The sequence below is a fragment of the Mycobacterium syngnathidarum genome (assembly GCF_001942625.1).
GTDB lineage: Bacteria > Actinomycetota > Actinomycetes > Mycobacteriales > Mycobacteriaceae > Mycobacterium > Mycobacterium syngnathidarum.
Window position 1 is genome coordinate 1 of the sequence record NZ_MLCL01000076.1, and the last position, 56,166, is coordinate 56,166.

Here is a 56,166-nt window from a genome sequence, read left to right on the forward strand (position 1 = left end):
GCACCGCGGCGGCCTTCTCCTCCGGGCTGTAACGACGCGCCGTGGGCTTCCCGGCACACTGTTCCTTCGGCATACCTGCATCCTCGTTTCCAAGGTCAGGAGCCTCCGGGATTTCCAGGGCGATTCACAGGTCGTAGGTCGTCAGCTTGTCCAGCCATTTGGTCATCAGGTCCCAGCGATTGTTGTCGACGAGCGCCGCGGGATAGGACTTGTAAGCGGTGTGCGAAAACATCAGCGGCACGACATCGTTGAAGCCGTCGATCCGCTCAACGCCGAGGCGGTCGGCCAGCTTGCGGACCATCTCGATGCGATCGCGTTGCTCTCCGAACCGCTCGATCATGGCTTCGCGCTGCATCTCCTCGAGCTGGTCGCGAGGCACGCTGTGCATCTTGGTGACCGACTCCTCGAAGTAGTCCAAGGGTCGGTCCATGAAGGACCGCAATGCCGAATGAACCATGCTTCGTCTCCCTCGCCTGTGACTCACCCGACGATAAAAAATCGACGGTGTTTTAACGCTAGCCCAAACGCGACACCGCGCACAAGGGCCGCATCCTCAGCTAGTCGCGTGCAATGCGCTCACTAGGTCGGCGAGGTCATTGTCGTCGGGTCGGTAGCCAGGGAAATAGCAGCAGACGTCGGAGGCCCAGTCGCCATAGCGCTGGTGAATCTGCTCGGCGCACTCTTCTGGAGTTCCAAGCACGCCGTACGTGCCCACCATGGCGTCGGTGATCAGTGCGCGCATCTCGGCGTACCCACCCCGTTTGGACAGCGCGTTAAGCTCGGGTTGCAGATGGCCCCACCCTTCGACGTCCAGAACCGCGGTGTAGGCCGGAGTTGATCCGTAGAACGCGATCAGCCCGGCAACCCTGTCAACAGCTTTCGCGAGGGCCTCCTCCGTCCGCCCTACGGCCACCATGGCCTGGGCGACAACCTGGAATTGGGCGCGGCTGCGGCCCGACCGGTGCAGGCCGTCCGCCATGGCTGGCACCGTTCGCTCGGCGAAGTGGCGAGTGCTGTTGAACGGCATGACCAGCAGGCCGTCGGCGACCTCGGCCGCCTTGCGGGTCATCACCGGCCCCAGCGCTCCCATCAGGACCGGTGGCGGGCCGTACGTGTTGGGGCCGGGGTTGAAGTTCGGCGGCATCAACGTGTGGGTGAAGAAGTCGCCGCGAAAGTTCAACGGCGCCAGCCCCTCCCATGCCGAGAAGATGGCCTTCACGGCCGCAACCGACTCAGCGGTCCGAGCGGCGGGCCTGCCCCACTGCGAGCCGTAACGCTTCTCGATGTGCGCCTTGATCTGCGAGCCCAGACCGAGGCGGAAGCGGCCGGCGCTCACGGTCTGCAGATCGTAGGACGCGTGCGCGAGGTGCAGGGGGCTGCGCGGACCGGCGATCGCCACATTGGTCATCAGTTCCAGCTCGGTCTCTTCGGCTGCCAACAGCAGCGGAAAGAACACATCGTGCTGTCCTTCGAACGAGAAGATCCCGTCTGCGCCGAGTCCGGCGATGGCCGCGGCACTCGCGCGGGCGCGGGCCGGTGAGCCGTCCACCTGCAGATGCACTTTCACGAAAGCGTGTCCTTTCGTCGCGTCGGCATAGCACACCGACAACCTCGAATCCACTCTTGTGGCCTGAACCTCATCACTGCTAAGAAATCAGTGTGGTTTTATCGCATCGGGCTGCCTGCCGGCAAGGTCTGGACCCATGACTGCCGGGATCTTCGGCAGCACGGCCGCCGACGGCCCGGAGATCCTCGCGGATCCCAACGCCTACACCGACCCCGTGCGGATGCACGCGACCCTGGCCGCGCTGAGGGCGTCGAATCCTGTCGCCTTGGTCGACACCGCGCAGTACCGGCCATTCTGGGCGATCACCAAGCATGCCGACGTGCTCGTGATCGAGCGGGCCAACGATGTCTTCGTCAACGGTCCCCGCCCCGTCCTCATGCGTACCGAGCAGGAGGACATGCAGGCTTCGGCCGGTGTCCGCACCCTGATCCACTTGGACGACCCCCAGCACCGCGATGTTCGCGCAATCGGCGCGAACTGGTTCCGGCCCAAGGCAATGCGCATGCTGGCCGACCGCGCACAGCACCTGGCCAAAAGGTTCGTCGACACCATGGCGGCCGAGGGGCCCGAGTGCGATTTCGTCCAGCAGGTCGCGGTCAACTATCCGCTCTACATGATCATGACGCTGCTGGGCGTCCCCGAGTCCGACTTCGGGTTCATGCTCAGGCTGACGCAGGAACTCGTCGGATCGGAGGACTCCGAGTTCCAACGCAGCGCCACCGACGCCGAGCAGATGACGGCGCTGCTGGAGATGTTCGAGTACTTCACGGCGCTGACCGCCGCCAGGCGGGCGAACCCGACCGAGGACCTGGCCTCGGCCATCGCCAACGCGACGATCAACGGTGAACCGTTGGGTGACATCGACACCGTGTCCTACTACCTGATCATCGCCACGGCGGGGCACGACACCACCAGCGCTGTCATCTCGGGCGGCATGCACGCCCTGGTCGAGCATCCCGAGCAACGCGAGCGGCTGCATGCCGACCCCGGCTTGATGGGGACGGCCACCGAAGAGATGATCCGCTGGGTCAGCCCCGTCACCGGGATGATGCGTACCGCCACCACCGATACGGCGGTGCGCGGTGTGCCGATCTCCGCCGGAGAATCCGTGCTGCTGTCCTACGTTTCAGCGAACCGCGACGAAGACGTGTTCAGCGATTCGGATGTCTTCGATGTTGGGCGTGATCCCAACAGGCACTTGGCCTTCGGACACGGCGTGCACTTCTGCCTGGGCGCCGCGCTGGCGCGGTTGGAGATCAACAGCTTCTTCAGCGAGCTCATCCCGCGGCTGGCCTCGGTCGAACTGGCCGGGACCCCAGAGCTGACCGCCACCACCTTCGTGGGTGGCCTCAAACACCTGCCGATCCGATACCGAGTGAAGTGAGCCGTCGATGACAGCCACGTTGAGGACCGAACAGCACGGCGCCGTGCGCGTGTTGACCATCGATCGGCCCGAGGCCAAGAACGCGATGCACGGCGAGTTGCGTGCGGCCCTTCGTGCGGCGATGACCGAGGCCGACCGCGACGGCGCGGTGCACGCCGTCATCCTGACGGGGGTCGACCCCGTCTTCAGCGCGGGTGTCGATTTCAAGCGGCTCGAGCGGAGTCCCGACGAGACCGGCAGCCCGCTCGATCCCACCCCAGCGGCCGTCGTGCGGGCCATGCGTAAGCCGGTCATCTGCGCCGTCAACGGCGTGTGCGTGTCCGGCGCCCTCGAAGTCGCCTTGAGTTGCTCGTTCATCATCGCCTCCGAACGCGCGCGGTTCGCCGACACCCACGCCCTGCTCGGCGTGGTGCCCACCTGGGGACTGACCGCATTGCTGCCGCGCGCCGTCGGTGTCCGCAAAGCCCGCGAGATGTCGGTGACCGGCGCATTCGTCGATGCCGAGGAGGCGCTGCGCATCGGGTTGGTCAACCATGTGCTCCCCCACGATCAGCTGCTGCCCTACACGCTCGATCTGGCCGCACGGATACCCGGCAGCGCTGCCGTCGCTGACATGCTCAGGCTGTACCGCAGCGGCGAGGATCTGTCCTTGGCCGGGGCGTTGGCTCTGGAGACCACCAGCAGCATCGGCCGCACCTATGACCTGACGGCGTTCACTGCCGCGGGCAGTAAGGCCTCCGCCCGCCAGCGCGACCACCGGCCACCGGCCAGTGATGAAGGGAACTCACTGTGACACAGCGGTTTACCGGCCGACGCGCCATCGTGACCGGAGCCAGCCGGGGCATCGGGGCCGGTATCGCGCAGCGCCTGTGCGCCGAAGGCGCCGATGTCGTCCTGGTGGCGCGCACCCTCGAGACCTCCGACGGGACCGGCGGCAGCCTGCACGAGACCCAGCAGCTCTGCGAGAAATACGGCACCACGGTCGGGATTGTCGTCGCCGACATCACCGATGACGCCGACCGCTCCCGGGTCATCCCCGAGGCGACGGCGATTCTCGGCGGCCCGATCGACATCCTCGTCAACAATGCGGCCGCCGCCACGACCGCCCCGATCACCGAGATCACGCCCACTCAGCAGCGACTCGCCTACGAAGCCAACGTCATTGCTCCCCTGGCGCTCGCCCAAACGGTCATACCGGCGATGCGCGAATCGGGTCAAGGTTGGATCGTCAACCTGACCAGCGTGGGTGCCACCGTCGTCGAGGGACCGCCGTTCTATCTCGGCCCGCAAGGCTCCACGATGGAGATCTACGGTGCCACCAAGGCCGCGCTCAACCGCACGACGGCCGGGCTGGCCGGTGACCTGTACGGTACCGGGATCCGCGTCAACGCGGTCGGCCCGCGCGTGGCGGTCATGAGCGACGGTTTCGCCGAGTTGATGGGGGACGCGCTGCCGGCCGAGTTCTTCGAGTCCATCGAGGAAATCGTCGAAGCCGTTGTTGCACTGTGCGACTGCGACAGTGAAACCACCGGGAAGATCCGGTACAGCTTGGACCTAATCGAGCAGTGGAAGCTCGATGTCCGCGAGCTGGACGGTTCGCCACGAGTCGGGGGCCAGTAGTAGAGATGCCGTTCACCTGGAAGGTCATATCTGGAGTACAAGAAAATACGTCGAGCATCCACCGTTGGCAGAGATCGATGCGAGCCGTACATGGCCATGCGGAAATGGGCCACCCAGTTCTACGAGGTTCCCCTGTGGACACCGCGCGCACCGCGGACGTGTCACATCAAGTCATCGCGATCGGGCCATCCTCACAGTGTCGAGTGGCCTCATGGCCGCAGTCACCCCTCCGTCGCAGATGATGTCGACGCCGGTGAGGTATCCGGGCTTGTCTCCGGCACTGAACGCGAGCAGCTCGGCGATCTCCCCGGGCTGGCCGAACCGTTTGAGGGCACTGCGCTCGGCCAGCGTGCCCGCCCCGGCGCCTTCCTCGAGTTTGCCCATCGCCGTGTCGAACGATCCGGGAGACACCGAGAGGACCCGCGCTCCCTTCTCACCGAATCGTGTGGCCATCGCCGCGCTGTACCAGATGACGAAGTTCTTGCTGAGTACGTAGGCGATCTGTGGCTGCCATGTGCGGGGTATGCGATTGCAGGATGACAGCAGATCCCGATAGAAGCGGTCCCGGTCTTGCAACGCGCGCTTGTAGCGCCGCGTGGGGGCCGCGAGACCCGGCAGCTGGTGTCCGGCAACGGAAGCCACATTGACCACCGCCATACCGGGCTGGGCGATGCCGAGAAATGCCTCGTTGACGAGCACGGTACCGAGCGCGTTGATTCGCAGGATCATCTCGGCGGACCCCATGCTGGGGCTCACCCCCGCAGTGTGGACGACCGACATCACGGTGCCGAGCTGCTGTGCCTGCTCGACCAGCTGACGCACCGATGCTGGATCGGTGATATCACACGTGGCCGTAGCACAGTCGACGCCTGAAGCGTTCAGGTCGCGCTGTGCCGAAGCCAGGCGGGCGGCATCGACGTCACAGATCAGCACGGCGCAGTCCCGTCCGATGACCCGCGCTGCGGCCAGCCCCATTCCCCCTGCCCCGCCGGTGACGACGGCAATCTTCACCATGATCAGGTCCACCCTCCAGCTGCCGGGATTGAGCAGGACGCGGCAAACATGATCTCACCGATGCCAGGACGTCCATTCAGCTTGCACAACAGCGGTTTAGGGCCTCGCGGGCGAGCACAGTATTCGAGCACCGCCGAGTCTAGGTTTGCGGCGCATGGCGGCTTTAACCGCAAAAGTTCCCCGAGTGCCACGATCTGCCCTCTCGATCGTGGGCGAGTGTAACCAGACCTGTCGCCCCATCTTCGGGTGAAACCAAGAATCGGCGGACCACCTTCGTGTGATAGACGACGCGCATGAAGTGTTCAATTCCCGCGATTGCACCTATTAAAACACCATTGCAGTCTTAAAGTTGAGAGCCCGCCGGCGCGGTGCCGTCAGCAGCCGGAGCGGCACCGACCGAGATCAATCGTCCGTCGCCGCGATCTGTACCTTGGCGGTAGCACGTACATCGTCAAAGTAATTCACACAACAAGTCGATGGTGCGGGTCTTGGATGTTGTGCGTTCGGCTTTGTCGCGTCCTACGGCGACGGGTTGGACCCAGATGTCGGTGGCGCCGGCGTCGAGGAGGTGTTGCAGTTGTGTGCGGACCGATGCTTCGTTGCCGACGATGGCGATGTCGGCGGGTGTTGTACCGCCACCAATTTCGATGATGCGCTTGTAGTTTGGCATCGTCGCATAAATTCCGGCCGTGTCGGCGATCGCCGAGCGAGCTTTGGCTTCGTCGTCGTGGACAGCGACTGGAAGCCCAGCAACGATGCGGGGGGCGGGCCGTCCTGCCGCCTGCGCCGCCGCGGTGATCGTCGGTGCGATCTGCGATTCGATGGCTTTCGCCGAGGCCATCCACAGCACGGTGCCGTCGGCGATGGCGCCGGCGATGCGCAACATCCGCGGTGATAGCGCCGACAACAACACCGGCACCGGGTGCTGCGGGGCCGGGCCTCCGACCGCGTGGGCACTCCAGTCGACGCCGGTGACGTTGACCGGCTTCCCATGCAGGACCGCCGTGAGGATGGACAGGTATTCCTCAGTGTTACGGCCGGGGTGAGCGTAGGACAAACCGTACATGCCCTCGACGACCGCGGCGTGCGAAGGCCCGAGCCCGAAGGTGAACCCGGGGCGGCCCATGGCGTTTGCGGCCGCGATCACCCTGTGGGCCTGCATCAGCGGATGACACGGGTAGGTCTGCAGCACGGCAGTGCCCAGCTCGATGCGGCTGGTCTCCCGCCCGGCAATCGCCATGGAGACCAAAGGATCTGCGGTGACATTGCTGGCATACCACAGCGACGTGAACCCCTGTTGCTCGGCGAGCTCGGCCTGGCGTGCCACGCCGTCGGTCGTGGCGGCTCCGCCGGTGAGGCCGATGCGCATCAGTGTTCCGGTCCGAAGAGTTGCTCGTATCGGCTCATCAGCTCGGGGATGTCGTCGTCCATGGCCAACTCGAAGGACTTGAACAGCCGCGCCAGGATGTCATATCCGCCTGCGGTGAAGATCAGGTCGAGCACTTGGCGGACGTCAAACTCGGTGGACAAGATCTGCCAGGTAGGTGTGGTGATCCCACCGTCGATGATCATTTCGTCGACGGCCCGCAGTAACGCCGCCTCGAACTCACTCCACAGCGGTGAGTCTGGGCCGTAGGCGACGCGGCCCACCTCTTCGTCGGTGATGCCCGCGTCGCGGGCGACGAAGAGGTGTTGGTACCACTCGTAACTGGACTGCCGCACCGCGGCGACCCGCATCACCACAAGCTCACGCTGCCGCTCGCTCAGTGTAGTGCCCAGCAGCAGGTGGCCGTTGAACGTGAAATAGGCCCGGGCGAGGTCGGGGTGATGGGCCAGGGTGCCTAGTGTGTTGAGCGCTTTCGGCCGATCTTTTGTCGGCAGCGGTTCATGCCGGGGATTGGCTGGGCGCAGCGCGGCCATCGCCGTGCGGAACTCTTCGGAGAACTCGCGCGGCGGAACCGGATCTATTCGTGCCATGACTTTCTACAGAACCCTTCCTCCGTTGACGCCGAGCACTTGGCCGGTGATGTAGCCGGCGTCCTGCGAGCACAGAAACGCGCACGCCGCGGCGACATCGTCGGGCTGCCCGATACGGCGCACCGGCGTCTTGGCTTCGGCGGCGTCGACGCCGGGGCCCAGGAAACCCCGGTCTTCGCTGCGCCGCAGCATGGGTGTGTCGATGAACCCCGGGGGAATCGTGTTGACGGTGATACCCCGCGGGCCGAGTTCTTGGGCAAGGGCTTTGGTGAATCCGACGACGCCCGCCTTGGCCGCGGAGTAGTGCACCATGAGGGGATTGCCGGTTTGCGCGCTCGAGGACGAGATGTTGACGATGCGGCCCCACCCAGCGTCGAGCATGTGCGGGACGATGGCTTGGCAGCAGTCGAAGACTCCTGTCAGGTTGACCGCGAGAATCTGTTGCCAGCTTTGCGCCGTGATCGCCTGAAACTTTTCAAAGCCGTCGAGACCCGCGCTGTTGACCAGGATCGTCGGCGGGCCGAGCTGACGTGCCGTTTCGTCGATTGCCGCATCGATGCGACTCCGGTCGGTGACGTCGACGTGCGCGGCGATCGCTCGACCGCCCGCAGCCACCAGCTTGTCCGCTGCGGTGGTCGCGCCGGTGTGATCGAGGTCGAAGATGGCCACGGCGGCGCCTTCGATGCTGAGTCGCTGGGCGATCGCCACCCCGATACCCGACGCGCCGCCGGTGACGATGGCTGTGGGCGGCTCGTCCCAGTAGGAAACGGTACTCATGCAATCGCTTCCTCGCCGACGAGTGTGGTGCGATGCATCAGCCGTCGGGAGGTCGGTTCGTAGGGTATGGCGCGGTGCAGCATGCCGGTGTTGTCCCAGACCACCAGATCCCCGACGCTCCAGTGGTGGCGCAGGACGAACTGCGGCTGGGTGGCCCAGTCGAGGACCTCGTCGAGCAGTCCGCGGCTGCGCTCAGGGTCCATCCCCACGATCTGGCCGGCAGTGGCGCCGATGAGCAACGACTTGCGGCCGTCTCGGCGCTGCCACACCAGAGGATGCTCACGCGACGGAGCACGATCCCATTTGGCCGCTTGCTCCGGGGTCGGGTCTGGGGTCAGCAGCAACTGTGACGCCGCGACGCTGTGCACGACCCGGTAGCTCTCGAGTTCGACCCGCCTGTCGGCGGGCAGCGCTTCGAAAGCGGCGTAAGTGTTGGCGAATTCGGTGTCGCCACCCTCGTCGGCGACCTCCCGGGCGGTCAGCAGGGTCGCCTTCTGCGGGACCTGATCGGTCAGGCCGTCGGTGTGCCAGAAGATGGTGCTGCGACGCAGTCCGGCCAGCGCGCTCCTACTCGGATCGAGGGTGACCGGGGAGATTTCAGGATAGTCGGGATGCCCTCCGGCGCCTGCCACGACGACCTCACCGAGTGCGCGGGAGAACGCGACCAGGTCTGGGTCACTGATATGGGCTTCGCGGTAGACGACGACGCCGTGGCGCTCCAGTAGCACGTGGCAGTGCTGTGCTGCACCGGGGTCGAGGAAGTCGGCGGTGGTGTAGCCGGTGACCTCGACGCCGATCGCGTCGGAGATGGGAGTCGTGGCGATGGTCATGGTCACTCCTTGGTGCCAGAGTTGGTGGAGACGGCCTCGTCAAAACGGCGATGGCTTGGCGGGGGCATGCCGCGGCCACAGCCCGAATCCGTGCCCTTCGCAGAGTGGCGATCGATTCGCACTCGCAGTATCGGCGTGCTCATACTGCGGTGAAGCACAGATGCAGATCCGTCAGTCCGCGAATGATGTAGGTCGGATCGTGACGGAACGTCCGGGCGCCCTCGGGGCCGTGATGTTCCTCGGACAGCGTGAGGCTGGTGGTGCGGTCCAGGAAGCGTTCGATGGTCACCCGTCCTTCGGCACGGGCCAGCGGTCCGCCGGGGCAGGAATGGACACCGCGCCCGAAAGCGATGTGTTCGCGCACGTTTTCGCGATCCAACCGAAACTTCTCGGGCTCGGGGAACTTACGAGGATCCCGGTTGGACGCGCCGGGATGCAACATGATCGTGGTGCCCGCCGGAATATCCACGCCACCCACGCAGGTCGTCTTCTGGGTCATCCGGAAATCGCTCATGGTGGGGCTTTCCAACCGCAAAACCTCCTCGACGAACTCGGGGATTCTGCCCCGGTCAGCGCGCAGCGCCGCCTGCAGATCCTGATCCTCGGCCAGGAACCGCAACGACGACGCCATCAGCCGCGCCGAAGTATCTTGCCCGGCACCGAACAGGAAAGTGGCCAGCCGTACGATCGATTCCGTGTCAGGCAGCGTCCCGTCCGGGTACGTCGACGTCGCGAGTGCGGTCAGGACATCCTCGCGCGGCTGCCGGCGCCGTTCCTCGATGTAGCTGCCGAACGTCTCGTACATGTACTCCAACGGGTTCTCCGGCAGCGGCGAATCGCCGCCCAGGGTCGCCACGTGTTGCCCGGTGAAAATTTTGCGGAAGTGGTCGCGATCCTCGGCGGGTACACCGAGCAGATCGGCAATCACCATGGTGGTGAACGGCTTTCCGTAATCCTGGACCACCTCGAACCGGCCGTCGCCGATGAATGCGTCGATGCAGGCATCTGCCATGCCCGCCATCTGGTCCTCGTTCTCTTTCAGCCGTTTCGGAGTCATCAAGCGGCGCAACAGACTCCGCTCGGCATCGTGGTCGGCACCATCCTTGGTGACCATGAACTCGTGAAAGACCCAATGCTCACGGTTGGCCCGCACCGCATCAGTGATGTCGTCGGTGCCCGGCTCCACCGGGAAGGGGGGAAACGGTCCGCCCATCGCATTGCACGAGGAAAACGCCGCATCGTTGCGGTACACCGCGACTGCCTCGTCGTATCCGGTGACCGCCAACACGCCCGGTTGCGCGATCTCGTGGATCGGACAACGGGACCGCAGCTCGTCGAAATAGGAATACGGATCGTTGATGACCTCTTCGCTGGTGAAGATGTCCGCCTTGTCCACGCTGTTCGTCATGACACCTCCACGCCGTGCGACTGTGACAGCCCGCAGCTTTTATTAGGCAATCGCCTAGGAAAATGGACTGGCATATGCTTAGCACCCGTCACGACGACGGTCAAGACCGGCGGATGAACAGCGTGGCGCCACCACCGGCGCCAAGGACGGACGACACAATGGCCACACCGAACCGAGCCGGCAAGCGCGACACCGGCACCCGCGAGAAGCTGCTCGACGCGTGCGCGGAGATCATGCTCGACGAGGGTTACGCCGCCGCCACCTCGCGCCGCGTCGCGGAAAAGGTCGGCGTCCAGCGAGCGGTCGTGTATTACTACTTCCCGACCATGGACGACCTCTACCTGGCGGTCCTCAAACGCGGCACGCAAACCAGCCTCGATGTGCAGCGCCGCGCCCTGACCACCGAAAGGCCACTGCATGCGCTGTGGGATATGACGGTAGACCCGCGTGGCGTGCAACTGATCATGGAGTTCATGGCCCTGGGAAACCACCGCAAGGAGATCCGCGCCGAACTCGCCGCCGGCGCACAAGCCTTCCGCGAGGCCCAGGTCGCCGCGCTGACCTACATCCTGCGCGATCACCAAGCCGACCAACCGTTACCGGCTGAAGTCATCTCCGTGCTCATCGCGGCCATCGGGCGGTTGCTGGTTATCGAAACCGGCCTCGGCATCACTACCGGCCATCAGCAGACCATCGACCTCGTCCACCAATATTTGGGACGGCTCGAGACACCATTGCGTTAGGCGCTCGCCTAACATATCTTTTCGGAACGGCCGAAATGTGCCGACCGTCGCGCGGTCACGCTCGCCGCTCAGAACGCAGCGGACCCCCATCTTCAGGAGCGCATCGATGAGCCAGGAGCTCGACCCCGCCATACGCCGCGTTGCCGTGGTTACCGGCGGCGCCTCAGGCATCGGCCCGGCAGTGGCAGCGCACCTGGCCAAAACTGGACACGCGGTTGCCCTGCTGGACCGCCAAGGCGACCTGGTACGTGGCGTCGCAGCCGACCTTTGCTCCGGCGGGGCTCAGATAATCGGCATCGAAGTCGACGTGACCGACCGGCAATCGGTCCATGAGTCCATCGCCCGCGTTCGCGCCGAGCTCGGCAGCATCACCATCGTGGTCACCAGCGCTGGTATCGACGTGGGCGTTCCTGTGCCTGTCACCGAGATCACCCCCGAGCAATGGGACCGGCTCATCGCGGTCAACCTGACCGGCACCTTCACTTGCATCCAGGCCGCAGTACCGGATATGCAAGCCGCCGGCTGGGGACGCATTGTCACCATCTCATCCTCCAGCGCTCAATCCGGCGCACCGGAACGCGCCCACTACGTCGCATCCAAAGGCGGAGTGATCGCGCTGACCAAAGCCCTGGCGTATGAACTTGCACCCCAAGGCATTACGGTCAACACCATCCCTCCGTCTGTCGTCGACACCCCGATGGCACACGCCGGCGTGAAGGTCGGCACCGTGCCAGATCTCGACATCCTAGCCAGCATGGTCCCGTTGCGACGCAACGGCACTCCCGACGACATCGCCGCTACCGTCGCCTTCCTCTGCTCCGACGGCGGCTCCTACATCACCGGACAGGTGATCGGCGTCAACGGCGGCATGTACATCTAGGAACGTGATCGGCGCAGAAGGTCGCGGCCCGCGATGGGCGGCAATGCCCCACCCGACGCGGCCCGCCCACGCGCGCATCGGACTGCCGCCTCGGGTCCGCTCGTGCAGCGCATGGCCCCGGACTCACAAGCTCCAATCCGTAACCTTTTCGATGTCTCGACGCAATGCAGGCACAACGCGACCGCGAACAACTGCAAAAAGCGGGCCCAGCTCGTTTCACATGATCGACGCACTACAGTTCCCCGATGCGGCGCAGCAGCGTTTGTCTGCAAAGCGACACCTCACCCGGCGGAATCATCCCCGCAAGGATCCTCCCGCGCCCAGCCATGATGCGTCTCGTTCGTGGGCGTGCCGTCATGGATCCCCGTCGCAGCCGTTCGACGTCTCGTGCACGTTGTGCTGCGCTGGTACTCCATGACGCTTGACCGGCAACGGCCGAGCCGTGCCGACCTGAGCCCCGCCTTCAGGGCTCGGCATACCTATTCGTCACAGTGACGGTTTTGGGCGGACGGGCTAGACGTGGAAAGAGCTGTAACCCAATCGATTTCAGCTGCCACATGGCTGTGAGCGACTGACGGGACCTCGCCAGATGTCGCCCGGTGATAACGTCAGAGGCATAGTTCGCGAGGAGCCGGCGGTATGCGCAGACAGGTGAACCGGAGACGACGGCTAGCGCTGGCGTTCGCGATCGCGATCGCGGCGATCCTGTCGACGATCGTCGGCTGTGGCCAGGACCCCGATTGGTCGGTTGCATCTGACGATGCGGTGACGACGCTACCTGTTCCGCCTAACGTTCCACCATTTCCGTTACCGAGCGATATCCCTCCTGTGCCGTTGCCGAGTGCCGTCCCCGATGTGGAGTTGCCTGGCGAGGTGCCCAGAGCCAAACTGCCGGCCGACGTACCGCGGGTTGAAATGCCCGCCGAGATCCCCGAGATCCAATTGCCATCAGCGATCCCCCCGATCCCCTTCCCTTGAGGAAATTTCGGCACCGAGCGCCATTCGTCACTGTGATGAAAGTACTTGGGCGGCAATGGTTCTCGTAAAGATCCCGCCCGGGTCACCCCACGTAGGCATGGCTTCGAATCCAGCCGTCGGCCCGAATCCCGGGCGCAGAATCCTCTAGAACCGGTAGCGCAACACCCATACCCCACGACGCGCCTGTGCCCGCCAGCGGGCGAACCACTTGCCGATCATGCGTGTGGTCCGGGAAATATCGTTGAGCCAGGCGCGTGCCCGGGGATCGTTGAACGATTCCATGGCTTGGGCGCCGAGTTGCTCCTCGACGAACGTGACGCACGGGTTGAGTTGCTCGAGCTCACGTGGGTCGTCAAAGCCGAAACCCTGATATCCCTTGGGTATCCCGACTTCGCGCAGCTCACCGATCTGTACGGGTAGCCCGCCCATCATCTTGGCGGCGATCCGTGAGTAGGCGACGAAGACGAGTTCTCCGCCACCGGTGAAATGATTTGTGAGGGTGGCCAGGATCTGGGTGTTGTCTGCTTTGGTGAGAAAGCCGAGTACGCCGTCGGCCACGGCGATGACGGGACGCTCACGCGGAATGCCTTCTGCCCAGTGCGGTTCGGTCAGCGAGGCCGCGACAAGATGGGCGCGGTCCAATTCAGGAATCAGCCGGCGGCGCAACGCGATAACGTCAGGGAGGTCGACGTCATACCAGTCGACAGTCGGCGGCGGGGCGATGCGGTGCATGCGGGTTTCCAGGCCGCAGCCCAGTTCCACCACCACCGCGTTTGGGTGCGCGGCGATGAACTGGACGACGAGTTGGTCCAGCATCTTGCTGCGAACCGGCGCGGCGATCTGGACGGTGCTCGAGATCTTGATGGCGCCGGCGGGTCCGATCCTGTCGAGCACCTTGGCGGCGAGGTCATCAGCGAGCAATGGATGCGGCGCGCGGGCGTCCAGAGCGCGTGGGGTGAGTGTGATCAGCAGTGTCTTCTCGACCGGCGTGAGGTCGTCGATGGTGACTGTCATTGAGCGCCTTTCTTTTCATCGCGGTAATGGGTGACCGAGTCGGTCATTTGCTTGCCGGTCTCTGAGGTGATGAATTCACCTACGGCCGAGTACACGTCGATCATGGCCAGCCCGATCCGAGTGGCGTCGGCACCGTCGAGGTCGGCGTCCATCTGTCGAGCCAGCTGGTCGTGAAGTACCACCACGCCGAGGTGCATGGCGCACATCACCGCGGCGGCGTCGCGGGCCCGCTCGGATCCGGACCCAAATCGCTCAGGCCATCTGCTGGTTAGGAATTCCTCCGCTCCCCCGGCTAATTCGTCGAGCAGCTCGGCGGCTGTCGGCCCGCCCTCGATCGCCGCCCTGGCGAGATAGCGCAGTAGCGGCGGGCTTGCTTCGTAGAGCTCGGCGATGAAGCCGGGTTTGGCGATATCTCCGTTGGCCGCACCCTGTGTCGTCCGTTGCCGCAACACCTCGATGACGACGTCATTGCACGCCTGCCGCAGATGTTCCTTGGTGCCGAAGTGGTGTTGCACCAGACCAACGGACGCCTGCGCTCGCGCGGCGATTCCTTTGAGGGTCGCCCCCGCGAAACCTCGCGCACCGAACTCAAGCAACGCTGCGTGCCGAATCCGTGCACGTGCGCTCAGGTCTGCCGAGGTGAACCCGCCCGACAATATCTCCATATTGGTGACAATACATGAATATTGTCCTGATGCCTGCGGAACGAACTGCTGACGCGTTCTACGACGACGCCGGCGCGGTGCGGCGGTGCTGTGAATGCCAGTGGCTGCCGGGGACGCCACTGCGGTGCGGCGACACGGTAACTGCCCGTACTCCCAGCGAACGTTGTAACCTCCGTGCCACGGGGCGGTCAGAGTGCATCTGTTTCAGCTAGCGCAAGGGAGGGCGCTATGACGGCTCCGATGTGGATGGCATTGCCACCTGAAGTGCATTCAGCGCTGATATCCAGTGGCCCCGGTCCGGGGTCGATGTTGACCGCTGCGGGCGCGTGGCAATCGCTGAGTACCGAATATTCCTCTGCTGCAGCCGAACTCGCCACAGTGCTGGGTGAGGTACAAGCGGGATCTTGGGAAGGTCCGAGTGCCGAACAGTACGTGGCCGCACACGGACCGTATCTCGCCTGGCTGATCCAGGCCGGTGCCAATAGTGCGGCTGCGGCCGTCGAGCACCAGACTGCGGCGGCAGCGTTTACAGAAGCGTTAGCAATGATGCCGACGTTGCCCGAGTTGGCCCTCAACCACACGCTTCACGGCGTGCTCCTGGCGACGAACTTCTTCGGCGTCAATACCATTCCGATCGCGCTCAACGAAGCAGACTACGTACGGATGTGGATCCAGGCCGCCACCGCCATGAGCACCTATCAGGCAGTGTCCGGTGCGGCCGTGGGAGCGATCCCGACCACCACGCCGGCACCATTGCTGCTCAAACCGGGTGTTGGAGAATCGGGCGAGGCCTCCGCCGCGTCGCAGCAGGTTGCGGCCCAAGCCCGGGCCGCCGATGCCGGATCTGCTCTGGAGAACTCCAACAGCATCACCGATCTCCTCACGTGGTACACCGACGCGGTCAACGAGATCTACGAGCCGATCATCAACTTCCTGACCGACCCCCTGGGCAACGCCGAGCAATTGATCACCGACTTCATGACCGACCCGGCGGCAGCCCTGGTGACGTGGGGCCCGTTCCTGTTTGCCGTTGCCTACCAGGCGTTCTCATGGGCAGGGGCGTTGACGACATATCCTCAGCTACTGATTCAGCCGCTGCTCTGGATCGTGATCGGCAGCGTCTACTACTACGGCGAGTCGCTGGCCGCCCAGGACGCGGTTCCTCCCGGTCAGGACACCGCTGTTGCCTCCCCTGCCCCGCAACAAACCACGAACGTGCGTCCCGAGCAGTCCAACCCGTTCGCGCTGGCGGGGCTACCCGGCGGTGGCGTGAGTGCGGTCGGCGCCGGTGCGGCCCCGGGAGCCGGTGCACCCACCACGGCTCCCAGCCCACCCGCGGCACCAACTGCGTTGTTGGCACCGTATGCGATTGCCGGAGGCCATCCGGGTGAGGGCTTCACGCCGACGGTCCGCGACAAATCGAGCGCCTCGGCGCCGGCCGTGGGGATACCAGCCGCAGCCTCGGGGGTCGCCGCGTCGCTGGCCGATCGGCGCAGACGTCGGCGCAAGCGCGATGCGAAGCTGGAACAACATGCTTATGCCGATGCCTTCATGGACTACGACGATCCAGCTCCGGATCCACGTCCCGGGTCCGAGCCGCGAGTCGTTGCCTCCGAATATGGCGCGGGCATCATGGGATTCACCGGTACCGCCGATGGACCCGACAGAGCGCCCGCGGGACTGACCAGCCTGGCCGACGACTTCGACTCGGGTCCAGCCGAACCGATGCTGCCGGGCACCTGGGAACCGCCCAACGATCGTTAGAGTTGTACATATATCTCGCGGTAGTGAACTGCTAGGTTGGCAGTCGGTGTGCCGGGAAGCCTGGTCGGCAGAGTTGTTGCCCCTGCGACCCCGGAGTACCTAGATGAACCGCGACGCCACCCAGACAGCCATCGGTCCGATGGTCATCGTCGCCGCCGAGCAATACGAACCCGCACCACTGATTCGCGATCCATGGGCACGCTACCTGCTGCCGGCCGGCGCACGGTTGGCAGCAGCCGCGGCGCGATGGTCCGTTGCACGGCACTCGTTGATGGCCGCGACCGATAAGAAATTCCCGGGCGGCTGGGCCAGCTTCCTGTGCCGCAAACGCTATATCGACGACTGCCTCCATGAGGGGCTGCGCAGCGGAATCGAATCCGTGGTCATCCTCGGCGCCGGCTATGACACCCGTGCCTACCGGATCCCCGAGTTGACTGAGATGGCGGTGTGTGAGGTCGATCTGCCGGCCAACATCGCCGCCAAGACCGCGGCGGTGCGCCGCACTTTCGGCGATGTACCGCCGCACGTGACCCTGTTGCCGATGGATTTCGAGGCTGACGAAATGTCGACACGGTTGTCGGACGCGGGTTTTGACCAGTCGCGACCGGTCTTCTACATCTGGGAAGCCGTCACTCAGTATCTGACCGAAGCTGCGGTGCGCACGACGATGGACTATCTGTCGGGAGCCGCCTCCGGCAGTGCTCTGGCGTTCACCTATGTTCGCAAAGACTTCCTCGACGGACGCGAAACCTACGGCGCACCAATCGCATACCGTGAATTCGTGACCAAAGACCTCTGGAAGTTCGGGTGGGCGCCCCAGGAGGTGGCGCCGTTTCTGGCCGAGTACGGCTGGACTGAACGCGACCACGTGGGTGAAGTCGAGTACCGCCAGCGATATCTTGTCCCTGCCGGACGCACCCTGGCCGCCTCCCCTATAGAACGCGCCGTCCACGCGCGTCGTTGATCGCGTCCACATGGATGTGCGGTGGTGATCAGGTCAGGCTCACCAGACGATCGCTGTCGTTGACCCGGCCGGTGACCAAAATGGTGTCGTCGTAGGCCAATTCGGTTCGTCAGAGGCATACGTGACCCACTATCACCGATTTTTCAGCCGCCGCCGCCGGCGTTGTCCGCGGCATCCTCCAATCGTTCGAGAACACCGCGCAGATCCTCGATGATGGCCTCGATGTCGTCTGCGTTCGTCGCCGGCGGCGGGCCGGGCGCCGGTGCCATGTCGGGGGCAGCCTTGGGCGGGCTGGCAGTCGGCGGCGGCGGGGTCGCGGCGTCGCCACCGGGGCTGGTGGCCAACGTCCCGGTGCCAGGTCCGAAGACCTGATCGAGCGCTTCAGCCAGGGTGGGCGCATAGCCCACCCGCACACCGCCATCGATGCGGGGTTCACGCAAGCTGACCAGGACTCGCGACAGCTGCGGGAAGGTCGAACTGTTGGACGTGGTTGGGATACGTTCGGTGTAGAGGGGTTCGACGTAGAGAATGCCGCCATCGGCGATTGGCAACGCCAGCAGGTTGCCGTATTGGATGCGGTTGGATCGCTCGAGCAACGTGCGTTCAGAGGCCACTCGGGTATCGGAGATCATCGAGTTTTGAATCTGTTGGGGCCCTTGGGTCAAGGTGTCGGTCGGCAACTGCAGCACTGTGATCGTGCCGTAGTTGCTCGGGTCGGAGTCCACTGAAATGTGGGCCGCCAGAAATTCGCGGTTGTAGCCCACCATTGCACTGGCCAACCGGAAAGACGGCTGGGAAGTGTTGGGGTCACCCAGGAGGACATAGAACGGTGGCTGGGCCGGGTTGGCGTCGTTGGTCGGATCGGACGGTACCGACCAAAAAGCGTTGGTGGTGAAGAATTCTCGGGGATCATCGACATGGTACTTGGCCAGCATTTCTCGCTGGAGCCCGAACAGGTCCTCGGGGTAGCGGAAGTGGCTGCGCAACTCGTCGGAGACCTGATCTTCGGCGGTGACCACCCCGGGGAACACCCGCATCCACGCCGCCAGAACCGGATCGTCCGCATCGACCTGATACAGCGTCACGGTGCCGTCATAGGCATCGACGGTGGCCTTCACCGAGTTGCGGGCATAGGCCACCGTGTCGGCCCGCCGCGGTCGGCCTAGCTGATCGAGCTCGGGAGCTGACAAGGCTCCCCGCTGGGCGTAGGGATAGCTGTCGAGGGTGGTGTAGGCATCGACGATCCACACGATGCGCCCGGCGACCACTGCCGGATAAGGGTTGGAGTCGACGGTCAGCCAGGGCGCCACTCGCTGCACCCGTACTTTGGGGTCGCGGTGAAAGATGGCTTTGGATTCGGGCCCGATCGCGCGGGAGAACAGGATCCGATGCTGGGCGAAGTGGGCCGCAAAAGCAGCCCGGTGAAACCAGTTCCCGATCGGTACCCCACCGACGCCCGTATAGGTGTAGCGAGAGGCGTCGGTGTCGTACTCGCGCGGCGCATCGTCGGTGTGACCACCCACGATGGCGTAGTCGGGTTCAGCTTGGGCGATGACCTCGCCGAAGTAGACGCGTGGCTGCTCGACGGGGATGAGCTGGCGGCCGGTCGCTTGTGAGGCGATGTCACTGATGGCGTAAAGCGGATAGCCGCTGTTGCTGTCGGTGGTATTGGCGGCTTCCCGCACGGCGGCGTTGACGCGGTTCGCCGGTGCCGCGACGAACCCGTTGCCATGGGTGTAGACGGTGTGGCGGTTGATCCAATCTTGTTGGTTGCCTGTAAGGCTCTGCGGTGACAGCTCCCGCAGGCCGACCACGTAGTCACGTAGTCTCCCGTCGATGCGATAGCGGTCGAGGTCCAGCTGGTCGGGGAAGCTGTAGAAATTTTTGAGTTGTTGCTGCTGGGTGAAGGTGCGCGAAAGCACGCTGGGATCGAGCAGGCGCACGTTGGCGATCGTGGTCGCATCGGCGGCGACCTCACGCGGATGTCTGGTGCCGATGCCCGGATAGTCCTGGTACTGCACCCAATCGCCGTCAAGACGATACGCGTGGCGCGTGGCGCCGATATTGCGTTCGATGTAGGGCGCTTCCACTTCGGCGGCGTTGGGCCGCACCGAGAATTGTTCCATCAACATCGGCCAGGCTCCGCCCACCAATATCGACGACAGCACCAACAAGGCGGCCGCCATCGCCGGGATGCGCCGATCGCGCAGTACTACGACAGCGAAAAATGCTGCTGCACATAGTATTGCGATGGCCATCAAGACGAGTTTGGCCGGCATGGCGGCATGGATATCGGTGTAGCCGGCGCCGGTGAACGTCGGCTCCTTGCGGCTGCCTGAGAGCAGCCAGTACCGATCCAACCAGTACGCGAGGGCCTTGAGCACAATGAACACCCCGACGATCGCGGCGAGCTGAACGGTCGCCGGCCGGGTGATCACGAGCCGGGTGGATCGCACCTGGATTCCGCCGAAGATCGCATGCGTTGCCGCGTTGGCGATCAGCGCGAAGAACGTCACTGTGAACAGCCAGCTCAGCACCCACCGGTAAAACGGGAGGTCGAAAACGAAAAAGCCGATGTCGTGACCGAACTCGGGATCAGTGAGCCCAAAGGTGCCGCCGTGCAGGAACAGCTGCAGGGTTCGCCAGTTCGACTCGGCAACCATCCCGCACAACAGTCCGATCGCAACCGCGATGCCCCAGCCGAACAGACGCGGCCGGCGACCGATCTGGATGCGCACCGGCGTAAGCGGATCGTCAGCAGCAGATCCAGGGATCAATTGCGGTCGTGCCGCAAAGGCCAGCCGTATCGCCGCCCCGATGCCTCCGGCCACCAGTACCGCCACCACCACGAACAGTGCAAGCCGGGTCGCCAACACGGTCACCCATACCCGGCGAAAACCCAACTCGCCGAACCACAGCCATTCGACATAGGCATCGAGCAACGGTCCGGCCACCAACAGCGCCACCACCAGGCCTGATGCGACGATGATCGCAATGCGGGCCCGACGCGAGAAGATGGGCCGGTGGTCCTGAGCGGGTTTGGACATCGTGTGCTCCGACGATCACCGCGGGTGACGGCCAAGCACCGTGAACGATCAGCGGTGGTCCCGCCTCATGATCGATGATTCGAAGCTTAGTGCCTCAGCCGTCACTGTGAGGCCGAATCAACCACCATGAGGCCAGGACCGCAGCACGATCAGGTGGCGTAGTCGGTACTGCGCCCAGCGTATGGAAGTCCCGGTGCTTGAGCATTGTTGCTACACGCTTGTGTAGTATTTGAGACATGTGTGTAGCCGGGAGGACGTCGTGATTATGCGGCCGGATCCAGAGGACCTCACGGCCCGTGCGCGGATACGCGACGCCGCGCTCAGGCTCTTCGGCGAGCAGGGGTTCGACCGGGCGACGATCCGGGGCATCGCCGATGCAGCCGGCGTCTCGTCTGGGCTGGTGCGGCATCACTTCGGGTCCAAGGAGGCGCTTCGCGAAGAGTGCGACGAATACCTGGCCAAGGCGATTGATCGGCTCAACGACGAGGTCCGGGCGGACCGGTCACCCGAGGGGGTGAACTATGTCGGCGTCGCGTGGTCGATGGTGGGCCCGTACCGCAATTACCTCGTGCGTGCACTCACCGAGGGCCGGGCGGCCCCACTGTTCGACATGCTGGTCGACCGCGGTGCCGAGTGGCTCGTCGAGGCCGACGCGAACCGACCCGACCCGCCCGAGGTATCCCGTGAGGCGCGGGCTACGGTCGGCGCCGCGATGTCGCTCGCGGTCTCGTTGTTGTACGACCACATCTCGCGTCGATTCGGCGTCGACGTGGACAGCCTCGAGGGCCAGGACCTGCTCGCCAGGACTTTGCTCGACATCTACTCCCATCCCGTGATCGCTCCCGAGGAAGCTGCCGCGCTGAGCGCTCGGCTCCCCAAATCCGATGGCGCTCAACAGCAAGCGAAAGGCAACTGATGACCGACCCGATCCACGTGCACGGTCTGGTGAAATCGTTCGGCGAAACGCGGGCACTCGACGGGCTGGATCTCACGGTGAAACACGGTGAGGTACACGGCTTCCTCGGACCCAACGGCGCGGGAAAGAGCACGACGCTGCGTATCCTGCTGGGCCTGTTCCGTAAGGACGCGGGCGATGTCCGGCTCCTCGGTGGCGACCCGTGGCGCGACGCCACCGAACTGCACCGACGCATCGCCTACGTGCCCGGCGACGTCACGCTGTGGCCGGGCCTATCGGGTGGGGAGATGATTGACCTGCTCCTGCAGGTGCGCGGCAGCGACGTCGACACAGCGAAACGGGACCAGCTCATCGAGCGTTTCGATCTGAACCCGCGGACCAAAGGCCGGGCGTACTCGAAGGGAAACCGGCAGAAAGTTGCCTTGATCGCCGCGCTCGCCGCCGACGTGGAACTGTTGATCCTCGATGAGCCGACGTCTGGACTCGATCCGCTGATGGAGGCAGTGTTTCGGGAGGTGGTCCGCGAGGAGCAGCAACGCGACGGCAAGACGGTGCTGCTTTCCAGCCATATCCTCGCCGAGGTCGAGGAGCTGTGCCACCGAGTGACGATCATCCGCGACGGTCGTACCGTCGACGCCGGCAGCCTCGCTGACATGCGCCACCTGACCCGGACCTCGATTCGGGCCGAAACAGCCACGCCGGTAGTGGATCTTGGTGACCTGCCGGGTGTACACGACCTGCGGATCGACGACAGCGTCGCACACTTCGACGTCGATCCCGCGGCATTGGGCCCTGTCCTGCGCCACCTCGACTCGTACGGCATCCGCGGCCTCGTCAGCAATCCGCCCACGCTCGAGGAGCTGTTCCTCCGCCACTACGACCGGTCGACGGCAGGTGCGCGGTGAGCACACTGGCGGGCACTGCGCGCCTGGCACGATTGGCGTTTCGCCGCGAGCGCAGCATCGGCCCGTGGTGGATTGTGGCCATCGTCGGCCTCGGGCTGATCATGGTGTCCTACATCGACCGGAACATGCCGACCCCCGAGGTGATGGCGACATACGTCGACACCATCAACACGAACAGGTTCTTCCGGGCGCTCGGCGGCGGCACATCCGTGATCGTCGACCGCGGATTCATGTCCGCCTGGCGCAGCGGCGGATTCCTCTACATTTTCAGTGCTATCGCCGCGGTGCTGGCAGTCATCCGGTACACGCGGGCCGACGAAGACGCAGGCCGGACTGAGCTGCTCCGGTCCGGTGCGGTCAGCCGGCTCTCTGCACTGACCTCCGCCCTGGTGGTGGGCGGTTCGGTTCCGCTCGCTGCCGGTGCGCTGACCGCGTTCGCTTTGATCGGCGTCGGCCTCGATCCCTTCGGGTCCATCACCTACGGCGCCGCCATCACCGCAGCAGGCTGGCTGTTCGGGGCGATCACTGCCGTGGTCGCCCAACTCGCCCAAAATGCCCGTACGGCAAGGGCCATCGCGCTATCGATCCTCGTGATCGCCTACCTCCTGCGGTACGCCGGCGACGCCAGCGGCCAGCTATGGATGACCTACATCTCGCCGATGGGCTGGATTCACGCGGTGCAGCCATACCGATTCGATCGGTGGTGGACGCTCGCGCTCGTCGTCGCGATCATCGCTGTCCTGGTGGCCACAGCAGTTGCCCTCCTCGACCGCCGCGATCTCGGGGAGGGCCTGATCCCCGAACGTCCGGGGCGTGCCACGGCTCCGAGACTGCGCGGCCCGATCGCCCTGTCCTGGCGGCTGCACCGCAGTCTCGTCATCAAGTGGACGGTCGCGATCGGGATTATCGCGCTTGGCGCCGCCGGGATCGGCACGATCGTGCCCGACATCAGCGCTTTGCCGGCCAACAGCTTCGGGCTGCTGCAGCAGGGCTTCGGCGGGCCAGGTGACTCGGGCGACTCAGCCGACTACTTCCTTTGGGCCGGCCTGCTGATCCTCGCACTCGTCCTCATGGTGTATCCGGTCATCATGATCCAGCGACTGCGCGACGACGAGCGTGCCGGCCGGGCCGAATTGGTCCAGGGCACCTCGATGACCCGTACGCGTTGGGCCGGCGGGCATCTGGCCGTGACCGCGCTCGGCCTCGCCGGTTTGCTCACGGTCGCCGGGCTGGTGTTCGGCTTCTTCTACGGCCAGTTCATGGGCGAGTTGCCGGACATCCTCGTCCGCGTCGCCCTCGGTGCACTGAGCTGCATCCCGGCCGCGTGGCTGATCGCCGCCGTCTGCTTCCTCGCCTACGCGCTGGTGCCGCGATACTCAGTGCCGATTTCCTGGGCGGTCTGGGTCTGGACCGCCGTGCTCGGCCAGGTCGCCGGACCGCTGTACGGCGTGTGGGGTGGAACACCGTTCGAACCGTTTCACTACATCCCCAACGTCGTCGCCGGCGCGCCGTCCAGTCCATTACCGGCACTCGTCATGTTGGCGATGACGGCACTGCTCGTGTGGGGTGGGCTCGCAAAGTTGCGCAGCCGCGACTTCGGTTAGACCTAAAGAGACAACCCTCGATCGAACCGCGTTCGGCGAGGGCACCAGGTCACATCGCGCCGCTGTCAGAAGGCGTCGATGTATTGGTGTGTTCGGCGCATACCGCGCGTTCAATCTCCGATACCGGCTGCAACCGGCCCGCCGGGGCCAGATAACGCTCGCGATATTCATCGGGTCCCACGTGTTCTGTCTGCTGCCAGCCGTATTCACCGAGTAGGCCGGCGACATCAGCAGGATCGATGCCGTAGACCCATAACCCCTTCTTGGTGACGAACCGTTGATAGGCGGCCTGCGCGCCATACATGGCCTGCCCGTCGACAAAGTCGCGGAGGAAGTAGGTGAACACCAGTCGACTTTCGGTGGCGCACCGGGCAAGGGATTGCAAGGTTTTGCGCACCGCCGGTTCGGCCAGATACATCGTCACCGACTCCCAGATGAAAAACGTCCGCATGGTCGGATCGAAGCCGCTGTTGACCAATTGCTCCGGCAGATCATCGGCAGCCAGATCCATCGGCACCAACGTGACGTTTGCCGGGATGTGGCCGAAACAGCGGTGCAGTGCCCGAGTTTTGGCTGCGATGTTGGCCGGCAGGTCGATCTCCCACACCGGCACCCCGGCCAGCTCGGCCACTCGGTAGGCGCGGGTATCCAATCCTGCCCCAACGATCACGATGGCGTCCAGACCGTGTTGAGCCGCCCGTCGCAGGGCATCATCGATGTAGCGCTTGCGACACAGCAGACTGATCCACGCGCCGGGGCCAGACCGGTCACTGGCCGCGACCAACGCCCGTCGCACAGCGCTGAACCGGCACAGCCACAACGGAATCCGCCACGCAAGTGGCAGCATCCGGCCGGCGTAAGGATCGTGCACCAACGGCACCGAACTGTACTGATCGATCGCCACGAGCATCGTCGGGCCAAGTGCGGTCGCCTCGACATCCATCCCCACGTGTGCACCTCGCCGTCGCAGAATCATCATCTCTGCCGACCAGGCTTCCCGGCACACCGCCTGTGACGTTAGCAGGGCCCACACCGCCACACCACCCCGCCGCGTACCCGGGCCAGAGTAAACGCCCGAGCTGGTAATACGCGGTGCGCAACTGCCGCCTCTGCTCCTAGTCGAACGGGTCAAGTTGCAGGACAAGGTATGTGACTGCGGTGCCTTTCCTCCATACGAGCGGCGGCTATGAATCTGGCACCGTCGGACAGTCCCGGTTCGTCGGCGGGACGATCAACTGCGCGGCGATCACGTACGCCTGATACACCGCGTGCGCATCGTCCCATTGCACCCCGTCCTCGCCGGACAACAGTGCTCTTATCCGGTACCGCAACGATGCTGCGGGGTCTTTACCGTCGTTGAGGGCGACGGCCAGGGCCACCGCGACCATTCCCGCGTCGGACTGACTCAAGTGACTGAAAGCGCCGTGATTGTCCAGCGCGACAGCGAAATCCCGGACACGCGGTGTGTAGCGCTCGGTACCGGTCACGCGCAGCAGCGACTCGACCGCCGACAGTCGGTACGGACTGCCGCTGCCGTTGGCCGCCTTCACAGCGCCTGTCCCAGATCGACCCGGGCTACCGCGCATAAGCCGGTACGCCCGGGGATCCACCACACCGAACAGCGATTGAATAGTTGCGGCGTCGGCGGCGCTATCGATACGCGTTGAACGGAAAGCCCCGGGCGCCGGGGCGAGGTAGGGGTTGTGGCCGCCCCTCGGTCCTGTTTGCGGTGTCGCACGCTGGGAACGGGCGTGCCGCAATGGCTAGGGGGCTCGGCACACATTCGACAACCACGATGGCCTGGCATGTTCGTAACCTCACCTGCTCGACATAGCACCAAAGCACGTGCAGCCATTCGCTCCTCGTGCTGCCGACCAGACTTCCCGGCACACCGTGACCCGAATGCTAGCGCGACCGCGCGGGCCACGCGCCGTAATCAGCTATCGCACCGCAGTTAGCCGACCCCCGGCTCCGACCGCGGCCGCGGCACCCGAGCCGGGCCCAGCCCCGTCAGCTGGTTCCGAGCGACCTAGTCCAGCCGTTTTCCGTGTCGTTGCGCCCTTCGTTCCAGACGCTCTTGCTCTCGACGCAGAGTCCGGCTGACCTCTCGAAGATCGCGGATATGTTCCTCGATGCGCTGCCGCTTTTCTGCCAGCAACCGGGCACCGTCGAGGCAGTCGATATCGCTCGAGCGGAGTCCGTCGAGCACCTGCCGTATCTCGGTCAAGGAGAATCCCAGCGCCTGCATGCTCCTGAGCAACTTGACCTGTTTGACCAGGGATTCTGGATAATCCCGGTAATTGCCGCTGGTCCGCTGCACCTCACCGAGCAATCCCTGGCGCTCGTAGTAGCGCAGCGCGTGGCGGCCAACTCCGGTACTTGCCTCAAGTTCGCTTATCTTCATGCCAATTTCACTTGACTGTAGACCTAGGTCTACAGCTTAGCCTTCGGTCGTTTCGTTGATCAGGAGGATGCATGTATCTACTGGCCGAAGTGGCTGTCACTGTTGCGTGCTCACGTGCGAAAGCCTTTGACTATGCGGCCGATCTGGAGAACTTTCTCCATTGGTTCCCCGGCGTTTCGACGATCACCGCAAAGGACGAGCTGCCCGTGTCGACCCGTGGCAAGAAGTACACCGAAACAGTCTCGGTGCCACTACGCGGAACGCGGTCGGTGACGATTCAGGTAATAGAAGCGACGGCGCCGAACCGGATCGTCACCCACGGCGACATGCGCCCGATCCTGCCGCGCATGGAGATGGAGTTTGTTCAAACCGGACAGAACGACTGCGAAGTGCACTGGCGCATGATGAGCCGCAATGAGAACCGTCTTGCCGCCTGCACCGTGTTGCCTGTTGCCGCACGGGTGATGCGTCGACGTGCCCAGGCTGGGCTCCGAAATCTGAAGCGACAACTCGAATGCCCCAACCGTGACGTCACGGTGTCCCAACAGCCCGCGCCAGACTGACGAGCACATGTGTACTGACTCTGAGGCCGGCAAGGGCGACAACAGCCGTGGCGGCGCCGCGATGAGTCTCGCTGCGCGGCAGAGTCTTACTAAACATGACGATGACGACGAGAGTTTTGAGTGTGTCGGTTCCGGTGTCAGACCAGGACGCCGCGTTGAAGTTCTACACCGAGGTGCTGGGATGCGAACTCCGCACCGACGTGGAGGTCTGGCCGGGTGCGCGCATGATCGAGGTCGTGCCGCCGGGCTCGGATGTCTCCCTGGTGCTACTGCCGCACGACAGCCAGATCCCGGTCGCGATCCGGTTGGGCACCTCTGATGCGCAACAAGCCCACGACAGGGTCCGTGAGGCCGGGGTGACGCTGCACAACGACGAGCTGGTCCGGATGGAGGGAATACCAGCGATGTTTTCCTTCACCGACCCCGATGGCAACGGCTTGGTCTACCTCGAGGACTGATTCCCAACCGATTCCCGTTAACCGACCCAACGCTCCGCTGAACAGCACGGAGGACCACGATGGCGGACTCTCGATCCTTGGACATCACATTCACCGCTCGCCTGGGAAAGGTGCGCCCCGGAGACACCTGGACCTGCGTTCAGCTTCCTGGCTCAGCACAGATTTTCGGTACGAGGGGGTTGGTGAAGGTCGCCGGCACGGTTGACGGTCACCCGTTCATCGGAACGTTCATGGCCCTGGGCGACGGAACCCACAAACTCCCCGTGGCCGCTGCCATCCGGACGGCCATCGGCAAGACGGACGGTGACGACGTCGAGGTCCACCTCACCGAGCGGCTGAACTGAACCCGATACGCGCAGACGTGCGGCGCTTCCGGACGCGGCAACTCGCCTGGTGCTGCTCAGGGCGTCGCAGTCCTGCCGAACACCTGTTCGCGCTCGAGTTGCCGTGCTTTGTAGGCTTCGAACATGCCGTTCAATGCCGGTGACGTCTTTGCCGGGTACACCATTCAGCGGCTCCTCGGCGCCGGTGGCATGGGTGAGGTCTACCTGGCCCAGCATCCTCGCCTTCCCCGTCTGGATGCGCTCAAGATCCTTTCGGTGAGCACCACGCGCGATGACGAGTTCCGCGCCCGGTTCACCCGAGAGGCAGAGTTGGCCGCATCGCTGTGGCATCCGCACATCGTCGGGGTGCACGACCGTGGCGAGTCCGACGGCCGGCTGTGGATCTCGATGGACTATGTCGACGGCACCGACGCCAAGCACTTGATCGAGCAGCATCCGTCTGGCATGCCCTTGGCGGATGTGGTGGAGATTGTGACGGCAGTCGCCGAGGCCCTCGACGTCGCGCACGAACGGAACCTGCTGCACCGCGACGTCAAGCCGGCGAACATCCTGGTCACCACTCCGTCGGGAAGTGCCCGGCGACGCATACTGCTCACCGATTTCGGGATCGCCCGGCAAGCCGACGACGCGAGTGGCCTCACGGAGACCGACGTGGCCATCGGCACCGTCGCGTATGTAGCGCCCGAGCAGCTCGCCGGGAAGACACTCGATGGCCGGGCCGACCAGTACGCCCTCGCGGCAACAGCCTTCCATCTGTTGACCGGCGCGCCCCTCTTCGACGACGCCAATCGCATCATCGTGGCCGGCAACCACCTCTATGCGTCACCGCCCCGGCTGTCCGAGCGTCGTGGCGACCTCGCCCATCTCGACACCGTGATGGCGAAGGCGCTGGCCAAGAAACCCGGTGAGCGCTATGCGCGGTGCCTGGACTTCGCGCGGGCGCTGGGCGGGAGCACGGATGTGTCCACCGCGCCACAACCGGTGCCGGTGCCGGATTCCGAGCCGACGCCCCCTGATACGGGAGGGCACACCGCCCCACTGGAGATCCCCGACGTCCGCGAGCGGAGCAGCTCACCGGAGACCATGCGGTTGGCCATGCTCACGATCCTGGGCACCGTCCGCAACGTGCAGAAGCGACCGTCCGGACTTGACGGCGAAGAGGAGGTTTGGACCTTCCGCGTGGAGCGATACGAGTCGACCGGTGAAGCACACACCGTCGTGCCGGTCGAGCTACGTGGCAACTCCATCACGGGCGAACTGTCCGACGGGGATGTCGTGGAGGTCAGCGGAGTCTGGGATGACCGAACGCTGTTCGCCGAGTCGGTGGTCAATCATTCGGCCGGGACCCGAGGACGTCGCCGGCGCAACTCGTTCGAAGTGAGGTCAGGTAAACGGCGGCGTGCTCTGACATCCCGCCCGGTGCGTATCGGCTTGCTTCTGGCCGCGATCGCGCTGATCGTTGCGATGTCGGTGATTCTCATCCGCGGTTTGGGCACGCCGGCGCAGCGCACCCCGGGGCCGATCGTGACCCCCGCGAGTGCGACGGTGTTCTCCCCCGGCGGCTCGCCAGACCATCCGGATCAGGCGGGTCTGGCCGTCGACGGCAGCCCGGACACGTCGTGGCCCACCGACATCTACCAGGATGCCGCGCCGTTCCCGGCCTTCAAAGAAGGGGTCGGCCTGATACTTCACCTGTCCTCGCCGACCGCTTTGAGCGAGGTGACGATCGACGTGCCCAGCACCGGAACAGAAGTCCAGGTTCGTGCGGCCGACAGTGCCCACCCGAGCAGCCTGTCAGACACCACCGAGCTGACGCCGAACGTGGCGATACAGCCGGGAGAAAACACCATCACCGTCGACAATCAGACGGAAACATCCAATGTGTTGGTGTGGATTTCGAAGCTGGGCACCCTCGATGGGCAGAGCCGCACGAACATCTCGGAGATCACCCTGCGGGCCGCGGGCGATTGATTCATCGGTTGCACATCAGATCGACGTACGCGGTTGTGTACCGCACGAGGTTGTTCACTCTGCCCGTCGGGCCGCGCTGTACCCAGGAATGTTTGACATCAGTGCCCTGACGCACGGCAGTCACTGTGCATTGATCCATGGGCGCGTTCCCGACTTTGTTGAGGATCACCCGGAAACCCTGGGCCTCGAGGTCGCTGATCGTCGCTTGCGCTGAAGTCTGGCCGGTCGGTGCTGCCGTGGCCGGCGCAGATGAGCACAGTCCCAATACGGTCGCAGCCGCGGCCGCGACGATGCTTCCTACGATCCTGCCGCTCGACAATGTGCGCCCCTTTCCCACTTTCAGTTGATGATCCCCGATTTCTGCGCATGGGATTTGTATCGAGTTTAGTTGTGGTTCAATAAAAGACGAGGAACTCATACGCGACGCATATTTGGTCCCCATAGAGAATGCATAGCCAATTCAGATCGATTTCAGGCGCAATTGCCAAAAGGGTGTTCCCGTGCGGGCGCGGGCATATGCAGACGCTTGGCGCCCGAGGTGTCAGGCGCAGTCCGGCGACCTCGTCCACCCGTCAAGCAGGATAAAAGTAAGGCAAGGCAATTCGTCATGCACAGAATTGCCTTGCGTTACACCGGGATTATGGATCAGTCGCGGGTGTTCACCCCACGCTGAGTGCTTGGCGCGCCGGTTCGCTGCGGTAGCGCGAAGCCCGCCCGTCGATGCGCAGAACCCGCCACAGAATTCTGGCGATCGGGTTCATCAGCCCGGTGTCCGCGGCGAGCATCCGCACGTCGCCGTAGATCTCACTGAGCATCGCTCTGGATGCGGGTGCCCGCCAGTAGATCTCCTTCTTCACCGATCGCGGGATCTCGAATTCGCGCCAGAACGAGCGCGGAGGCTTGGCGATGAGAGATGCTGCCAGCCGGAAACTCAGTGGATAGATGATCGACAGGCCGAATCGATTGAGCCGCTTCATCTCCGGGATCCGCCGACGCAGGAATTCATGCGCGAACGAGATGTGTCGGGCTTCCTCGGCGACGTGGATCGCCATCACGCGTTCCATCACGGGGTGGATCGGTTTGCCCTCGCGCAGAATGGATTTCTGCATATGGTCGATCGGCTCCTCGCCGCACAGCACCATCATGAAGAAGAACACCGGCATCGGGCTGGCGCACAGCGGCGGCAACCAGTGCATCCATCGAAGCCACCGCACGAGACCCGGGACATCCACGCCCGCGTGATTCACCAGCTCCTGGAACATGAGGGTGTGGTTGCACTCCTCCACTGCCTCGTGCATGCAGTATCGGTATTCCGGGCTCCCGTTCGGCACCCAGAATGTGTAGTTCAGGATTCCTCGGATCAGCATGTTCTCGAATTGCAGGCCGGCCTTGGCGACATTCGCCTGACGCCACATGCCGATCGCGATCTGCTTCTCCAGCGGCTGGGCCTGATACCACGGGCTCATCCCGATGGGGTCACTGTCCGCCGCCAGCACCCAGCGCGGGTCGTTCTCGGTCACCTTGAATTCTGCCGAGTCCCACGGGATGTCCAGGTACGGATTGAAGTTGCGGCGCACTGAGCCCTCGGAGAGGGTTTGCAGCCTCGTGCAGTAGTCCGCGTCGCCGCTGACCTGCATTCCATCCCGCCACCGACGGACGGCCCTCGTTGATGCCATGACGTCGCTTCTCCTCGACAGTTGAGCGCCGGCTCCATTTATCGGGACCGAGAGTCCCATTTAATAATGGTATGAGACGCTCTGCCTCATATGCCTGTCAAGGGTTGGGGCCGGACACGCTGTCGACCAGTTCGGCGACCGTGTGGTCGCGATCAATACGTCGTGAAGCACGTCCTCGGCGAGTGGGCTCCGGGCGAGATCAGACCGGCTGCGCACCCGGCTCGAGCAACCTCTTCGGGTGCATGCCGTCGACCTGGCCGATGAACGGCGGGTGAATGCTGTAGCCCAGCATGCGCCGAATGTCCTCCGACACCACCCGGACCGTGTCGCGGGTCATCGACAAGGTGAATGCCTCCTGCGGGCGTAACCACGGTTCGCAGTACTGCGCGGTGAGGGCCAGACGTGAGTTCGCAGATCGGTTGGCGCCGCCGCCATGCCACAGCGTCCCGAGAAAGAAGACGCACGAGCCGGCGCTCATTATCACTGGTTCGCGCTCAGCGGGCTCGGGCTGTCGATCGCCCCACGCGTGACTGCCCGCGACGATGTCGGTGGCACCGTTGTCGGCGGTGAAATCGTCGATCGCCCAGATCGTGGCCGCACCCAGCGCTTTTCGCGGTCTGGGTAGCGGATAGAAGCCGTCGTCGGTGTGCAGCATCTGCGCCTGCTCCCCCGGCAGAATCTTGATCACCTGCAACATCGACAACAGATAATTCGGCATGAACAGCCGATCCAACAGAGCCAGCACGCGAGGATGATCGGCGATGCGATCACAGCTGCGGGTCTTGTTCAGCACGCTGTACACCCGCTGGGTGGCATGGCCCTCGAACCCATTGCGGCCCAGGCGGTCCAACAGCGGCTCGACGGAGTCCCGGATCGCGTCGAGTTCGGCCGCGGTCAGCAGGTCAGGCAGGATCACGTACCCGTCGCGCAGCACCGCTGCCAGGTCCGCCTCGGCCACCGCGGGATCAACCCCTTCCCCGCTGCTGGGGGTCCGCCGATAGGTGCCGGCCAGGTCACCCGTGAGCTCCGTCAACGATGTCACTTCAGTGCTCATGATCGCCTCATCGAAACATAACTGACTTCTGTTATGGTTCGGACTATGGCACGCGCCCCGGTTGGACGTCAACAGCTGATCGATGCCGCGCGCGCCGAGCTCGTCAGCGGAAACGGCGCCTTCGAGCTCAGCGGTCTGACTCGTCGCGCCGGCCTCAGCACCGGGGCCTTGTACCACCACTTCGGATCGAAAAGTGGTCTGCTGGCGGCGATCTACGACGGCTTCTACGACGGCCTGCGCCACGCGATTGCCGATCGTCACCTGCCCCAGGGCGACTGGGCCACTCGCGAACGCGACCGTACCCACCGCTTCGTCGCCTACCACCTCGCTGATCCGCTGGCGCCGATCCTGCTGAACCGCACCGCCAGCGACCCGCAACTCACCGAACTCGAGGCCGCCTACGTCGACAACCTCATCGACAACGCCGCCACCAACATCCGCGATGGGCAGCAGATGGGTGAACTTCCCGCCGATCTGGATCCCGATAGCGCGGGCGCCTACGTCATCGGCGGCTTGCGACACGGTATTGCACAACAGCTCCGGGTCACCCCGACACCGAGTTCCGACCAAGCCACCCAGACACTGTGGCGCTTCACCGCTGCCGCCCTCGGCATCACATAGGCCGCCTGGGCCGGGTGAGGGGCGGTCGCCCGCCGCGTCGGATAGTCGAGTGCGCGTTCAGCAAGGGGACCCTCCTACCAGGCGGGACATTCTCGATGCGGGGGTTGACGCTCATCGTGGGGGTTCTGAGAATCAACGTGAAACTTGAGATGACCACGGGAGAAATGACTTGACTGACGCCGCGCCTCGCCAGAACCGCCAGATCCTCTTGCGCCGTCGGCCCGATGGGCTGCTCTCCCCCGACGACACCGAGATGGTGACCACGCCGGCGCCGCTACCGGCCGAAGGCGAGGCGCTGCTGCGCACCACTTACGTCGGCATCGACGCTGCCGCTCGCACGTGGCTGGACGGCGAGCCAGGCTATCTGCCGGCCCTTGAGCTGGGCGAGGTGGTACGAGTTGCAGGTATCGGCGAGGTCATCGAATCACGTTGTGATGCTTACAACGTCGGCGATCTGGTAACCACCCTGACCGGGCTGCAGGACTACGCGATCATCCGCGACGACCTGTTCAGTACACCGGTGGTCGGATACACAGATCCACTGGCCGTGATGTCGATCTACGGACCGACCGGCGCGACGGCGTACTTCGGAATGAAGGGGGTCGGAAATCCGCAACCCGGCGACACTGTCGTGGTGTCGGCGGCCGCGGGCGCTACCGGGTCCGTGGCCGGCCAGATCGCCAAGATCGCGGGTGCCCGGGTGGTCGGCATTGCAGGCGGCGCCGAAAAATGCCGTGTCGTGGTCGAGGATTTCGGCTTTGATGCCTGCGTCGACTACAAGGCCGGCAATCTGACTGCCGCCCTGAAGCAAGCGTGCCCGAGTGGCATCAACGTCTATTTCGACAACGTCGGCGGGGACATTCTCAATGCCGTGTTGGCCAACTTGGCCCACAAGGCGCGCGTGGTGCTGTGCGGCATCATCTCGAGCTACCTGAACGGCGATCACCCCGGGCCGTCCAATTATGTGAACCTGCTCGCCACTTCCTCGACGATGCAGGGATTCATCGCACTCGAAGAGTGGGCACGGTTCGACGAGGCGTTCGCCGCGCTACAAGGTTGGGAGAAGGAGGGATTGCTGGTGCACCGCGAAACCGTGTACGAGGGGCTGGAATCCAGCATCGACGCCCTCAACGGACTGTTCACCGGAGCCAACATCGGCAAGATGCTGGTGAAGATCAACCAGCCGGGCGGCGCAGCCTGAGGCCCGCTATACGCAAGGAATTGCAGCGGTGAAATCTGCGACTAGTGGGACCCACGTGACTTCTGTGATATAGAGTATGTACGTACGTAGTTAGTACGTAAGACCGTCGGCTACGGTGCCTGGCCGGTGATGACGGGCGTAGGGCGGGAAGGAACATGTGAGATGTCATCCATTCCGCACCGTGTCCAGATCGGCTGCGACCGTCGAAATCTCTTGCGCACAGGCATTTTGGCGGCGGCAGCGCTCGTTGCGCTCGGCGCACCGGTCGCGCACGCCGAGCCCAGCGCCGGCCAGTGGGATCCCACCCTGCCCAATCTGCTCAGCGCAGGTGCACCCGGCGATCCAGTCGCCCTCGCCAACGCATCGTTGCAGGCAAGCGCGTTTGCCGCACAAACCACCTTCGACTTGGGGCGAAAGTTCCTCGGCAGCCTGGGGCTTGCACCAGCTGCCAGTGGTGCGGCAGCGCCCATACTTCGCGGCAACCGCGTTTATGGCAGACAGGCGGTGGAATACGTGATCCGGCGGGCCGGCACCCAGATCGGAGTTCCCTACTCCTGGGGAGGCGGAAGCCTGACCGGGCCCAGCCGCGGCGTGGATTCAGGTGCCGGCACCGTCGGCTTCGATTGTTCCGGCCTGACTCGTTACGCATTCGCCGGCGTAGGCGTGCTGCTCCCCCGCTATTCGGGAGACCAGTACACCGCGGGACGCCGGCTGCCGCCGTCGCGAGCCAAGCGCGGCGACCTCCTGTTCTGGGGACCCGGAGGTGGACAGCACGAGGCGCTCTACCTTGGTAACGGTCAAATGATCGAGGCCCAGCAGACGGGTGTTCCGGTCAAGATTTCGCCGGTCCGCAAATCAGGGATGACGCCCTACGTCACCCGCATCATCGAGTACTGATGCGGTGTGTTCGAGCGGGAGCGTGGCGTCAAGGGCACAGCAGGCCCGATGCCCCTGACGCCAACAGTGCGATCGGGGCGAGGGCGATCGCGGACATGGACCCGAAAAGGCTTGCACGCGCACCGAACCGGGTCCACGGTGCGGCTGGCGCGGCAAGACGTTCAGCACGGTTCAGCAACGCCACGTCGGCGGCGCCGAGTGCCTGCGCAGGCGTGGCGCCGGCGAGAGCCATCAGTCCGGTCAGCAGCGTGTGCTCTCCGAATTGGCGCGCCGCCGTGTCGTCGGCGCACATTTCCAGCAGCCGCGCGACATCTGCGGCCCCGCGGGTCATGAGCTTGACCCGCGGGAACACCATGGCCAAGCCCCGCAAGACCGTAACGATTTTCGGATGATGCCCGTCCAGGTGCGCCCGCTCGTGGGCGAGGACCGCCTGCAGCTCGTCGTTGCCGAGTGCGGCGATGGCGCCGGTGGTCACTACGATCGCAGGCGGCGCTCCGGCCACACAGTATGCGGTGCGCTCATCGGAATCGACGATGAACACATCTTGCCGGTCGCCCGGACGCCCCACGAGCCGGACGGCCTGAGCGTGGCTATGGGCATGGGCGCGCATGCGTCGAACGGCTCGTAACGCCTTCAACCCGAGACCGACAGCCGCCGCGATCAACACGACCGCACCGATCACGACCGAAGCCTGCGCCGCGAAGCCGGCGCGCCCGGCCGCTATGTCGCAGAGCAACTCCACGCACGACGCGAACAGCGACCTGCGCTGACCAGAGTGGAACACCACGTCACCGATCGCCGACACCGGAATCACGATCCAGGTGGCCAAGACACTGATGATCGCGGTCAACCAAGCCGCCACGCCGAACCTCGGGGCCGAGCCCCCGCGGGTGAGCCTGTTGAGGAGCCGCGGCGCCACCACTACCATCACCACGCTGTAGATCAGCAGGCCCGCGGCGAGATTCACCGCTTCTTCGCCCTTGTCGAGCGTCGGGCCAAGGTGCGTAGCGCGGCACGCAACCGATCGGAATCCTCTGGATCGATCTGCTCGATGAAGTAGCTGAGCACCAGATCCGAACGACCGCCGCCGTCGAGTGCCTCGCGCATCAACTGCGCGGTGTGCTGCTCGCGGTTCAGGGTCGGCCAGTACCGATAGGCACGCCCGTCGCGGTCGCGTTGCAGCCAGCCCTTGGTGTGCAAGTTGTCCATCGTCGACATGACTGTGGTGTAGGCGATCCGGCGCTCCTCGGCGAGCTCGTCGAACACGTCGCGCACGGTGACCGCTGCATCGCCACGGTTCCAGATGCGATCCATGATCTCAGCTTCGAGTTCGCCGAATCCTCGTACGCGCACTACACCCCTCCACGATCGGTGAGGCGAGCGTACCTCTCGACCGAGCGCCTGGGGTGCCTCGACGCGGCATCGGTACCTACTACATAGTCCAGTACGTAGTACTCCCCCAATTCGGAAGAATGGTCAGCTGCTGTAGTCGAGTCTCGTCATCATTCCGCCCTCTTGGTGATAAGTGTTGTGGCAGTGCAGCATCCACATCCCCGGGTTGTCGGCGGTGAAGATCACGCGCTGTCGCTGCATCGGCAGCACGACAAGGGTGTCCTTGCGTGCGCCGGGGCGTCCGTGTTCACCGAGCACTTGAAACGTGTGACCGTGCAGATGCATGGGATGCCACATCATCGTCGAGTTCCGGAAAGTCATCGATACCTGTTGGCCTTCGCGCACGGTCAGGGGCCGCAACTTCTCGAATGGCCGGCCGTTGATCGTCCAGTCATACCTGGCCATCGAGCCACCCAGCTCGACCGGCAGTTCGACATCAGCGCGCGCAGCCTCAAAGGTCGCCTCGGGTGTGGCGGTGAAGGAACTCACCGTTCCCAACCGGCCGTGCAGCTGCGGCGGCGCGTAGTCAGGCGGCGGAGTCGAACCGATGGCTGTCACCAACAGCGCCCGCGTCGACGCATTCTTCCCCTCAGCAGCCGCCACCAGCGGGAAGACCCCGTCCCCGGCGGTCACCGTCACGTCATATCGCTCGCCCATCCCGATCAGGAGCGCGTCCACCTCGCTGGGGACCACCGGGAACCCGTCGGTATGGGTGACGGTCAGACGGTGCCCGGCCAACGCGACCCGGAACGCGGTGTCGGAGCCGGCATTGATCAACCGGATCCGGACGCGCTGGCCAGGGCGGGCCCGGAAGCTGCTGGGATTCTCGGCATTACGCCCGTTGGCCACATACATCGGATAGTCGACATCACCGGCGTCACCGCCGAGGGGCGACCCACCTCGGGCACCCATACCCGGCATGTCGTGCCCATCTCCCGACGACATCCGCAGCCGGTCATAGATCTGCGCAGGGCTCGGGCCGACACCATCGGTCCAATCGTCGAGCATCACCACCCATTCGGCGTCGTATCGGCCCGGATCTCGGGGGTCGTCAACGATCAACGGGAAGTACAGACCGGTGTCCGCATCGAGCCCGGTGTGTGGATGAGCCCAATATGTGCCCGGATGGGGCACCGAGAATCGATAGGTGAAGTCCTTGCCGTCGGCGATGTCAGGGGTGGCCGGCGCGGCACCGTCCATGTCGTTGCGTAACGCCAACCCGTGCCAGTGCACCGAGGTCGAATGGCCGAGCCGGTTGCGGACCGTGACCTCGAGTTCATCGCCGACCGATGCCCGCAGCAGTGGTCCGGGCACGATGTCGTTATAGGCGATGGTGTCGGCAATCGTGCCGCCGAGGTCCACCCGCGTGCGCTGGGCGGTCAATGTGGTGGACACCGTGCGCCCGCTGTGCGGCCGACGGGCTTCGGCCATGGAGATCGCGTCTCGGGAATCGACGCGGGTCGATGTGGCGCCGGCGTCGCGCTGACACCCCACAACAGCTGTGGCACCCAGAGCGGCGGTTGCCGCGAGGAACCCCCGACGGCTGAGCTGAGGCAGATCGGCGATGTCTGGCATGTTCTCCACCCTCGTCACCCACATCGGTGGATCGGTATGGATTGTGTGAAGGTTCGTTGAAGTTTTTCGGCCGTCGCCTACATGACGCGAATCGACACTCATATCGAACTCACAACAACCTACGTACTGCCCACGTATTGGAAAACTACGTATTACCAGGTCCAGCAGCCGCCGCGACGACAGTTATGCGCAGACATTTACAGATTCTTCACAAATGCCATGGAAAACAAACGCTTTCACGCTGGCGACGGGGACCTCAGCAACGACCGGACTCACCACCGGTAACTACTATCCACGTACGTAGCTAGTAGAGTGGATCACGTCATTCATCCGCCCGGGCGGGCGTGGTCATCAACGACACCTCATCGATGGAGGCCCAGTGCAACACCGGACCAGACACCTGTGGATCGCCGCGATCGCGGCAACTGCCACGGTCACCGCGTCAGCGGTGACCGGAGCTTCGGCCCTGGCGGAGCCGGCTGGACCGGCGGGGCCGCCCGTCGAACCGGTTCCGCATTTCGGCCCGCCAGAGAACTCCTGGCTCGACCTGTCCGGCCAAGCGGCCAACGTCGGCGTCCCGGCCGGGCAGAATCCGTTGCCGTTCAGTGGTGAGCCGCCATTTCTGCCACCCGCGTTCAACCCCACCAACGGGTCGACGGTTGGCGTCGCGAAGCCGATCTACATCAACTTCCAACGGCCGATCGCCGACCGTCAGCTGGCCGAGGATGCGATTCACATCTCCTCCAACCCGCCGGTGCCCGGAAAGTTCTATTGGATGAGCAACACCCAGGTACGTTGGCGGCCAATCGATTTCTGGCCGTCCGGCACAGTGGTGAACATTGACGCCGCAGGCACGAAGTCCAGTTTTCGGGTTGGCGATGCGCTGGTGGCCACCATCGACGACGACACTCATCAAATGCAGATCCACCGTAATGGCGTGCTGGAAAAGACCTTTCCCGTGTCACTCGGGAAGCCAGGTTACGAAACCCCCAACGGCACCTACTACGTCCTGGAAAAGTTCCCCGACATCGTCATGGACTCGTCAACCTACGGTGTCCCGGTGAACTCGGCCGAAGGCTACAAGCTCAAGGTCAAAAATGCCGTCCGCCTCAGCAATACCGGCATTTTCGCGCACAGCGCCCCATGGTCCGTTTCTGATCAGGGCAAACGCAATGTGAGTCACGGCTGCCCCAACCTCAGCCCGGCGAACGCGCAATGGTTCTTCGACCACTTCGGCAGCGGTGATCCCGTCGTCGTGAAGAACTCCGTCGGCCTCTACAACCAGAACGACGGGGCGAACGACTGGCAGATCTGACCGGGTCGTGTTTTTCGTTGGCGTAATCGGGTTTACGGCTGCTACATGCTGGATAGCCAGAGGGTCCGGCGAAATTCATCGCATACAGATTGGAGGTCTACGACCATGAAGATCGCCAAGATCATTGCCGGCGCAGCGATTGCAGGTGGGATGGCGGCGGGTGCCGCCGGGATGAGCGCGGCCACCGCCGGCGCCGCCCCAGGATACGCACCGGCACCCCATCAGCCCATGATCGCAACGACCCTTCCCGGCGGACCCAATCCCGGCTCGCCACCCGCGTGGGCACCGCCGGCACCGGCCCAGCCGACGTGGGGCGCCGGCAACCCCCAAGTCTGGGATGAGGGCTGGCAGCACTGGGGCATCTGGATGAACGGCGTGTTCGTACCGACGTTCTGACTCGGCCCGGCCCCGCTCCGCGAGCCCTTGCCGCGGGGCGGGACTGTCGACGGGCCGGTGAACGGACGCCCGTAGGTTGGTCGGCATGACCGAACTGGAACTGAGGGAAATAGCGACGTCCGCAGGCGTCCTGCGGTACTACGACACCGGGGACGGGCCGGCGCTGCTGTTCCTGCACGGCTCGGGGCCCGGGGTCACCGGCTGGCGTAATTTCCGTGGGATCCTTCCCACGTTTGCCGCGCAATTCCGTTGCCTGATACTGGAATTCCCGGGATTCGGCGTCACAGACGACCTCGGCGGTCATCCGATGGTCACCGCTCAGGGTGTGGTGGCCCCATTCGTCGAGGCCCTGGGCCTCGACCGCGTGCACATCGTCGGCAACTCGATGGGTGGCGGTGTGGGCGTCAACTTCGCCATCCGGCAACCGGACCGCATCGGCAAACTCGTCACCATCGGTGGCATCGGGACCAACCTGTTCAGCCCGGGCCCCAGCGAGGGCATCCGCCTGCTGCAGGAATTCACCGAAGATCCGACCCGCCAGCGTCTGGTCGACTGGCTGAACTCGATGGTGTTCGACCCGGCACTCGTCACAGACGAACTCATAGAACAACGGTGGGAATTGGCCACCGACCCCACGGCACTGGCGGCCGCCAAGCGGATGTACGGCAAGGCGGCGTTCGCGGCAATGATGGCCGCCATGCGTGCGTCCGACGCCCCGATGCCTTGGGCGCAGATGCACAAGGTCGCCGCCCCCACTCTGCTGACCTGGGGTCGAGATGACCGGGTTAGCCCGCTCGACATGGCGCTGATTCCTATGCGGACGATCCCCAACGCCGAGCTGCACGTGTTCCCCAACTGTGGGCATTGGGCGATGATCGAGGCCAGGGAAGCCTTCGAGCAGACCGTGCTCGGATTCCTCACCCGGACCCGGGCTTGAAATTCATCATTGAATCTGTGATACAGCTCTGTATATTAGTGGTGTGCGCCACACCACACGCGCTGGCCGGCCTCGCGCTACCACTCCTCCAATGAACAAGGACTGCAATGGATCTCGTGGACCGAATCGCCAAACACCGCCGCATGGCGGAGAGCTACCGGGACAAGTATGTGCTGCGGAAAGTCCAGGAAGGCGAGTCGTACGACGAGTGGGAGTTCACTGACGACGCCGTGTACACCTCGCCCTACTTCGTGGCCGGGCAAGAACTCGTGCTCAAGGATGTCGCAACCTCGTTCGATGTGGCCGCCACCGTCGAGGCCAAGGCCTATTCAGTGGTTTTCCCCGATTGGAAACCCGTCGACCACAAGTTCTGGCCCGCCGAGAACGGCCTCGTAATGCGTTACCGCTGGGAGGGCACCACCGCCGAGGGCCAGACCATGGGCTTCTATTCGATCAGCTTCATCGACACCAACGACGACGGGCAGATCACCCACTGGTCGACCTACGTCAACGACGAGGAGTACGGCCCGTTCCTCGAAAAGGCCATCGGCGCCCGTGGGCCCTTCCATGGCGACGAATACATGGAGGCCCTGGCCCGCCACTTCGAAAAACACAACCTGACCTGGTGAGCGCAGACCGGTTGTCGATCCGTTGTCGATCGCACAGCCCATCCCCACAGCAGGCACAGGGCAAACCCATCCGGCCTAAATAGCTTTGCTTCCCGTGCGGCGCCGATCGCCGCACCTTTCAGAAACGGAGCAAAGCAATGGGTTTCAAGAAATCCGTGGGCGTATCCGCGTTGACGGCAGGAATCGGCACCGCCGGGTTGTTGGGTCTCGGCATCGGTACCGCCGGCGCCGATCCCGGCCCGGGCTGCGGCCGGCCGGGTGCGCCGTGTGAGCACCGCGACGACCGCGGGCCTCAGCGCAATGACTGGCACGGCCGGGGTGTCGATCAGGGCCGGCGCGACCATCAGCCATTCGAATGGAACGGGCAGCGGGTGACCCCGATGCCTGCCGGAGATGGCCGCGGTTGGGGTTTCTGGTTCCTCGGCACCTGGATTCCGTTGTAACCGAACCGATTTCTGGTGGGGCACCATCCCCAAGTGCCCCACCAGATACCGGGATCCGATGCTCAACGGGAAGTCGGGCACACCGCTTTCACCGCGCCGTGCCCCGAACATCTTCTGGCCCAATCCCGGTCATCAAATGTTCGTTCCCGCACACACCTGATGATTGGTACCGCACCCTGCTCGTGCGCTGCAACCGTGCAGGCGTCGATCGGCGCCACGTTGCCGTCACAAGTTGGGCACCGGAAGGTCACGGCCGCCGACACCACTCGCCTCGCGGGATCGCCTGGCAAACAACCGCTCTCGCCAAGGAGGGTGTTCCCGGACCGGAAGCACTCCACCTACCGCCGGCCCCGCCCGGCTTGGCATGATGCACGGTATGGATCAATACCGGCGCGGGGAGTTCGTTTTCGACGTCATCGATCGCGGGCCGGCCGACGGACCGGTGGTCGTGCTGCTTCATGGCTTTCCGCAACAGAACACCAGTTGGGAGCCGATCATCCCGCTGCTCACCGCGCAGGGCTTCCGCTGTCTGGCGCCCAATCAGCGCGGATATTCGCCCGGCGCCCGGCCGCGTCGTCGTCGCGACTATCGCGGGACCGAGCTGGTGGAGGACGTCCTCGCGCTGATCGACGCCAGCGGCGCCGATCGGGTCCATCTGATGGGACACGACTGGGGTGCCGCCGTGGCGTGGAGCGTGGCCGGTGCGGCGCCCGAGAAGCTGGCTTCGTTGTCGGCGTTGTCGGTGCCCCACCCGATCGCGTTTCTGCGGTCGCTGCTCACCAGTCGGCAGGGCCTGGCGTCGTGGTACATGTACGTCAATCAATTGCCGTGGGTGTCCGAACGGCTCATGCTCGGGCGCGACGGCAAAGGCAAAGCAATCGCCAGATCCTTGATCTCCAGCGGGCTGCCATCCGAGGCAGCCGAACGTGACGCCCGGGCCATGGCCGAACCCGGGGCCCTGACCGCGGCGCTGAACTGGTATCGCGCCATGCCGTTGAGCCGGTCGGGCCTGGGCGAAGCGCAGAGCATCACGGTGCCGACCCTCTACGTCTGGAGTGACCGCGATATCGCGATCAAGGCCAAGCCCGCGCGCGACACCGCCAAGTACGTGAGCGGACCCTACCGATTCGAAACCCTCGCCGGCGTCTCACACTGGCTGCCGGAAGAAAAACCCGCGGAGATTGCCGAAATGTTCCTGCAGTGGTCCACAGCGCATCCGGTTTGAGCGGAGGATGACGGTGTGCTGGCTCTAGGTGTGCTCCTCGGTGACGGCATCGGTCCCGAGATCGTGGATGCGTCGACCCGCGTCGCTGAAAAAGCCCTGGCCGGGGTGGCGGTCGAGGTGCGCTGGCGTGAGCTGCCCTTCGGCCTCGAGGCGATCGGCGACTTCGGATCCCCGCTGCCAGAACCGACGCTGTCCGAACTCGACGAGCTGCCCGGATGGATCCTGGGACCGCACGACAACGCCGGGTACCCCGAGCAGTTCCGCGGCACGCTGTCACCCGGTGGTGCAATCCGCAAGCGCTACAACTTGTTCGCCAACATCCGGCCCGCACGGACCTTGAGCGCATCGGTCCGGGCGCTGTGCCCGGACCTGGACGTGGTCATCGTCAGGGAGAACACCGAGGGGTTCTACGCTGACCGGAATATGTACGACGGCGCAGGCGAATTCATGCCCACGCCCGACATCGCGCTGGCCGTCGCGGTATTCACCCGCACGGCCAGCGAGCGGATCGCCCACCAGGCATTCCAGCTGGCGGCCGCGCGGCGCAAGTCCGTCACCATCGCACACAAGACGAATGTCCTGACCAAGACCACCGGCCTGTTCCTGGACGTATGTCTGACGGTCTCCGAGAGCTACCCCGATGTCGAAGTCCGTGGTGAGCACATCGACGCACTGGCGGCGCGGTTGGTGAGCCACCCGCGAGACTTCGATGTGATCGTGGCCGAGAACATGTTCGGCGACATCCTGTCCGATCTCGCCGGCCAGTTGAGCGGATCCCTCGGGATGGCACCGTCGATCAATGCCTCCCATACCCACGCCATGGCGCAGGCAGCCCACGGCTCCGCACCCGACATCGCCGGACGCGACATCGCCAACCCCGTCGCGATGATCCTGTCGGCCGCGATGCTGCTGCGCTGGCTCGCGGGTCAAGAGGACGGCACACCGGCGCTCGGCGTCGCCGCGGACAACATCGAGGACGCTGTCCGGCGGGTCCTCGACGCCGGCGTTGGCACGGCCGACATCGGTGGTAGCGCGTCGACGTCAGCTTTCACCGAGCACGTGCTGGCGGCGCTGGACTGACCCGACGAGCGCGGCTGTTCGACCGCGCACCCGGTGTGGGGGCGCATCCCGCAACAAGGCCATAATCGAGAAACACAAAGATTGGCTATGGATCGGAGCGGGTAGTGACCAGGACCGATTCTGAGCGGTCCGCCTCCCCTGCGGCTCCCGGAATGCCACGTCGCCCTGGCGTCTTGATCGCCGGGCTGAGCCTGGTGGCCCTGACCGTCGCCATCCTGCAGACCGCGGTGGTGCCGATCCTGGGCATCATCGCCCACCAGCTGAACACCTCGTCGGTGGCCGTCAGTTGGGCCGTCACCGCCAACCTGCTTGCCGCAGCCGCGTCAACGCCACTGATCGGCCGGCTGGCCGATCTCCATAGCAAAAAGCGTGTCCTGCTGGGGGTACTGCTGGTCGTGCTGGCCGGCTCGGTGCTGGCCGCGGTCACCGCGTCGGTACCGCTGTTGGTGGCAGCCCGCGTCCTGCAGGGCGCCTCTTACGCGCTCTATCCGATCAGCATCGCGATCCTGCGCGAGGAGCTCGCCGAAGAGCGCCTGGTGCGAGCGATGTCGGTGTTGTCCGGAACGCTGGGTTTCGGCGGTGGTGTCGGTCTCGTGGTCACCGGCCTGCTGATGTCCCGCGATGCGGGCTATCACCGCGTGTTCTGGCTGACCACCGCTTTCACCGCCGTCGTCATCGTGGTGGCGTTGGTCGTCGTACCCAACCGCCGGCCGGACGCCGGCGGCCCGATTGACTGGCTGGGCGCAGCCGGTCTGGCGGTCGGTCTGTCGTCGGTCCTGCTGGCGATCACCCAAGGCAACGCCTGGGGCTGGCGCCATCCGGGCACGATCGGCTTTCTGGTGAGTGGTGTCGCGGCGCTGATCGGCTGGTGGTGGTGGGAGCGACGTGCCGCCGATCCCCTGGTCTCGACCGCGATGCTGGCCAGGCGGCCCATCCTGCTGACCAATCTGGCCACGATCCTCGTCGGGATGGGCCTGTACTTCGCCTTTCTCGGCCTCACTCAGTTCGTTCAGATGTCCCGTCAGGCCGCCGGCTATGGATTCGGCGCGAGCGTCTTGCAGGCCAGTGTCTACTTCCTGCTCCCCGGTGCGATCACCGGTTTTCTGGTGGCGCTCGTCAGTGGCCGCTACATCGACCGGTACGGCGCCCGCAGGGTGCTGGTCGTAGCCGCCGTCGCCGGAATCGCCGGATTCGTCATGCTTGCCGTCGCGCACGACCGTCCCTGGCAGGTGGTCCTGGCCGGTGTCCTGGCCAACGCCTATATCAGCCTGGGCTACGGCGCCTTGCCCGCGCTGGTCGTCAGTGAGGTGGGCACCAACGAGACGGGCATCGCCACGAGCATGAACGCGATCGCGCGAACGATCGGCAGCTCGCTGGCCGCGGCCGTCGTCGCCGTGCTGCTCGGCCATCAAGTGGTGCCGTCGGAAGGCAGCTTCGTGACGATCTTCGTCGCCGGCGCGGTAACCGCCGGCTTGGCGATGGCCCTCATCGCGGTCTCGCGCGCACCCGACCGCCACGGCGAGTCCGTGCACACCATGTCGGAGTCGCGCGCGATGAACCACGAGTGGGGCTGAACCCCAGATTCGCCTTCCTGCCGTCGTCGGTTTCCCGCCGAGACAGCGCGCTGAACTGCGAAACTTGAGCCGAGCCACTGACGCCCCGCAGGACGTCGGCCTGCCCACGCGCGGCGTGGCCGAATGCCCGCCATGCTATGGAATCGCGCTACCAAGCCACTTCAAACGAAGGATTCCATTGAAAAATTGTTAATTCATTGCGGAAACGGTTGCGAAGGTCGGCACAATCCGCGATGGTTTACCGACAGCTTCCAGGCTGCACCGGAGGAGGAGACCGCTGACCGGCCCAGATATCACCGCCGTCGACAAATCGACGGGACAGGACACACCCCGTAGCGGCTCGCCCGTCATCGAGATCGACCACGTCACCAAACGGTTCGGCGATTATCTCGCCGTGGCCGATGCGGACTTCTCGATCGCGCCGGGCGAGTTCTTTTCGATGCTCGGCCCCTCGGGATGCGGGAAAACCACCACGCTGCGCATGATCGCCGGGTTCGAAAATCCCACCGAAGGCGCCATCCGCCTCGAGGGGGTCGACGTCTCACGGGTGCCACCGCACAAGCGCAACGTCAACACCGTCTTCCAGCACTATGCGCTGTTTCCGCACATGACGGTGTGGGACAACGTCGCCTACGGACCGCGCAGTCAGAAGAAGGAGAAAGCCGAGATCAAACGCAGCGTCGACGAGCTGCTGGAAATCGTGCGGCTGACCGACTTCGCCAAGCGCAAACCCGGCCAGCTCTCCGGTGGGCAGCAACAGCGGGTGGCGCTGGCCCGGGCATTGGTCAACTACCCCAGCGCGCTCCTGCTCGATGAGCCGCTCGGCGCCCTCGACCTCAAACTGCGCCACGCGATGCAGTTCGAACTCAAACGCATCCAGCGCGAGGTCGGCATCACCTTCATCTACGTCACCCACGATCAGGAAGAGGCGCTCACCATGAGCGACCGGATCGCAGTGATGAACAACGGCAACGTCGAACAGATCGGCAGCCCCACCGAGATCTACGATCGCCCGGCAACGGTGTTCGTCGCGAGCTTCATCGGTCAGGCCAACCTGTGGCCAGGCCGGCAGACCGGCCGGACCAACCGCGACTTCGTCGAGGTCGAGGTGCTCGGTACCACGCTCAAGGCCAAGCCCGGCGATACCACGATCGAACCCGGCGGGCAGGCCACCCTGATGGTCCGGCCCGAGCGGGTCCGCGTCACGATCGACCCGCCAGAAGGCGACGTCGCAACCGTGTCCGCCACGGTCAAAGATCTCACCTTCCAGGGTCCGGTGCTACGGCTTTCCGTTGCCGCACCGGATGATTCGACGATCATCGCCCACGTCGGGCCCGAGCAGGACCTGCCGCTGCTGCGTCCCGGTGACGCGGTGCACGTCAGTTGGTCACCAGAAGCGTCGCGGGTACTGCCCGCCGCCGACATACCCACCGCCGAAGACCTCGAAGAGATGCTCGACGACACCTAGATGTCTGCGCCCCGCCACCCTCATTTGCGTCAAGCGCCCGAATACCCCGAAAGGCCGCCCATGCCCGACAATCTCGATCCCCGACTGCTCGCCCGGCTCACCGCGAACCGGACCTCACGCCGCCGATTCCTCGGTGGCGGCGCCGCTGCGGCCGCCGCACTGGCGTTGGGGCCATCGGTCCTGGCCGCGTGCAGTTCAGGTGAGGAGTCCGGTGCGCCGAGCACCTCGGCTGCACCCGACGACGGGTCCCCGGCCACCGGCACCGTCCGCATATCGAACTGGCCGCTTTACATGGCTGACGGATTCGTCGCAGGATTCCAGACTGCCACCGGCCTGACGGTGGATTACAAGGAAGACTTCAACGACAACGAACAGTGGTTCGCCAAGGCGAAAGAACCGCTGTCGCGCATGCAGGACATCGGCGCCGACCTCGTCGTGCCCACCGAGTTCATGGCAGTGCGGCTTGCCGGACTCAAGTGGCTCAACGAAATCCGCGATTCGCGCGTGCCCAACATGAAGAACCTGCGCCAGGACCTGCTCAACTCCAAGGCCGATCCCGGACGCAAGTACACGGCTCCGTACATGACCGGCATGGTCGGTCTGGCATACAACAGCGCCGCCACCGGACGTGACATCACCAAGATCGACGATCTGTGGGATCCTGCGTTCAAGGGCCGGGTCAGCCTGTTGTCCGACGTCCAGGACGGGCTCGGGATGATCATGCAGTGGCAGGGTAATTCCGTGGAGGACCCGACCACCGAATCCATCACCAAGGCCGTCGATTTCATCCGCGACCAAAAGGACAAGGGCCAGATCCGCCGGTTCACGGGCAACGACTATGCTGACGACCTCGCAGCCGGCAATATCGCGGTGGCCCAGGCATATTCGGGTGACGTGGTACAACTGCAGGCCGACAATCCGGATCTGAAGTTCATCGTTCCCGAGTCCGGTGGCGATTGGTTCATCGACACCATGGTGATCCCCTACACCACACAGAACCAGAAGGCCGCCGAGGACTGGATCGACTACGTCTACGACCGGGCCAACTACGCCAAACTCATCGCGTTTACCCAGTTCGTGCCCGTGTTGTCCGACATGACCGACGAACTCGCCAAGATCGATCCCAAGATCGCGAGCAACCCCTTGATCAACCCGCCCGCCGACATGCAGGCGAAGCTGAAGTCGTGGCCGGCGCTGTCGGATGAGAAGACCCAGGAGTTCAACACTCTCTACGCCGCAGTGACCGGAGGCTGAGGCCGATGGCGGGTGTGGCCACCAGCAGCCGGCAGCGGAGCAGGATCGCGCCGTACCTGATGATCCTGCCGGCGCTGGTGTACCTCGGAATCTTCTTCGTGGTGCCGTTCTTCTCGCTGGCACGCACGTCGTTGTCCACATCAGGTGGCTCGGTGTATCTGCCCACGCTGCAGTTCGATTGGAACTTCGGCAATTACGCCCACGCCTTCACCGTGTACCAGGACCAGATCCTTCGGTCTTTCGGCTACGCACTGGTGGCCACCGTGGTGTGTGCGATGCTGGCATTTCCGTTGGCCTACGTCATCGCGTTCAAAGCGGGCCGGTACAAGAACCTCATCCTCGGACTGGTCATCCTGCCGTTCTTCGTGACCTTCCTGATCCGCACCATCGCCTGGAAGACGATCCTGGCCGATGACGGCTTGGTGGTCAGCGCACTCGGCTCGATCGGCCTGCTGCCCAGCGAGGGACGGCTGCTGTCGACGAGTTGGGCGGTGATCGGTGGCCTGGTCTACAACTGGATCATCTTCATGATCCTGCCGCTCTATGTGAGCCTGGAGAAGATCGATCCGCGCCTGATCGAGGCCTCCAAGGACCTGTACTCGTCCAACCGGCGTAGTTTCACCAAAGTGATTCTGCCGCTGTCGATGCCGGGGGTGCTCGCCGGCAGCATGCTGGTGTTCATCCCGGCGGTCGGCGACTTCATCAACGCCGACTACCTCGGCAGCACCCAGACCAGCATGATCGGCAATGTGATCCAGAAACAGTTCCTGGTGGTCAAAGACTATCCGGCCGCCGCCGCGCTGAGCATGGTGCTGATGGCCATCATCCTGGCCGGCGTGCTGCTCTATACCCGGGCATTGGGGACGGAGGATCTGGTGTGACCACTCAGGCCATGACCGAGCCGCTCGAGCAGCCCGTATCCAGGACCGTCAAGGGCTCCCGCAGGTGGGGTGACCTGGTGCTGCGGCTCGTCGCGGGCTTGGTGTTGCTGTACCTGTTTCTGCCGATTTTCGTGATCGTGCTGTTCTCGTTCAACGATCCGGCAGGCAAGTTCAACTACACCTGGCAGGGATTCACCCTCGACAACTGGGCGCACCCGTTCAAATACCCGGCACTCACCGACGCACTGAAGCTCAGCCTCAACGTCGCCGCGGTATCGACCGCTGTGGCGCTGGTGCTGGGCACGTTGGTGGCAATCGCACTGGTGCGTCAGCGATTCCGTGGCCAGAAAACGGTCGACACGTTTCTCGTGCTGCCGCTGACCGCCCCCGAGGTGGTGATGGGTGCCTCGCTCCTGACACTGTTCCTCGACCTGGGCTGGGCCACCGGCTACATGACGATCGTGCTGGCACATATCGCATTCCAGGTCAGCTTTGTCGCGATGACGGTCCGCGCCCGGGTGCGTGGTTTCGACTGGACGCTCGAGGATGCCTCGATGGATCTGGGCGCCAGCCCTACCCGGACGTTCTTCAAAGTGACCCTGCCCCTGATCGTCCCTGGAATCGTCGCCGCCGCGATGCTGTCGTTCGCGTTGTCCCTCGACGACTTCATCATCACCTACTTCGTCAGCGGCTCCACGGTGACCTATCCCCTGTATGTCAACGCTGCTGTCAAAGCCGCTGTGCCACCGCAGATCAACGTGCTCGCCACCGCGATCTTGGTGGTCAGCCTGTTGTTGCTCGTGGCCGGGACGCTGTACCGGCGCAAGCGGATCGACGTCTGAACCTGCGGTTCCTCGTCAACCGATTTCGGCCGGGACCGGTGTGGCGCGCGCTCCGGTGCGCGCCGCACCGATCCCCGCTGCCACCACGAGACAGATTCCGATCACCGCGGCCGGGGCCGGGATCTGGTGCAGCAGCACGAACCCGACCAGCATCGCGAAGGCCGGCTCCAGGGCCATCAGCGTTCCGAACGCCGCCGTGCTCAGATACCGCAACGCAGACATCTCCAGCGCGAACGGCACCACCGGTAGCAGGACAGCCAGGCCCACACCGATCAGCAGCAACTGCGGGGTCAATTGGGGAAATATCGACGGCCCGACGACGGCAGTGCTGACCAACCCGGCGACCGGCATCGACACCCCGAGTCCTTTGATGCCGGCTACCTCGTCACCGACCCGTTGGGTCAGCAGGATGTAACACGCCCAGCACAGCGCGGCACTCAGCGCGAAGAGCACACCGACGAGATCGACGTCGCCGGTCCAGGGCTCGGTGAGCAGCACGACACCGGCCGCCGCCAGCCCGGGCCACAGGATGCGATTGCGACCCTGTCCGTGCGCGACAGCCACTCCCAGCGGGCCGAGAAACTCCAGCGCACTGGCCGTACCGAGCGGGATGCGGGACAGCGCGGCCATGAAGAGCATCGTCACCCCGGCAGTGACGACGCCGAGGGCGACGCAGGTCCAGAATGCGGACTTGGTGAAGGCCGAGGGGCGAGGCCGCACGATCACGAGCATGAGGACACCGGCCCATGCCAGCCGCAGCCACGCGGCACCCTCGGCACCGATCTGGTCGATCAAACCGACAGCCACCGCCAGGCCGATCTGCACGCAGAGCATGGAAGCCATCGCCATCAGCGCGCCGGTACGCGCCGGATGGTGGGTCTTGCTCACGAGTTGTTGCTTTTGGGGACAACGATATTGGCCAGCACCATGCGAAGGAAGGGCCGATAGACCGCCTGGTCGTCCAACAGGCTGTTGAGGGTGACGCCGTCGTTGGCGGCCAGAATGACACGAGCCAGGTCCAAGGCCGGGATACCCACGTGGCCTCCCAGTCGGGCAGCGCCTTTGGCGATGTAGTCAGCCAGCGCTCTGACCGTTTCCTCTCGTTGCGCGGCCACCCGCTCCCGCGCCTCGGGGTTACGAAGCAGGAACAGGGTGTACTCGGATCCGAGGACGGCGCGGTCGGGCCCCTCGACGGCGACCAGATCCCGCCAGCGATCACCGAGTTCGTCGGCGTCGAGATCCTCGAGTCGGTGAAACGTGGCGATCACGTCGGCGAAGCCGTCGAAGAATTGTTGACGCTGTCGTTCGATGACCGCCAGGAACAACTCGGCCTTGCTGCCGAAGTGCGAGTAGATGGCGCCGCGGGTGTATCCCCCGACCTCGGCGATGTCTTCGAGCGCGGCCCCGTCAAACCCCTTGCGTGCGAACACCTCCTCGGCGGCATCCAGCAAGACATTGCGGGTGTGCTCCAAGCGGCGTTGCTTGGTCCAGCGTTCGGCCATGGGCCCATCCTGTCAAAGGTCGGCGCAGTTGTGTTCACACGCTTCACAGCCCAGATATTCATCCTTGTATTGCATATACGTCTATGTATAGTAGTGACTGCAGTCACAAATGACACCTCACCGCCCACATATCGATCGAGGAGGTCCGTCCGTGCAGACAGCACGTCCCGGAGATTGGGTCGAGAACGCCACCGGCCTCGGCGACATCGCCCCCGATGCGTATCGGATGGAAATTCCGACCAGTCGCTACATTGCTCCGGAATTCGTCGCCCAGGAGCGTGATTCGATATGGAACAAAGTCTGGCAGGTAGTCGGCCGGGTCGACGAGTTGACCAAGGCGGGCGACTGGAAGCAGTACCAGATCTTCGACCAGTCCTACCTCATCGTGCGCGGCAAGGACACGCGGCTTCGCGGGTTCGTCAATGCGTGCCGGCATCGAGGCAACGTGCTGTGCCGAGAATCGCGCGGAAATGCCAAGCGCGGCTTCCTGTGTCAGTACCACTTATGGTCTTATGACCTCGACGGGCGGCTCAAAGGCATGCTGCGCGAAGCGTTGGCCGGGCCGATCGACAAGGACACGCACGGGCTGATCGAGGTCGCGGTGGACACCTTCGCCGGTTTCATCTTCCTGAATCCGGATCCGGACGCGGCGCCACTGGCGGATTTCATCGGCGAAGAGGTCGCGACGATGCTCGCGCCCTACCACCTCGACCAGATGGTCACCGTGATGGACGTGACCGAAGCCATCGACTGCAACTGGAAGGTCGTGCTCGACGCCTTCCAGGAGGGCTACCACATCGACGGCATCCATCCCCAGTTGCTGCGGGTGATCAACATCGACCCCGCCACCAGCCGGTACCGGTTCTTCGAGCAGCACAGCGTGTCGATGGCACCGTTCGACGTCGTCGGCGCCACCCCTGAACAGCAGGTCGACGGAATCATGGACCTACCCGAGACATTTCCGTCCACCGTCGCGGTCATCCCCCGATTCCAGGAGCTCGTCGCCGAGTACCGGGGCGCGGACGGAACACTCAACTTTCCCGACGGCATCACCGCGCGCACACTCATGCAGAGGGCGACGCGAGACACCTTGACCAACATGGGACTTGACGTCAGCGGGCTGACCGACGCCCAGATGAGCGACAACCACGGTTGGGTCTGGTTCCCGAACTTCTTCATGACGATCCGCGCCGGAGAAGCGCACATCATCATGTCACTGCCGCACCCCGACGGAAACCCCAACCGCTGCATCTGGCACGTCGCCAGCTACATGTGGCTGCCCGACGAGGCCAAGGCCGCGTTCACCGCTGAACCGATCGTTGTCGATGAACCAGGCAGCTTCAAGTATTTCGAGGCGCTGCAACAGGATTACGAGCAGATGCCGCGCCAGCAGATCGGGTTGCGCAACACCGCACTGAAACACATGGCGTTGGTCAAAGAAGAAGTCGTCATCGCCCACTTCCATTCGGTCGTCGACAAGTACCTGGCGGCCGCCGCCGACTCCTGATCGAGCCCGCCTCGAAATCCACTACCGATAGGACTTTTCGTTGAAACACGTCAGTGAGGTCGTCGACTCGTACACCGGCCGCAGCCGCATGGCCGTGCAGTATGCGGTGACCACCAAGCAACTCGTGGACGCCGCCAAGCAACCCGGGTTCGGGGCCGAGGGCTGGGCGCCGCTGGCGGAGCTGATCGCGGTCGACGAGTTCGAACGGGTCGGGAACTTCAAAGAAACGATGACCTGGGATCAGTACACCGATTTCCTGACCAACTGGGCTACGGCATCGGAATGGGACGGCCTGTTCAAGCGCGTCAGCGAAGTGGACGGCGTGGTGTTTCTCGAGCTCGAGGAGCGCACGAAGATGGGCGATTTCGAATCGGTCGTCAACTCGATGTCCGTGTACGAGTTCACCGCCGACGACAAGATCCGCCACATCGACGTGTACCTGCAGATGGCGTTGCCCAACACTGAGCTGCTGAGCAGCTATGAAGGTGTCGAGATCTCTGAGTGAGCCCGTTCACCACTCACGGTTGGTCTGGCGCTCAACTAGCTGCAACCTTCTGATGCCACGGTGTCCATGTGCGGAACGAACCGGACCGGTTGACCAAGGCCGAGCGGTTTCACCGACTATGTGTACGGATGGTACGCCGCCTGCCGGGACCACTGAATTCCGTTGTAGCGCCCACATTCCTGGGTTTCGTGTTGATCAACACCTTTACCTTCGGTGTCGATCTGGCGATCCTGACGGCCCTGCACGGTGCCTTCGGGGCCCCGCTTCCACTCGCGATCACCGTCGGATACGCGGCGGCCTTCGGGCTGGCCTACTACCTCAACCGCACACTGAACTTCCGCTCGCATGCAGCCGTCGGCCCCCAGCTCACGGTGTATGTGATCGTGGTCGTGATCAACTACCTGGCGTTCATCCTCGGGGTATCCAGCGTGTTGGCCGCGGTGGGCGTCGAGTACCACCTGGCCAGGATTGTCGCAGGCGGGTGCGAGGCGATCTTCATGTACAGCGCCATGCGGTGGGTGGTGTTTCGCCGGTAGCCGATCGAGCCGATCATATGCTCGCGACGAATTCCTCCAGGACGTCGGTGGTGTGCCCTGAGCCCAATGCCAAGACTCCGCACAAGGTTTCGTCATCACCCAGAATCGCGACGGGCCCCAAACCGAAACTCGCCGGATACATCGTGCCCAGCGGGGGCCGTGCAAACTTCGCAGGCCGCATGTGGTCACCGTGGTGCGGTGCGATCCGGAAACGGGTCGTCGGAGAAATCGATCTGAGCCTCGGGGTTGCTGATCGCTGTGACGAGGCCGGTACCGAAGGCACCCGCACTGTCGAACAACGTCGATGCACCCACGGCCACGCCATCGTCGGCCCAGTGCGAATCCGCCTGGACGCCGATCCACTCGTCACCGGGCAACCGTGACAGGGCGACCGTGAGGTCGCCGTTGATGTAGCCGACGCCGGCGGTGCCCAGGTTGGTCACCAGGCTGGTGCCCTCGGCCGCCATCGCCGCGCGCACGAACGGCGAGTTCGGATGCCCCTGCACCACGGTGATGGTGCGGTTCATGAACCGCTTGCGGGATGCGTTCTGGTGCTCGGCGATCGCACGGCTCCAGCCGCCCTCGTCGCTGCCCATATACGTCTTCCGGTCCCCGTCGAGCGCGGCCGGCGGTTCGAACCGGGCAGGCGCGGTCCACTCCTCACCTCGCGGGGGTGCGCTGAGCCGGTATTGCACCAACGTCGCACGCGCAACGGTCACGCCGTCCTGGACCAGCTCGCATTCGGAATTGCGGACCCGCCTGCCGTCGCGGATCAACGCCACCTTCGTCGTGGTCGGCAGCCCGCGCGCGGCTTTGAACAGGTCGACGGTCAGCCGGGCGGGCAGAAATTCGGGCAGCCCGAAGGCTGACTCCAGAGCTCGTGCCGCCAGTCCGACCAATGCCGGCCCGTTGAGGTGGTCCTCTCCCCAGTGGCTCTGCGCAAAGCGGGTCGGCTGGAACCTGTCCTGCTCGGACTGCACGAAATGGGCGTCAACCTCGGTCACCGGCGAATCGTCGCATATGAACTAACTAAATTTGGCGGCGGGGATCAACAAGGGCGCCGGGCACGCAGCCAGCCCTGCTGAAGCCGGATGAAATGCGAATCGACGACCGCGCCGTGACCGGGAACGAACACGCCATCCTGCGCGCCGGCGCGCAGCACCGCATCCAGGGTGGCCGGCCAGGCCTCGAGGTCGGAATCCTCATCGATGACCGGATCGCCGGACTGCTCCACGAGGTCACCGCAGAACACCACGGTGCGCTCATTCGGAACTGTGACGATGAGGTCGTGGCGGGTATGGCCTGGGCCGGGGCGGCAGATGCTCACTGTTCGGCCACCCAGATCGATCTCGCCCGTGGGCAGTCGGTGCGTGGGCACTGTCATCGCGGCGATCGCCCGATCGACTTCGTCGACGTCGGCACCGTGGTCGATCGCGTCCGCGCGCAGGTGCGCCCGGCCGGCCGCCATGGTTTCGGCGACCTCTGGTGCGCAATGGATTTCGGCATCCTTGAACCACGAGGAGCCCAGGATGTGGTCGAAATGATTGTGCGTCAGGACGATATGCCCGATGCGTTGCCCGGACAGCGCCGCGACGTCGGACTCGATGCCGTGGGCCTCGATCAGGGTCGTGCCGGAATCGACCAGCAGGGCTTGTGCGCTGCCGCAGACGAGTCCGACCGTCACATCGAGAAACGGGAGGCGGGTGCGCCACACACCCGCGCCCAGGTCTTCCCAGTCGTAATTCATCGCCCACCGCCGACACCGACCACGCGACGCACGCCTGCGAAGCTACTCCGGTGCACTGCCGGGCGCTGATGCTGCCATGCAACCGTTGAGCTGACCGCACAGGTTTGCCGTC

General features: G+C 64.4%; 56 protein-coding genes and 1 pseudogene. 33 read left to right on the forward strand and 24 right to left on the reverse strand.

Annotation, left to right across the window (positions count from 1 at the left end; translation table 11 throughout):
• Positions 1-124 precede the first annotated feature (124 nt).
• Complete coding sequence (locus BKG60_RS20560) at positions 125-457, reverse strand: hypothetical protein (protein ID WP_070945719.1); 333 nt, start codon at positions 455-457, stop codon at positions 125-127.
• 96 nt (positions 458-553) lie between these two features.
• Positions 554-1,567, reverse strand: a complete 1,014-nt coding sequence (locus BKG60_RS20565) for a TIGR03617 family F420-dependent LLM class oxidoreductase (protein WP_070945768.1) — start codon at positions 1,565-1,567, stop codon at positions 554-556.
• A gap of 136 nt (positions 1,568-1,703) precedes the next feature.
• Between BKG60_RS20565 and BKG60_RS20570 the strand changes: the two genes are divergently transcribed.
• From BKG60_RS20570 to BKG60_RS20580, 3 genes are read left to right on the forward strand one after another with little or no spacing between them, the layout of a single operon-like run.
• On the forward strand, positions 1,704-2,951 hold the full coding sequence (locus tag BKG60_RS20570) for a cytochrome P450 (protein ID WP_070945720.1): 1,248 nt from the start codon (positions 1,704-1,706) through the stop codon (positions 2,949-2,951).
• 7 nt (positions 2,952-2,958) lie between these two features.
• Complete coding sequence (locus BKG60_RS20575) at positions 2,959-3,744, forward strand: enoyl-CoA hydratase (RefSeq protein ID WP_003883368.1); 786 nt, start codon at positions 2,959-2,961, stop codon at positions 3,742-3,744.
• Complete coding sequence (locus BKG60_RS20580; protein WP_003883369.1) at positions 3,741-4,571, forward strand: SDR family NAD(P)-dependent oxidoreductase; 831 nt, start codon at positions 3,741-3,743, stop codon at positions 4,569-4,571. Before BKG60_RS20575 ends, BKG60_RS20580 begins: the two co-directional genes overlap by 4 nt.
• A gap of 171 nt (positions 4,572-4,742) precedes the next feature.
• Here BKG60_RS20580 and BKG60_RS20585 read toward each other — a convergent pair whose 3' ends face one another.
• The 6 genes from BKG60_RS20585 to BKG60_RS20610 all read right to left on the reverse strand — a co-directional run bounded on the left by BKG60_RS20585 (position 4,743) and on the right by BKG60_RS20610 (position 10,577).
• Positions 4,743-5,585: an SDR family oxidoreductase gene (locus tag BKG60_RS20585; RefSeq protein ID WP_070945769.1), complete on the reverse strand. Its 843-nt coding sequence runs from the start codon at positions 5,583-5,585 to the stop codon at positions 4,743-4,745.
• A gap of 451 nt (positions 5,586-6,036) precedes the next feature.
• Positions 6,037-6,954 (reverse strand): TIGR03564 family F420-dependent LLM class oxidoreductase, encoded by a 918-nt coding sequence (locus BKG60_RS20590; RefSeq protein ID WP_003883371.1) that lies wholly within the window; start codon positions 6,952-6,954, stop codon positions 6,037-6,039.
• Entirely contained in the window at positions 6,954-7,562 is a 609-nt protein-coding gene (locus BKG60_RS20595) for a carboxymuconolactone decarboxylase family protein (RefSeq protein ID WP_003883372.1), read from the reverse strand. Before BKG60_RS20595 ends, BKG60_RS20590 begins: the two co-directional genes overlap by 1 nt.
• 6 nt (positions 7,563-7,568) lie before the next feature.
• Complete coding sequence (locus tag BKG60_RS20600; protein ID WP_070945721.1) at positions 7,569-8,339, reverse strand: SDR family oxidoreductase; 771 nt, start codon at positions 8,337-8,339, stop codon at positions 7,569-7,571.
• Complete coding sequence (locus BKG60_RS20605) at positions 8,336-9,169, reverse strand: TauD/TfdA dioxygenase family protein (protein ID WP_003883374.1); 834 nt, start codon at positions 9,167-9,169, stop codon at positions 8,336-8,338. Before BKG60_RS20605 ends, BKG60_RS20600 begins: the two co-directional genes overlap by 4 nt.
• 139 nt (positions 9,170-9,308) lie before the next feature.
• Positions 9,309-10,577, reverse strand: coding sequence for a cytochrome P450 (locus BKG60_RS20610; RefSeq protein WP_070945722.1), 1,269 nt, complete (start codon positions 10,575-10,577; stop codon positions 9,309-9,311).
• A 158-nt stretch (positions 10,578-10,735) separates the two neighbouring features.
• Here BKG60_RS20610 and BKG60_RS20615 point away from each other — a divergent pair, with 158 nt between their 5' ends.
• The 3 genes from BKG60_RS20615 to BKG60_RS20625 all read left to right on the forward strand — a co-directional run bounded on the left by BKG60_RS20615 (position 10,736) and on the right by BKG60_RS20625 (position 13,178).
• The gene (locus tag BKG60_RS20615; protein WP_003883376.1) at positions 10,736-11,320 is read left to right on the forward strand and encodes a TetR/AcrR family transcriptional regulator; all 585 of its coding nucleotides are present in this window, start codon (positions 10,736-10,738) and stop codon (positions 11,318-11,320) included.
• 106 nt (positions 11,321-11,426) lie between these two features.
• Positions 11,427-12,200 carry an SDR family NAD(P)-dependent oxidoreductase gene (locus BKG60_RS20620; RefSeq protein ID WP_070945723.1) on the forward strand — a complete coding sequence of 258 codons (774 nt, stop codon included), beginning with the start codon at positions 11,427-11,429 and terminating at the stop codon, positions 12,198-12,200.
• 639 nt (positions 12,201-12,839) lie between these two features.
• Positions 12,840-13,178 (forward strand): hypothetical protein, encoded by a 339-nt coding sequence (locus BKG60_RS20625; protein ID WP_239252487.1) that lies wholly within the window; start codon positions 12,840-12,842, stop codon positions 13,176-13,178.
• 144 nt (positions 13,179-13,322) lie between these two features.
• On the opposite strand, the gene BKG60_RS20630 is transcribed toward BKG60_RS20625, so the two are convergent.
• Complete coding sequence (locus BKG60_RS20630) at positions 13,323-14,192, reverse strand: class I SAM-dependent methyltransferase (RefSeq protein WP_070945724.1); 870 nt, start codon at positions 14,190-14,192, stop codon at positions 13,323-13,325.
• Complete coding sequence (locus BKG60_RS20635; RefSeq protein WP_070945725.1) at positions 14,189-14,857, reverse strand: TetR/AcrR family transcriptional regulator; 669 nt, start codon at positions 14,855-14,857, stop codon at positions 14,189-14,191. The genes BKG60_RS20630 and BKG60_RS20635 overlap by 4 nt, the downstream gene beginning before the upstream one ends.
• 228 nt (positions 14,858-15,085) lie before the next feature.
• On the opposite strand from BKG60_RS20635, the gene BKG60_RS20640 reads away from it, so the two are divergent.
• Both BKG60_RS20640 and BKG60_RS20645 read left to right on the forward strand, forming a co-directional pair.
• On the forward strand, positions 15,086-16,621 hold the full coding sequence (locus tag BKG60_RS20640) for a PPE family protein (RefSeq protein WP_070945726.1): 1,536 nt from the start codon (positions 15,086-15,088) through the stop codon (positions 16,619-16,621).
• A 103-nt stretch (positions 16,622-16,724) separates the two neighbouring features.
• A complete protein-coding gene (locus tag BKG60_RS20645) occupies positions 16,725-17,585 on the forward strand; it encodes an SAM-dependent methyltransferase (protein ID WP_070945727.1) in 861 nt (286 codons plus the stop codon).
• Between the two features lie 143 nt (positions 17,586-17,728).
• Here the strand turns inward: BKG60_RS20645 and BKG60_RS20650 are convergent, their stop codons facing one another.
• Positions 17,729-20,632: a UPF0182 family protein gene (locus BKG60_RS20650; RefSeq protein WP_070945728.1), complete on the reverse strand. Its 2,904-nt coding sequence runs from the start codon at positions 20,630-20,632 to the stop codon at positions 17,729-17,731.
• Between the two features lie 265 nt (positions 20,633-20,897).
• Between BKG60_RS20650 and BKG60_RS20655 the strand changes: the two genes are divergently transcribed.
• From BKG60_RS20655 to BKG60_RS20665, 3 genes are read left to right on the forward strand one after another with little or no spacing between them, the layout of a single operon-like run.
• A complete protein-coding gene (locus BKG60_RS20655) occupies positions 20,898-21,548 on the forward strand; it encodes a TetR/AcrR family transcriptional regulator (protein WP_070945729.1) in 651 nt (216 codons plus the stop codon).
• Positions 21,548-22,453, forward strand: coding sequence for an ABC transporter ATP-binding protein (locus BKG60_RS20660; protein WP_070945730.1), 906 nt, complete (start codon positions 21,548-21,550; stop codon positions 22,451-22,453). Before BKG60_RS20655 ends, BKG60_RS20660 begins: the two co-directional genes overlap by 1 nt.
• Complete coding sequence (locus tag BKG60_RS20665) at positions 22,450-24,057, forward strand: ABC transporter permease (RefSeq protein WP_070945731.1); 1,608 nt, start codon at positions 22,450-22,452, stop codon at positions 24,055-24,057. Before BKG60_RS20660 ends, BKG60_RS20665 begins: the two co-directional genes overlap by 4 nt.
• A 49-nt stretch (positions 24,058-24,106) precedes the next feature.
• Here the strand turns inward: BKG60_RS20665 and BKG60_RS20670 are convergent, their stop codons facing one another.
• The 3 genes from BKG60_RS20670 to BKG60_RS20680 all read right to left on the reverse strand — a co-directional run bounded on the left by BKG60_RS20670 (position 24,107) and on the right by BKG60_RS20680 (position 26,461).
• A complete protein-coding gene (locus BKG60_RS20670) occupies positions 24,107-25,000 on the reverse strand; it encodes an SAM-dependent methyltransferase (RefSeq protein ID WP_070945770.1) in 894 nt (297 codons plus the stop codon).
• 241 nt (positions 25,001-25,241) lie between these two features.
• Positions 25,242-25,607 (reverse strand): hypothetical protein, encoded by a 366-nt coding sequence (locus BKG60_RS20675; protein WP_070945732.1) that lies wholly within the window; start codon positions 25,605-25,607, stop codon positions 25,242-25,244.
• 479 nt (positions 25,608-26,086) lie between these two features.
• Positions 26,087-26,461, reverse strand: a complete 375-nt coding sequence (locus BKG60_RS20680; protein WP_070945733.1) for a MerR family transcriptional regulator — start codon at positions 26,459-26,461, stop codon at positions 26,087-26,089.
• Positions 26,462-26,532: 71 nt separating this feature from the next.
• On the opposite strand from BKG60_RS20680, the gene BKG60_RS20685 reads away from it, so the two are divergent.
• From BKG60_RS20685 to BKG60_RS20700, 4 genes are all read left to right on the forward strand, one after another.
• On the forward strand, positions 26,533-27,024 hold the full coding sequence (locus tag BKG60_RS20685) for an SRPBCC family protein (protein WP_070945734.1): 492 nt from the start codon (positions 26,533-26,535) through the stop codon (positions 27,022-27,024).
• Positions 27,025-27,125: 101 nt separating this feature from the next.
• The gene (locus BKG60_RS20690; protein WP_239252490.1) at positions 27,126-27,482 is read left to right on the forward strand and encodes a VOC family protein; all 357 of its coding nucleotides are present in this window, start codon (positions 27,126-27,128) and stop codon (positions 27,480-27,482) included.
• Positions 27,483-27,541: 59 nt separating this feature from the next.
• On the forward strand, positions 27,542-27,826 hold the full coding sequence (locus BKG60_RS20695; RefSeq protein ID WP_070945736.1) for a DUF1905 domain-containing protein: 285 nt from the start codon (positions 27,542-27,544) through the stop codon (positions 27,824-27,826).
• Between the two features lie 123 nt (positions 27,827-27,949).
• Positions 27,950-29,797, forward strand: coding sequence for a serine/threonine-protein kinase (locus BKG60_RS20700; protein WP_070945737.1), 1,848 nt, complete (start codon positions 27,950-27,952; stop codon positions 29,795-29,797).
• 659 nt (positions 29,798-30,456) lie between these two features.
• Here the strand turns inward: BKG60_RS20700 and BKG60_RS20710 are convergent.
• Positions 30,457-31,473 (reverse strand): AurF N-oxygenase family protein, encoded by a 1,017-nt coding sequence (locus BKG60_RS20710; RefSeq protein ID WP_075909950.1) that lies wholly within the window; start codon positions 31,471-31,473, stop codon positions 30,457-30,459.
• Between the two features lie 199 nt (positions 31,474-31,672).
• Entirely contained in the window at positions 31,673-32,527 is an 855-nt protein-coding gene (locus BKG60_RS20715) for a phytanoyl-CoA dioxygenase family protein (RefSeq protein ID WP_070945739.1), read from the reverse strand.
• A 45-nt stretch (positions 32,528-32,572) separates the two neighbouring features.
• On the opposite strand from BKG60_RS20715, the gene BKG60_RS20720 reads away from it, so the two are divergent.
• The 3 genes from BKG60_RS20720 to ripB all read left to right on the forward strand — a co-directional run bounded on the left by BKG60_RS20720 (position 32,573) and on the right by ripB (position 35,246).
• A complete protein-coding gene (locus BKG60_RS20720; protein WP_070945740.1) occupies positions 32,573-33,148 on the forward strand; it encodes a TetR/AcrR family transcriptional regulator in 576 nt (191 codons plus the stop codon).
• 169 nt (positions 33,149-33,317) lie between these two features.
• On the forward strand, positions 33,318-34,349 hold the full coding sequence (locus BKG60_RS20725; protein ID WP_070945741.1) for an NADP-dependent oxidoreductase: 1,032 nt from the start codon (positions 33,318-33,320) through the stop codon (positions 34,347-34,349).
• Between the two features lie 162 nt (positions 34,350-34,511).
• A complete protein-coding gene (gene ripB, locus BKG60_RS20730; RefSeq protein ID WP_070189447.1) occupies positions 34,512-35,246 on the forward strand; it encodes an NlpC/P60 family peptidoglycan endopeptidase RipB in 735 nt (244 codons plus the stop codon).
• A gap of 28 nt (positions 35,247-35,274) precedes the next feature.
• Here the strand turns inward: ripB and BKG60_RS20735 are convergent, their stop codons facing one another.
• The 3 genes from BKG60_RS20735 to BKG60_RS20745 all read right to left on the reverse strand — a co-directional run bounded on the left by BKG60_RS20735 (position 35,275) and on the right by BKG60_RS20745 (position 38,213).
• Complete coding sequence (locus BKG60_RS20735; protein ID WP_070945742.1) at positions 35,275-36,213, reverse strand: M56 family metallopeptidase; 939 nt, start codon at positions 36,211-36,213, stop codon at positions 35,275-35,277.
• On the reverse strand, positions 36,210-36,599 hold the full coding sequence (locus tag BKG60_RS20740; protein WP_070189445.1) for a BlaI/MecI/CopY family transcriptional regulator: 390 nt from the start codon (positions 36,597-36,599) through the stop codon (positions 36,210-36,212). The genes BKG60_RS20735 and BKG60_RS20740 overlap by 4 nt, the downstream gene beginning before the upstream one ends.
• 123 nt (positions 36,600-36,722) lie before the next feature.
• Complete coding sequence (locus BKG60_RS20745; RefSeq protein ID WP_070945772.1) at positions 36,723-38,213, reverse strand: multicopper oxidase family protein; 1,491 nt, start codon at positions 38,211-38,213, stop codon at positions 36,723-36,725.
• Between the two features lie 379 nt (positions 38,214-38,592).
• Here BKG60_RS20745 and BKG60_RS20750 point away from each other — a divergent pair, with 379 nt between their 5' ends.
• From BKG60_RS20750 to BKG60_RS20805, 12 genes are all read left to right on the forward strand, one after another.
• Positions 38,593-39,528, forward strand: coding sequence for a L,D-transpeptidase (locus BKG60_RS20750; RefSeq protein ID WP_120764982.1), 936 nt, complete (start codon positions 38,593-38,595; stop codon positions 39,526-39,528).
• Positions 39,529-39,633: 105 nt separating this feature from the next.
• Positions 39,634-39,924 carry a hypothetical protein gene (locus tag BKG60_RS20755; protein WP_070189444.1) on the forward strand — a complete coding sequence of 97 codons (291 nt, stop codon included), beginning with the start codon at positions 39,634-39,636 and terminating at the stop codon, positions 39,922-39,924.
• A gap of 85 nt (positions 39,925-40,009) precedes the next feature.
• Complete coding sequence (locus BKG60_RS20760) at positions 40,010-40,861, forward strand: alpha/beta fold hydrolase (protein WP_070945743.1); 852 nt, start codon at positions 40,010-40,012, stop codon at positions 40,859-40,861.
• Between the two features lie 107 nt (positions 40,862-40,968).
• Entirely contained in the window at positions 40,969-41,490 is a 522-nt protein-coding gene (locus BKG60_RS20765; RefSeq protein ID WP_070189442.1) for a nuclear transport factor 2-like protein, read from the forward strand.
• 137 nt (positions 41,491-41,627) lie between these two features.
• The gene (locus BKG60_RS20770) at positions 41,628-41,933 is read left to right on the forward strand and encodes a hypothetical protein (protein WP_070945744.1); all 306 of its coding nucleotides are present in this window, start codon (positions 41,628-41,630) and stop codon (positions 41,931-41,933) included.
• Positions 41,934-42,309: 376 nt separating this feature from the next.
• Positions 42,310-43,158 (forward strand): alpha/beta fold hydrolase, encoded by an 849-nt coding sequence (locus BKG60_RS20775; protein WP_070945774.1) that lies wholly within the window; start codon positions 42,310-42,312, stop codon positions 43,156-43,158.
• Positions 43,159-43,173: 15 nt separating this feature from the next.
• Positions 43,174-44,238 (forward strand): isocitrate/isopropylmalate dehydrogenase family protein, encoded by a 1,065-nt coding sequence (locus BKG60_RS20780; protein ID WP_070945745.1) that lies wholly within the window; start codon positions 43,174-43,176, stop codon positions 44,236-44,238.
• A 152-nt stretch (positions 44,239-44,390) separates the two neighbouring features.
• Positions 44,391-45,812, forward strand: coding sequence for an MFS transporter (locus BKG60_RS20785; RefSeq protein ID WP_070945746.1), 1,422 nt, complete (start codon positions 44,391-44,393; stop codon positions 45,810-45,812).
• A 439-nt stretch (positions 45,813-46,251) separates the two neighbouring features.
• Positions 46,252-47,280: an ABC transporter ATP-binding protein gene (locus tag BKG60_RS20790; protein ID WP_234998629.1), complete on the forward strand. Its 1,029-nt coding sequence runs from the start codon at positions 46,252-46,254 to the stop codon at positions 47,278-47,280.
• Between the two features lie 60 nt (positions 47,281-47,340).
• On the forward strand, positions 47,341-48,534 hold the full coding sequence (locus BKG60_RS20795) for a polyamine ABC transporter substrate-binding protein (RefSeq protein ID WP_070945747.1): 1,194 nt from the start codon (positions 47,341-47,343) through the stop codon (positions 48,532-48,534).
• Between the two features lie 5 nt (positions 48,535-48,539).
• On the forward strand, positions 48,540-49,415 hold the full coding sequence (locus BKG60_RS20800) for an ABC transporter permease (RefSeq protein ID WP_070945748.1): 876 nt from the start codon (positions 48,540-48,542) through the stop codon (positions 49,413-49,415).
• A complete protein-coding gene (locus BKG60_RS20805) occupies positions 49,412-50,257 on the forward strand; it encodes an ABC transporter permease (protein WP_070945749.1) in 846 nt (281 codons plus the stop codon). Before BKG60_RS20800 ends, BKG60_RS20805 begins: the two co-directional genes overlap by 4 nt.
• Positions 50,258-50,272: 15 nt before the next feature.
• On the opposite strand, the gene BKG60_RS20810 is transcribed toward BKG60_RS20805, so the two are convergent.
• Together BKG60_RS20810 and BKG60_RS20815 are read right to left on the reverse strand one after the other, a co-directional pair.
• Complete coding sequence (locus BKG60_RS20810; RefSeq protein ID WP_070945775.1) at positions 50,273-51,106, reverse strand: EamA family transporter; 834 nt, start codon at positions 51,104-51,106, stop codon at positions 50,273-50,275.
• A 35-nt stretch (positions 51,107-51,141) separates the two neighbouring features.
• Complete coding sequence (locus BKG60_RS20815; protein WP_070945750.1) at positions 51,142-51,759, reverse strand: TetR/AcrR family transcriptional regulator; 618 nt, start codon at positions 51,757-51,759, stop codon at positions 51,142-51,144.
• A 151-nt stretch (positions 51,760-51,910) separates the two neighbouring features.
• On the opposite strand from BKG60_RS20815, the gene BKG60_RS20820 reads away from it, so the two are divergent.
• The 3 genes from BKG60_RS20820 to BKG60_RS20830 all read left to right on the forward strand — a co-directional run bounded on the left by BKG60_RS20820 (position 51,911) and on the right by BKG60_RS20830 (position 54,307).
• Positions 51,911-53,266, forward strand: a complete 1,356-nt coding sequence (locus BKG60_RS20820; protein ID WP_120764983.1) for an aromatic ring-hydroxylating oxygenase subunit alpha — start codon at positions 51,911-51,913, stop codon at positions 53,264-53,266.
• An 88-nt stretch (positions 53,267-53,354) separates the two neighbouring features.
• Positions 53,355-53,771 carry a hypothetical protein gene (locus tag BKG60_RS20825; protein WP_070945776.1) on the forward strand — a complete coding sequence of 139 codons (417 nt, stop codon included), beginning with the start codon at positions 53,355-53,357 and terminating at the stop codon, positions 53,769-53,771.
• A 128-nt stretch (positions 53,772-53,899) separates the two neighbouring features.
• Positions 53,900-54,307 (forward strand): GtrA family protein, encoded by a 408-nt coding sequence (locus BKG60_RS20830; protein ID WP_083284555.1) that lies wholly within the window; start codon positions 53,900-53,902, stop codon positions 54,305-54,307.
• A gap of 46 nt (positions 54,308-54,353) precedes the next feature.
• On the opposite strand, the pseudogene BKG60_RS32850 reads toward BKG60_RS20830, so the two are convergent.
• The 3 genes and pseudogenes from BKG60_RS32850 to BKG60_RS20840 all read right to left on the reverse strand — a co-directional run.
• Positions 54,354-54,536 (reverse strand): annotated as a pseudogene (locus BKG60_RS32850) (peptidase M42); the annotation flags it as partial.
• Positions 54,493-55,311, reverse strand: a complete 819-nt coding sequence (locus tag BKG60_RS20835) for an acyl-CoA thioesterase domain-containing protein (RefSeq protein WP_070189431.1) — start codon at positions 55,309-55,311, stop codon at positions 54,493-54,495. The pseudogene BKG60_RS32850 and the gene BKG60_RS20835, both read right to left, overlap by 44 nt.
• Before the next feature lie 44 nt (positions 55,312-55,355).
• The gene (locus BKG60_RS20840) at positions 55,356-56,054 is read right to left on the reverse strand and encodes an MBL fold metallo-hydrolase (RefSeq protein WP_070189430.1); all 699 of its coding nucleotides are present in this window, start codon (positions 56,052-56,054) and stop codon (positions 55,356-55,358) included.
• Between the last annotated feature and the right edge of the window lie 112 nt (positions 56,055-56,166).

Bases quoted from the DNA above. Each gene is read 5' to 3' on its own strand.
- BKG60_RS20610 (WP_070945722.1), bottom strand. From the start codon at position 10,577: ATGACGAACAGCGTGGACAAGGCGGACATCTTCACCAGCGAAGAGGTC.
- BKG60_RS20745 (WP_070945772.1), bottom strand. From the start codon at position 38,213: ATGCCAGACATCGCCGATCTGCCTCAGCTCAGCCGTCGGGGGTTCCTC.
- BKG60_RS20795 (WP_070945747.1), top strand. From the start codon at position 47,341: ATGCCCGACAATCTCGATCCCCGACTGCTCGCCCGGCTCACCGCGAAC.
- BKG60_RS20825 (WP_070945776.1), top strand. From the start codon at position 53,355: ATGGCCGTGCAGTATGCGGTGACCACCAAGCAACTCGTGGACGCCGCC.
- BKG60_RS20690 (WP_239252490.1), top strand. From the start codon at position 27,126: ATGACGACGAGAGTTTTGAGTGTGTCGGTTCCGGTGTCAGACCAGGAC.
- BKG60_RS20570 (WP_070945720.1), top strand. From the start codon at position 1,704: ATGACTGCCGGGATCTTCGGCAGCACGGCCGCCGACGGCCCGGAGATC.
- BKG60_RS20680 (WP_070945733.1), bottom strand. From the start codon at position 26,461: ATGAAGATAAGCGAACTTGAGGCAAGTACCGGAGTTGGCCGCCACGCG.
- BKG60_RS20810 (WP_070945775.1), bottom strand. From the start codon at position 51,106: ATGGCGATGGCTTCCATGCTCTGCGTGCAGATCGGCCTGGCGGTGGCT.
- BKG60_RS20670 (WP_070945770.1), bottom strand. From the start codon at position 25,000: ATGGATGTCGAGGCGACCGCACTTGGCCCGACGATGCTCGTGGCGATC.
- BKG60_RS20655 (WP_070945729.1), top strand. From the start codon at position 20,898: ATGCGGCCGGATCCAGAGGACCTCACGGCCCGTGCGCGGATACGCGAC.
- BKG60_RS20830 (WP_083284555.1), top strand. From the start codon at position 53,900: ATGGTACGCCGCCTGCCGGGACCACTGAATTCCGTTGTAGCGCCCACA.
- BKG60_RS20560 (WP_070945719.1), bottom strand. From the start codon at position 457: ATGGTTCATTCGGCATTGCGGTCCTTCATGGACCGACCCTTGGACTAC.
- BKG60_RS20630 (WP_070945724.1), bottom strand. From the start codon at position 14,192: ATGACAGTCACCATCGACGACCTCACGCCGGTCGAGAAGACACTGCTG.
- BKG60_RS20650 (WP_070945728.1), bottom strand. From the start codon at position 20,632: ATGTCCAAACCCGCTCAGGACCACCGGCCCATCTTCTCGCGTCGGGCC.
- BKG60_RS20600 (WP_070945721.1), bottom strand. From the start codon at position 8,339: ATGAGTACCGTTTCCTACTGGGACGAGCCGCCCACAGCCATCGTCACC.
- BKG60_RS20785 (WP_070945746.1), top strand. From the start codon at position 44,391: ATGCCACGTCGCCCTGGCGTCTTGATCGCCGGGCTGAGCCTGGTGGCC.
- BKG60_RS20815 (WP_070945750.1), bottom strand. From the start codon at position 51,759: ATGGCCGAACGCTGGACCAAGCAACGCCGCTTGGAGCACACCCGCAAT.
- BKG60_RS20595 (WP_003883372.1), bottom strand. From the start codon at position 7,562: ATGGCACGAATAGATCCGGTTCCGCCGCGCGAGTTCTCCGAAGAGTTC.
- BKG60_RS20765 (WP_070189442.1), top strand. From the start codon at position 40,969: ATGGATCTCGTGGACCGAATCGCCAAACACCGCCGCATGGCGGAGAGC.
- BKG60_RS20640 (WP_070945726.1), top strand. From the start codon at position 15,086: ATGACGGCTCCGATGTGGATGGCATTGCCACCTGAAGTGCATTCAGCG.
- BKG60_RS20700 (WP_070945737.1), top strand. From the start codon at position 27,950: ATGCCGTTCAATGCCGGTGACGTCTTTGCCGGGTACACCATTCAGCGG.
- BKG60_RS20775 (WP_070945774.1), top strand. From the start codon at position 42,310: ATGGATCAATACCGGCGCGGGGAGTTCGTTTTCGACGTCATCGATCGC.
- BKG60_RS20625 (WP_239252487.1), top strand. From the start codon at position 12,840: ATGCGCAGACAGGTGAACCGGAGACGACGGCTAGCGCTGGCGTTCGCG.
- BKG60_RS20615 (WP_003883376.1), top strand. From the start codon at position 10,736: ATGGCCACACCGAACCGAGCCGGCAAGCGCGACACCGGCACCCGCGAG.
- BKG60_RS20575 (WP_003883368.1), top strand. From the start codon at position 2,959: ATGACAGCCACGTTGAGGACCGAACAGCACGGCGCCGTGCGCGTGTTG.
- BKG60_RS20695 (WP_070945736.1), top strand. From the start codon at position 27,542: ATGGCGGACTCTCGATCCTTGGACATCACATTCACCGCTCGCCTGGGA.
- BKG60_RS20590 (WP_003883371.1), bottom strand. From the start codon at position 6,954: ATGCGCATCGGCCTCACCGGCGGAGCCGCCACGACCGACGGCGTGGCA.
- BKG60_RS20620 (WP_070945723.1), top strand. From the start codon at position 11,427: ATGAGCCAGGAGCTCGACCCCGCCATACGCCGCGTTGCCGTGGTTACC.
- BKG60_RS20635 (WP_070945725.1), bottom strand. From the start codon at position 14,857: ATGGAGATATTGTCGGGCGGGTTCACCTCGGCAGACCTGAGCGCACGT.
- BKG60_RS20585 (WP_070945769.1), bottom strand. From the start codon at position 5,585: ATGGTGAAGATTGCCGTCGTCACCGGCGGGGCAGGGGGAATGGGGCTG.
- BKG60_RS20790 (WP_234998629.1), top strand. From the start codon at position 46,252: ATGCTCGGCCCCTCGGGATGCGGGAAAACCACCACGCTGCGCATGATC.
- BKG60_RS20685 (WP_070945734.1), top strand. From the start codon at position 26,533: ATGTATCTACTGGCCGAAGTGGCTGTCACTGTTGCGTGCTCACGTGCG.
- BKG60_RS20760 (WP_070945743.1), top strand. From the start codon at position 40,010: ATGACCGAACTGGAACTGAGGGAAATAGCGACGTCCGCAGGCGTCCTG.
- BKG60_RS20710 (WP_075909950.1), bottom strand. From the start codon at position 31,473: ATGGCATCAACGAGGGCCGTCCGTCGGTGGCGGGATGGAATGCAGGTC.
- ripB (WP_070189447.1), top strand. From the start codon at position 34,512: ATGTCATCCATTCCGCACCGTGTCCAGATCGGCTGCGACCGTCGAAAT.
- BKG60_RS20605 (WP_003883374.1), bottom strand. From the start codon at position 9,169: ATGACCATCGCCACGACTCCCATCTCCGACGCGATCGGCGTCGAGGTC.
- BKG60_RS20660 (WP_070945730.1), top strand. From the start codon at position 21,548: ATGACCGACCCGATCCACGTGCACGGTCTGGTGAAATCGTTCGGCGAA.
- BKG60_RS20840 (WP_070189430.1), bottom strand. From the start codon at position 56,054: ATGAATTACGACTGGGAAGACCTGGGCGCGGGTGTGTGGCGCACCCGC.
- BKG60_RS20715 (WP_070945739.1), bottom strand. From the start codon at position 32,527: ATGAGCACTGAAGTGACATCGTTGACGGAGCTCACGGGTGACCTGGCC.
- BKG60_RS20800 (WP_070945748.1), top strand. From the start codon at position 48,540: ATGGCGGGTGTGGCCACCAGCAGCCGGCAGCGGAGCAGGATCGCGCCG.
- BKG60_RS20770 (WP_070945744.1), top strand. From the start codon at position 41,628: ATGGGTTTCAAGAAATCCGTGGGCGTATCCGCGTTGACGGCAGGAATC.
- BKG60_RS20645 (WP_070945727.1), top strand. From the start codon at position 16,725: ATGAACCGCGACGCCACCCAGACAGCCATCGGTCCGATGGTCATCGTC.
- BKG60_RS20720 (WP_070945740.1), top strand. From the start codon at position 32,573: ATGGCACGCGCCCCGGTTGGACGTCAACAGCTGATCGATGCCGCGCGC.
- BKG60_RS20755 (WP_070189444.1), top strand. From the start codon at position 39,634: ATGAAGATCGCCAAGATCATTGCCGGCGCAGCGATTGCAGGTGGGATG.